The organism is Streptomyces sp. NPDC049541, from assembly GCF_044465725.1.
GTDB lineage: Bacteria > Actinomycetota > Actinomycetes > Streptomycetales > Streptomycetaceae > Streptomyces.
The window spans coordinates 57,672-115,342 of sequence record NZ_JBITLY010000009.1; the positions used below are offsets into that span (position 1 = coordinate 57,672).

The 57,671-nt window shown below is 71.5% G+C and carries 41 protein-coding genes (2 of these 41 cut by a window edge); 10 read left to right on the top strand and 31 right to left on the bottom strand.

Going from position 1 to position 57,671, the window contains the following annotated elements; all coding sequences use genetic code 11:
• Positions 1-304, top strand: the final stretch of a protein-coding gene (locus ACIBW9_RS30260) for a hypothetical protein (protein ID WP_398960220.1). Its footprint begins 542 nt before the window's first position; only the last 304 of its 846 coding nucleotides appear in the window; the start codon falls outside the window, past its left edge; it ends in the stop codon at positions 302-304.
• A 221-nt stretch (positions 305-525) separates the two neighbouring features.
• The gene (locus ACIBW9_RS30265) at positions 526-3,249 is read left to right on the top strand and encodes an SCO5717 family growth-regulating ATPase (RefSeq protein ID WP_398960221.1); all 2,724 of its coding nucleotides are present in this window, start codon (positions 526-528) and stop codon (positions 3,247-3,249) included.
• Positions 3,250-3,330: 81 nt separating this feature from the next.
• Here ACIBW9_RS30265 and ACIBW9_RS30270 read toward each other — a convergent pair whose 3' ends face one another.
• From ACIBW9_RS30270 to rimP, 9 genes are all read right to left on the bottom strand, one after another.
• Positions 3,331-4,278: a bifunctional riboflavin kinase/FAD synthetase gene (locus ACIBW9_RS30270; protein ID WP_398960222.1), complete on the bottom strand. Its 948-nt coding sequence runs from the start codon at positions 4,276-4,278 to the stop codon at positions 3,331-3,333.
• A gap of 223 nt (positions 4,279-4,501) precedes the next feature.
• Entirely contained in the window at positions 4,502-8,080 is a 3,579-nt protein-coding gene (locus ACIBW9_RS30275; protein WP_398960223.1) for a trypsin-like peptidase domain-containing protein, read from the bottom strand.
• Positions 8,081-8,452: 372 nt separating this feature from the next.
• Positions 8,453-9,358: a tRNA pseudouridine(55) synthase TruB gene (gene truB, locus ACIBW9_RS30280; RefSeq protein ID WP_398960224.1), complete on the bottom strand. Its 906-nt coding sequence runs from the start codon at positions 9,356-9,358 to the stop codon at positions 8,453-8,455.
• Positions 9,355-9,801, bottom strand: a complete 447-nt coding sequence (gene rbfA / locus ACIBW9_RS30285; RefSeq protein ID WP_351480218.1) for a 30S ribosome-binding factor RbfA — start codon at positions 9,799-9,801, stop codon at positions 9,355-9,357. The genes truB and rbfA overlap by 4 nt, the downstream gene beginning before the upstream one ends.
• Before the next feature lie 32 nt (positions 9,802-9,833).
• Positions 9,834-10,127, bottom strand: coding sequence for a DUF503 domain-containing protein (locus tag ACIBW9_RS30290; RefSeq protein WP_030944944.1), 294 nt, complete (start codon positions 10,125-10,127; stop codon positions 9,834-9,836).
• 144 nt (positions 10,128-10,271) lie between these two features.
• Positions 10,272-13,388: a translation initiation factor IF-2 gene (gene infB, locus ACIBW9_RS30295; RefSeq protein ID WP_398960225.1), complete on the bottom strand. Its 3,117-nt coding sequence runs from the start codon at positions 13,386-13,388 to the stop codon at positions 10,272-10,274.
• 148 nt (positions 13,389-13,536) lie between these two features.
• On the bottom strand, positions 13,537-13,815 hold the full coding sequence (locus ACIBW9_RS30300) for a YlxR family protein (protein WP_398960226.1): 279 nt from the start codon (positions 13,813-13,815) through the stop codon (positions 13,537-13,539).
• Between the two features lie 116 nt (positions 13,816-13,931).
• On the bottom strand, positions 13,932-14,927 hold the full coding sequence (gene nusA / locus ACIBW9_RS30305; protein ID WP_398960227.1) for a transcription termination factor NusA: 996 nt from the start codon (positions 14,925-14,927) through the stop codon (positions 13,932-13,934).
• A gap of 2 nt (positions 14,928-14,929) precedes the next feature.
• Positions 14,930-15,427 (bottom strand): ribosome maturation factor RimP, encoded by a 498-nt coding sequence (rimP, locus tag ACIBW9_RS30310; RefSeq protein WP_398960228.1) that lies wholly within the window; start codon positions 15,425-15,427, stop codon positions 14,930-14,932.
• A gap of 352 nt (positions 15,428-15,779) precedes the next feature.
• Between rimP and ACIBW9_RS30315 the strand changes: the two genes are divergently transcribed.
• From ACIBW9_RS30315 to ACIBW9_RS30325, 3 genes are read left to right on the top strand one after another with little or no spacing between them, the layout of a single operon-like run.
• Positions 15,780-16,292 carry a hypothetical protein gene (locus ACIBW9_RS30315; RefSeq protein WP_398960229.1) on the top strand — a complete coding sequence of 171 codons (513 nt, stop codon included), beginning with the start codon at positions 15,780-15,782 and terminating at the stop codon, positions 16,290-16,292.
• Positions 16,289-16,747, top strand: a complete 459-nt coding sequence (locus ACIBW9_RS30320; RefSeq protein WP_398960230.1) for a ferritin-like domain-containing protein — start codon at positions 16,289-16,291, stop codon at positions 16,745-16,747. The genes ACIBW9_RS30315 and ACIBW9_RS30320 overlap by 4 nt, the downstream gene beginning before the upstream one ends.
• A gap of 26 nt (positions 16,748-16,773) precedes the next feature.
• Positions 16,774-17,682, top strand: a complete 909-nt coding sequence (locus ACIBW9_RS30325; protein ID WP_398960231.1) for an aminoglycoside phosphotransferase family protein — start codon at positions 16,774-16,776, stop codon at positions 17,680-17,682.
• Positions 17,683-17,706: 24 nt separating this feature from the next.
• Here the strand turns inward: ACIBW9_RS30325 and ACIBW9_RS30330 are convergent, their stop codons facing one another.
• The 8 genes from ACIBW9_RS30330 to ACIBW9_RS30365 all read right to left on the bottom strand — a co-directional run bounded on the left by ACIBW9_RS30330 (position 17,707) and on the right by ACIBW9_RS30365 (position 28,838).
• Positions 17,707-18,933 carry a M20 family metallopeptidase gene (locus ACIBW9_RS30330; RefSeq protein ID WP_398960232.1) on the bottom strand — a complete coding sequence of 409 codons (1,227 nt, stop codon included), beginning with the start codon at positions 18,931-18,933 and terminating at the stop codon, positions 17,707-17,709.
• Positions 18,934-19,107: 174 nt separating this feature from the next.
• The gene (locus tag ACIBW9_RS30335; protein ID WP_398960233.1) at positions 19,108-20,811 is read right to left on the bottom strand and encodes a proline--tRNA ligase; all 1,704 of its coding nucleotides are present in this window, start codon (positions 20,809-20,811) and stop codon (positions 19,108-19,110) included.
• A gap of 73 nt (positions 20,812-20,884) precedes the next feature.
• Entirely contained in the window at positions 20,885-21,451 is a 567-nt protein-coding gene (locus tag ACIBW9_RS30340; RefSeq protein ID WP_398960234.1) for a GNAT family N-acetyltransferase, read from the bottom strand.
• Positions 21,452-21,541: 90 nt separating this feature from the next.
• Positions 21,542-22,390, bottom strand: coding sequence for a GNAT family N-acetyltransferase (locus tag ACIBW9_RS30345; protein WP_398960235.1), 849 nt, complete (start codon positions 22,388-22,390; stop codon positions 21,542-21,544).
• A 225-nt stretch (positions 22,391-22,615) separates the two neighbouring features.
• Positions 22,616-23,773: a flavodoxin-dependent (E)-4-hydroxy-3-methylbut-2-enyl-diphosphate synthase gene (gene ispG, locus ACIBW9_RS30350; protein ID WP_115905551.1), complete on the bottom strand. Its 1,158-nt coding sequence runs from the start codon at positions 23,771-23,773 to the stop codon at positions 22,616-22,618.
• A gap of 219 nt (positions 23,774-23,992) precedes the next feature.
• On the bottom strand, positions 23,993-25,285 hold the full coding sequence (locus ACIBW9_RS30355) for a M50 family metallopeptidase (RefSeq protein ID WP_398960465.1): 1,293 nt from the start codon (positions 25,283-25,285) through the stop codon (positions 23,993-23,995).
• An 8-nt stretch (positions 25,286-25,293) separates the two neighbouring features.
• Positions 25,294-26,559, bottom strand: coding sequence for a 1-deoxy-D-xylulose-5-phosphate reductoisomerase (gene dxr / locus ACIBW9_RS30360; protein WP_398960236.1), 1,266 nt, complete (start codon positions 26,557-26,559; stop codon positions 25,294-25,296).
• A gap of 335 nt (positions 26,560-26,894) precedes the next feature.
• Positions 26,895-28,838: an acyl-CoA dehydrogenase family protein gene (locus ACIBW9_RS30365; RefSeq protein WP_398960237.1), complete on the bottom strand. Its 1,944-nt coding sequence runs from the start codon at positions 28,836-28,838 to the stop codon at positions 26,895-26,897.
• A gap of 302 nt (positions 28,839-29,140) precedes the next feature.
• Here ACIBW9_RS30365 and ACIBW9_RS30370 point away from each other — a divergent pair, with 302 nt between their 5' ends.
• Together ACIBW9_RS30370 and ACIBW9_RS30375 are read left to right on the top strand one after the other, a co-directional pair.
• Positions 29,141-30,157 carry a LacI family DNA-binding transcriptional regulator gene (locus tag ACIBW9_RS30370; protein ID WP_398960238.1) on the top strand — a complete coding sequence of 339 codons (1,017 nt, stop codon included), beginning with the start codon at positions 29,141-29,143 and terminating at the stop codon, positions 30,155-30,157.
• 55 nt (positions 30,158-30,212) lie between these two features.
• Positions 30,213-32,291 (top strand): TIM-barrel domain-containing protein, encoded by a 2,079-nt coding sequence (locus ACIBW9_RS30375; RefSeq protein WP_398960239.1) that lies wholly within the window; start codon positions 30,213-30,215, stop codon positions 32,289-32,291.
• Between the two features lie 122 nt (positions 32,292-32,413).
• Here the strand turns inward: ACIBW9_RS30375 and ACIBW9_RS30380 are convergent, their stop codons facing one another.
• From ACIBW9_RS30380 to ACIBW9_RS30415, 8 genes are all read right to left on the bottom strand, one after another.
• A complete protein-coding gene (locus ACIBW9_RS30380; RefSeq protein WP_398960466.1) occupies positions 32,414-32,992 on the bottom strand; it encodes a chorismate mutase in 579 nt (192 codons plus the stop codon).
• A 35-nt stretch (positions 32,993-33,027) separates the two neighbouring features.
• Complete coding sequence (locus ACIBW9_RS30385) at positions 33,028-33,741, bottom strand: hypothetical protein (protein ID WP_398960240.1); 714 nt, start codon at positions 33,739-33,741, stop codon at positions 33,028-33,030.
• 37 nt (positions 33,742-33,778) lie between these two features.
• The gene (locus tag ACIBW9_RS30390) at positions 33,779-35,998 is read right to left on the bottom strand and encodes a glycosyl hydrolase family 95 catalytic domain-containing protein (protein WP_398960241.1); all 2,220 of its coding nucleotides are present in this window, start codon (positions 35,996-35,998) and stop codon (positions 33,779-33,781) included.
• Positions 35,995-37,965 (bottom strand): beta-galactosidase, encoded by a 1,971-nt coding sequence (locus ACIBW9_RS30395; protein WP_398960242.1) that lies wholly within the window; start codon positions 37,963-37,965, stop codon positions 35,995-35,997. The genes ACIBW9_RS30390 and ACIBW9_RS30395 overlap by 4 nt, the downstream gene beginning before the upstream one ends.
• Positions 37,965-40,184, bottom strand: coding sequence for a WD40/YVTN/BNR-like repeat-containing protein (locus ACIBW9_RS30400; RefSeq protein WP_398960243.1), 2,220 nt, complete (start codon positions 40,182-40,184; stop codon positions 37,965-37,967). Before ACIBW9_RS30400 ends, ACIBW9_RS30395 begins: the two co-directional genes overlap by 1 nt.
• Before the next feature lie 104 nt (positions 40,185-40,288).
• Positions 40,289-41,224 carry a carbohydrate ABC transporter permease gene (locus ACIBW9_RS30405; protein ID WP_398960244.1) on the bottom strand — a complete coding sequence of 312 codons (936 nt, stop codon included), beginning with the start codon at positions 41,222-41,224 and terminating at the stop codon, positions 40,289-40,291.
• Complete coding sequence (locus ACIBW9_RS30410) at positions 41,221-42,255, bottom strand: ABC transporter permease (RefSeq protein WP_398960245.1); 1,035 nt, start codon at positions 42,253-42,255, stop codon at positions 41,221-41,223. Before ACIBW9_RS30410 ends, ACIBW9_RS30405 begins: the two co-directional genes overlap by 4 nt.
• A gap of 27 nt (positions 42,256-42,282) precedes the next feature.
• Positions 42,283-43,977: an extracellular solute-binding protein gene (locus ACIBW9_RS30415; RefSeq protein WP_398960246.1), complete on the bottom strand. Its 1,695-nt coding sequence runs from the start codon at positions 43,975-43,977 to the stop codon at positions 42,283-42,285.
• A 327-nt stretch (positions 43,978-44,304) separates the two neighbouring features.
• On the opposite strand from ACIBW9_RS30415, the gene ACIBW9_RS30420 reads away from it, so the two are divergent.
• Positions 44,305-47,145 carry a glycoside hydrolase family 3 C-terminal domain-containing protein gene (locus tag ACIBW9_RS30420; RefSeq protein WP_398960247.1) on the top strand — a complete coding sequence of 947 codons (2,841 nt, stop codon included), beginning with the start codon at positions 44,305-44,307 and terminating at the stop codon, positions 47,143-47,145.
• A gap of 123 nt (positions 47,146-47,268) precedes the next feature.
• Here the strand turns inward: ACIBW9_RS30420 and ACIBW9_RS30425 are convergent, their stop codons facing one another.
• The 3 genes from ACIBW9_RS30425 to ACIBW9_RS30435 form a co-directional block, all read right to left on the bottom strand.
• Positions 47,269-48,714 (bottom strand): aldehyde dehydrogenase family protein, encoded by a 1,446-nt coding sequence (locus ACIBW9_RS30425; protein WP_398960248.1) that lies wholly within the window; start codon positions 48,712-48,714, stop codon positions 47,269-47,271.
• A 337-nt stretch (positions 48,715-49,051) separates the two neighbouring features.
• Positions 49,052-50,653 carry a PucR family transcriptional regulator gene (locus tag ACIBW9_RS30430; RefSeq protein ID WP_398960249.1) on the bottom strand — a complete coding sequence of 534 codons (1,602 nt, stop codon included), beginning with the start codon at positions 50,651-50,653 and terminating at the stop codon, positions 49,052-49,054.
• A gap of 96 nt (positions 50,654-50,749) precedes the next feature.
• The gene (locus tag ACIBW9_RS30435) at positions 50,750-52,900 is read right to left on the bottom strand and encodes an ATP-binding protein (RefSeq protein ID WP_398960250.1); all 2,151 of its coding nucleotides are present in this window, start codon (positions 52,898-52,900) and stop codon (positions 50,750-50,752) included.
• 247 nt (positions 52,901-53,147) lie between these two features.
• Here ACIBW9_RS30435 and gabT point away from each other — a divergent pair, with 247 nt between their 5' ends.
• Together gabT and ACIBW9_RS30445 are read left to right on the top strand one after the other, a co-directional pair.
• The gene (gabT, locus tag ACIBW9_RS30440) at positions 53,148-54,482 is read left to right on the top strand and encodes a 4-aminobutyrate--2-oxoglutarate transaminase (protein WP_398960251.1); all 1,335 of its coding nucleotides are present in this window, start codon (positions 53,148-53,150) and stop codon (positions 54,480-54,482) included.
• A 221-nt stretch (positions 54,483-54,703) separates the two neighbouring features.
• Positions 54,704-55,540 carry a phosphatase PAP2 family protein gene (locus tag ACIBW9_RS30445; RefSeq protein ID WP_398960252.1) on the top strand — a complete coding sequence of 279 codons (837 nt, stop codon included), beginning with the start codon at positions 54,704-54,706 and terminating at the stop codon, positions 55,538-55,540.
• A 48-nt stretch (positions 55,541-55,588) separates the two neighbouring features.
• Here ACIBW9_RS30445 and ACIBW9_RS30450 read toward each other — a convergent pair whose 3' ends face one another.
• The 3 genes from ACIBW9_RS30450 to ACIBW9_RS30460 all read right to left on the bottom strand — a co-directional run.
• The gene (locus tag ACIBW9_RS30450; protein ID WP_398960253.1) at positions 55,589-56,041 is read right to left on the bottom strand and encodes a hypothetical protein; all 453 of its coding nucleotides are present in this window, start codon (positions 56,039-56,041) and stop codon (positions 55,589-55,591) included.
• A gap of 132 nt (positions 56,042-56,173) precedes the next feature.
• Positions 56,174-57,592: an NAD(P)/FAD-dependent oxidoreductase gene (locus tag ACIBW9_RS30455; protein WP_398960254.1), complete on the bottom strand. Its 1,419-nt coding sequence runs from the start codon at positions 57,590-57,592 to the stop codon at positions 56,174-56,176.
• Between the two features lie 29 nt (positions 57,593-57,621).
• Positions 57,622-57,671 carry the 3' end of an ABC transporter permease gene (locus ACIBW9_RS30460; RefSeq protein ID WP_398960255.1) on the bottom strand. It continues 751 nt past the right edge of the window, so 50 of the gene's 801 nt are visible here — the last part of the coding sequence; its start codon lies off the right edge, out of view; the stop codon is at positions 57,622-57,624.

A 57,671-nucleotide genomic window follows, 5' to 3' on the forward strand; every position in this document is an offset into this window, starting at 1 on the left:
CCCGCCGCGGGGGCGGGTGACCTCGGTGCCGTGGCAGGCCGTGGTGACGGTCCTGCCGTACGTCAGCGAGCACGCGCCGCGTTGGCTGGCCCAGGCGCAGCTGGTCGGCATCCAGCAGATCTCGCCGCAGGAGATCGAGGTCGTACGCGACACCCTGGGCGTGCCGAACGAGCATCTGCAGCACCTGCCGGCGCTGCACGAGGCTGCCGCCCTGTGGTGCACCCGCAAGCACCACAAGTTCGTGATGACCGAACCCACCGATGCGGAGACGGGCCTGCTCGGCGTGGCCCGACGGATGGACTGACGCGTCGCCGTCACCGGGGGGGGGAGGGTGCGAACGGTGCGAACCGGCCGCACCCGTGAGGCTGTTGAGTTCGCACCCATGGGGGCTTTTCCGTCCCGCCATGTGAGTGATTAGGCTTCTGGTGGTGCGGTGACGATCGCAGTCGCGTGGGACTCGCCACTCGGTCCGCCCGGCCGCGACGACGACCAGCTCAGCAGCAGTGGCTGACCAGGAGGCAAGCAGTGAACAGGGATCGGTCCGAGTACAACGGCGGCAGCCCTTCCTCGGACGGGGACGATCACGAGGTGGACCTCACGGGTGAGTTCGAGATCGTCTACGAGCCGCCCGCCTGGTACGCCCAGAGCACGCAGGGTGGCTCCTCGTCCGGCGGTCAGCAGGACGGCGGGCGGCAATCGCCGCCGCCGCCGAGCGGGCCGCCCATCGGAGCACCCACGGGACCCCCGGGCGTCACACCGCAGCGTCCCGCGCCACCCGCCCCCGCACCTGCGCAGCAGCCCGCCCAGACCGCACCGCAGCAGCCCGCACCGCCGTCGCAGCCCACGCAGCCCGCTCCGGCCCAGGGCACGGGCGGCTACGGATTCCCGCCGCAGCAGCCCGCGCCGGCCACCGCCCCGCCGGCGACGCCCGGTGGGTACGGCTACCCCCAGCAGACGGGCGCGGTCGCCCCGCCACAGCCCGGCCAGGACACGTCCGGTGGTTTCGCGGCACCGCAGCAACAACCGCCGGCCGCGCCCCCCGCCGCGCCCCAGCAGCCGACGCCCACCCCGCCGCCCGCGGCGCCCCAGCAGCAGGCGCCTGCCGCGCCGCCGGTCGCCGCGCCCGGCTTCCCCGTGCTGCAGCCGGTCGACGAGGACGCGCAGCCCGCCACCCCGGCGGCGGCCGCCCCCGAGCAGCCGGAGGCCGAGCTCAACCATGCGGCCGCCGACGCCGAGGCGGCGCGCCTGTTCGGCGGTGACGACGAAGACGTCGAGTCGGGGGAGCCGCACGGCGACGAGCCGGAGCAGGGTGACACCGCCACGTCCGCGGACGGTGCCGACGAGCCGGCGCCCGAGGCGGACTCCCCCGCGCCGGTCACGGCGGAAGCAGAACCGGAGGCCGAGGCGGCGCCCGCCGCTCCCCCGCCCCCGCCCGTCGCCCAGCCGCAGCCGCAGCCCACCGCGCAGGCCCCGACCCCGCCCCAGGCCGCCCCGGGACTTCCCCCGCTGCCGCAGGGCTTCGCACCCGCACACCCCGGCCAGGCGGTCCCGCAGCCCGACCCGCAGGCCGCGGGCGGTTACGGCTACCCGCAGCAGCCCGGCCAGGTCCCTGCCCAGCCGCAGCCGGGGCAGCCGGCCCACCAGACGCCGCCGCAGGGCACGTTCGGGCCGGCCCAGCCGCAGCCCGGATACCCGGCGCAGGGCGGACAGCCCGCACCGGCCGACCCGCGCCAGGCCGCCCAGCCGGGACAGCCCCAGCCGCAGGCCGCCGGATACGGCTACCCGCAGCAGCAGCCGCCCCAGGCCGCCCAGCCGCAGCCCGCACCGCCGCAGGCCCAGCCGCAGCCCCCGGGTTACGGCTATCCGCAGCAGCCCGAGCAGGCCGGTTACGGCTACCCGCCCCAGCAGCCGGGTTACGGCTATCCGCAGCAGCAGCCTCCGGCGCAGCCCCAGCCCCCGCAGCAGGTGCCGCAGCCGCAGCCGCCCCTGCAGCAGCAACCCGGTGCGTACGGCAACCAGGGCTGGTCCGCCCCGCCCGGCCCGCAGGCCGGACCGGGTGCGCCCCCGCCGCAGCAAGCCGCGCCGGGCACCCCGCTCGGCTACAACGCCGCCGTGGAGCTCTCCTCCGACCGGCTGCTGCGCAACCAGCCGAAGGCCCGCAAGAACAACCAGGCCCCCTCGCGCTTCAAGCTCGGCGCCAAGAAGGAGGCGGCGGAGCGGGAGCGGAAGCTGGGTCTGATCCGTACGCCGGTGATGTCCTGCTACCGGATCGCGGTGATCAGCCTCAAGGGCGGCGTCGGCAAGACCACGACGACCATGTCGCTCGGCGCCACCCTCGCCACCGAGCGCCAGGACAAGATCCTGGCGATCGACGCCAACCCGGACGCCGGCACGCTCGGCCGACGGGTCCGGCGCGAGACGGGCGCGACCATCCGTGACCTCGTCCAGGCGATCCCGCAGCTGCACAGCTACATGGACATCCGCCGCTTCACCTCGCAGGCGCCCTCGGGCCTCGAGATCATCGCCAACGACGTGGACCCGGCGGTCTCCACCACCTTCAACGACCAGGACTACCGCAGTGCGCTCGACGTGCTGGGCCGGCAGTACCCGATCATCCTCACCGACTCGGGCACCGGTCTGCTCTACAGCGCGATGCGCGGGGTTCTGGACCTCGCCGACCAGTTGATCATCATCTCCACCCCCTCGGTGGACGGTGCGAGCAGTGCCTCGACCACGCTCGACTGGCTGTCGGCGAACGGCTTCGCCGATCTCGTGCAGCGGTCGGTCACCGTGATCTCCGGTGTCCGCGAGACGGGCAAGATGATCAAGGTGGAGGACATCGTCGCGCACTTCGAGACCCGCTGCCGCGGCGTCGTCGTGATCCCCTTCGACGAGCATCTCGCGGCGGGCGCCGAGGTGGACCTCGAGATGATGCGGCCCAAGACCCGCGAGGCCTACTTCGATCTCGCGGCCCTCATCGCCGAGGACTTCGCCCGTACCCAGCAGGGCTTCGGCAACCCGAACATGCAGTACCCGCAGCAGCCCCAGCAGGGGTACGCGCCCCCGCCGCAGGATCCCCAGCAGCAGCTCTACGGCCAGGGCGGCGCCCCGCAGCCGGGGCAGGGCTGGGGGCAGCCCCCGCAGCAGCCGGCTCCGGGCCAGGGCTGGCAGCAGCAGCCGCCCCAGGACCCGCAGCAGGCGCAGCCGCCGCAGCCGGGCGCCATGCCGCCCGGCTGGACCCAGCAGTAGCAGTACGGCGACGACGAAGGGCGGCCGGTGCCCGAGAGCACCGGCCGCCCTTCGTCGTCGTAGAAGCGCTTTCCGGTTCGGCTAGTCGGCGGCCGTCACCAGTGCGCGGCACCGCTTGACGTCCTCGGCCATCTGCTCCAGCAGGGCCTCCAGGGAGTCGAACTTCGCCTGGCCGCGGACGTAGGCCAGGAAGTCCACGGCCACGTGCAGGCCGTACAGGTCGAGGCCCACGCGGTCGATGGCGTACGCCTCCACCGTGCGCTCGGTGCCGTCGAACTGCGGGTTCGTGCCGACGGAGATCGCGGCCGGCATCGCCTCGCCCGCCACGTGCAGCCAGCCGGCGTAGACGCCGTCGGCGGGGATCGCGGTGTGCGGCAGCGTCTCGACGTTGGCGGTCGGGAAGCCCAGCTCACGGCCGCGCTGCGCACCCCGTACGACGACGCCCTCGACGCGGTGCGGGCGGCCCAGGATCTCGGCGGCGCCCTCGACGTCCCCCTCGGCGACCAGGCGCCGGGTGAGGGTGGAAGAGAACGGCTCGCCGCCGCCCGCCTCACCGCGCACATACAGGTCGACGACCTCGACCTCGAAGTCGTAGACCTTGCCCTGCTCGGTGAGGAACTCGACGTTCCCGGCGGCCTTGTGGCCGAAGCGGAAGTTCGGGCCCTCGACGACCGCCTTGGCGTGCAGCTTGTCGACCAGGACCTTGACGACGAAGTCGGCCGGCGACAGCTTCGAGAACTCGGTGGTGAAGGGGAGGATCAGCACCGCGTCCACGCCGAGGTCCGCCATGAGTTCGGCGCGGCGGTGGTGCGGGGCCAGCAGCGGCGGGTGGCTGCCGGGGCGGACGACCTCGCTGGGGTGCGGGTCGAAGGTGACGACCACGGAGGGGAGACCGAGCTCGCGGGCGCGGTCCACGGCATGCCGGATGATCAGCTGGTGGCCGCGGTGGACTCCGTCGTAGGAGCCGATGGTGACGACGCTGCGTCCCCAGTCCTCGGGGATGTCCTCCAAGCCACGCCAGCGCTGCACTGTGACCGCTCCTCGAACCCGTGTCCGTGTCTACCGACCTCTTACGCAGGTCTAAGGGTGCCATGCCCGGGCCTTCCGGCCCGCATCGGCCTAGCGCTCCGCGAGTGTGCCAAGACGGGCCGTCGTTCGGCTGTAGCGCCGTCGTGGCTGGTCGCGCCCCGCGGCGGAGCCGCATATCAATACAGCCCCGCGCCCCTTTGGGGCGCGGCCGAACCGCAGCGGACTACGCGCCGACCCGGACACCTGCCAGGTTTTCGATCATTCTGCGAGTGCTCGGGCCCACCATCGCCGACCAGATCTGCGGGGTCTCGGTCAGCCAGCCGGTCATGCGGGCGGCGAAGCCGGGGAGCTGGCGGGCGAGGTCGACCAGGCCGCGGTCCAGACGGGCCGCGCCGTCCGGGGTGCGGACCAGGAGCAGCCCGGTGCGGTGCACCAGCTCACGCGCGTCGTCGCCGGGGTGCCGGGCCGCGGCGTGCAGCAGGCTGTCCAGGACAGCGGGGGCCTGTTCGTGGGTCAGGAGGAAGTCGAGGAGTTCGCGGCGCAGCACGCGGGAGGCGGGGGTGCCGGGAGCGGCGAGTACGGCGGCGAGCGCGGCCCGCACCTCCTCCGGGCCGCCGTCGAGCAGACCGGTGACGAGGGGGAAGAGCACGGCGCGGGCCTCCGGGCCCTGGTCGAGCCGCCGGTCGACGTACGCGGCCACGTCGACGGCGGTCTCCGGGCGTCGCTCCACCGCCTCCCGCACCAGCGTGGCGACCCTGCGGGCCAGCGGGGGCGTGGTGACGTCGGCGAGCGTGCGCAGCGCGTGCCCGGCGTCCGGGCCGCGCAGCCGCTCACGGAAGGCGTCGAGGACCGGTTCCGGGTGTGTGGTCAGGGCGGCGACCAGGGCGCTCGCCGGGAAGTGCGGGTCACCGTCGGCGAACTGTCGCAGCGCCTGCGGGAGATGGCGGGCACGGGTGCGTGGATCGCGTACCAGAAGGGCGAGCGCGCCGCCGTGCAGGGTGCAGTCGGCGGGGCGGGCGAGGAGGGCGAGGGCGGCGTAGCGCAGGAGTTCGCGGTCGGCGTCGGTACGGACGTGGGGCGCGGCGCGCAGGCCGTACGCGACCGCCGCCACTCGCCGTGCGGGCCGCTCGTCGTGCGCCCACCGGTCGACGGCCCGGCAGACGGTCGACGGCTCGTCCTCCGCGAGTACGGCGAGCAGTTCGTCCGCCCTCGGGTGCGCGCTCTCGACCAGCACCTCGGTCAGGTCGTCCAGAGCGAGGTGCCGGTGGGTGTGCAGCAGCGCCTGCGCGGCCTCGGCGACGGTGGCGTGCGGGGTCGCCGGGAGCGGGCGGTCGTCGTCGAACCAGCGGGTGAGGAGGGGTTGCAGGGCGGTGGGGTCGTCGGCGAGGAGTTGGGAGACGGCGTCCAGGTAACGGGGGCCGGTGTCCTGCGGCGGGCCGTCGGCGAGGAGCAGATGGCGCAGCAGGTCGAGGCGTTCGGTCAGCGGGAGCGGCAGGGCGGTCCAGAATCCGGGGGCGAAGGGGCCCGTGGCGGCGGGTGCCGGACGGGAATCGTCCTCGGTTTCGCGGGAGTCGGCGTACTCGTGACGGCGTGCCGCGACGAGACGGTCGGCGAGCCTTCGCAGGACCGCCAGGTACGGGCTGGCGTCCGGTACGCGCAACAGGGTTTCGGTGAGGAGGCGGGCGGGCCACCAGGAGCGCGGGTCCGCATCCAGGACGTTGGCCAACTCCTCCAGCCGTACGGCGAGTTGGGCGGTCCCCTCCTGGCGGGCGAGGAGCAGCAGGGCCTCTACGACGGGGCCGATGCGGTGGTGCGGCACGGGGACGGCGCGGATGCCGCCGTCAGGGGTGTGGCCGTGGTGGACCAGGGTGCGCAGGGCCTCGTCGAGGTCGAGGTGCATGCCCTGGAGCCAGTCGGCGAGTTCCTCGTGGGCGAAGCGGTAGCCGGTGCCGGCGGGGACGAGCAGGCCCTCGGTGAGGACCGCGGACGCCCAGCCGGTGCCGCCGCCCAGCCGCGCGGGGGCCGCTCCCCAGGGGAACACCGCCTCGAAGGTCTTCCGGTCCAGTTCGCCCTGTCCCGGGCCGAGGCTGCGGCGGGCGGCCTCGTGGACCTGGCCGGAGACCTTCGCGGCGAGGCGGCGTACGGCGGTGCCGCGCAGGCCGTTCTCGGCGGCCAGTCTGACGGCGATGCGCAGGCACATCAGGTCCAGGTGGGCCGCGAGGACGTCGTTGCGGTCCACGCGGGCGGTGGGGGCGTCCTGGAGGGCCGCGTGGATCTCCGAGAGGAGGCGCAGGGTGAGGGGGTGGCGGGCGTCGGGGGCTTCGAGGGTGCCCTCGGGGATGCGGTAGCGCGCGCGGGCTCTGCGGGCCTCGTCCTCGGTGAGGTCGCCGAGGCGTACGCAGGGGAGGTCGCCCCCGCCGCCCCTACCCGTCCCGTCCCGGGGGCTGCGCTCCCGGAGCCCCTCTTCGGCCTGAACGGCCTCGTCCTCAAACGCCGGACGGGCTGAAAGATGCCGCCCGGCCGAGAAGGTCTCCCAGTACTCCGCCCTGCACGCCACGATCAGGCGCGTCCCCGTCTCCCGCAGCCACTCGGCCGTTCCCTCGGTCCACTCCCCCAGGCGGTGGGTCAGGGCGGGCGGCATCTCCTCGGGGCCGTCCAGGAGGAGGAGCAGGGGGCGGTCCGCCGTGCGGGCGGCCTGGGCGAGGCGGTTCGGGCCGGTGTCGCCGAGGGCGGCGGCGCAGGTGGACTTCGCGGCCGCGACGATGCGGGCGGCGCGGGCCAGTGCCCGGGTGGCCGCGTCCGCGACCGAGGTGTCGTCCTCCTTCAGATCGGCGCCGCGCAGCCACAGCGTGGGGGCCGGTTCGGGGCCGCGGTTGCGGCGGGCGGCGAGGGTCGCGAGTTCCGTCGTACGACCGCTGCCGGGTGGCCCGACGAGGCCGAGGACGGTGGCCGGGCCCTGCACGAATGCGGCCAACTCCCTTGCCGTGTCGGTTCGTTCGACCGGCTCGACGCCCGTCCGGCCGACACAGCCCTCCAGCGTCCCCGGGGGGCCGTCCTGGCCCACCGACGTGGCCGTCAGCTCCAGCACCCCGGCCAGGTTGAGGTCGGCTCCGTACGCGGGCACCGTCGCCGCGTTCCGGGCCAGCAGGTCGCCGAGCGGGCCGCCCGGTGCCGGACGGAGCGGGACCGCGAAGCCGACCTCGCGGTGACCGGAGTGCAGTGCGGTGCCGAGGACGGCGACGACCGCGCCGGTCTCGGCGTCCAGGACCGGTCCGCCGGCCGCTCCGCCGCCCAGCCGCAGGGCGTCCCGGCCGGTCGTGCCGATCGCCAACTCCAGTGCCTCGTCGAGGAGATGGAAGCGGTCCGTCGCCGCATACGTCACGGAGGTCGTGCCGAGCACACGCGCCTCGCGCCAGCAGCCGGCGGCGAGGTGGACGTATCGGCCGGTCTCGACCCGGTCCCGGACCGTGACCGGCAGCGGTTCGACGCCGAGGCCCTCGGTGCGTACGAGGGCCAGGTCCAGATCGGGCAGCGGGGTCACCGCGTCCGCGGTCACCAGGCAGGTGCGGTCCTCGGCGGTGTGCAGGACCAGCCTGGGCAGGCCGTCGACGGCCTCGTGGCTGGTGACGACGGTGCCGTGGTGGTCGGCGACGAAGCCGGTGCCTCGGGGGCGGCCGGCGAGGTCGTGGATGCGGACCAGGGCGGCGTCCCGGGCGGCCTGTTCCCCGTCAGGGGTGTGTCCCGTTCGCGTGTCCTCCGCCGGCCGGTGTCCGCCCCCGGTCCACGGGCCCCGTCCCGCCATGTTCGAGCCTCCCCGCCGTACATCTGTGCCCTCAGCGCGACGTTAGGGCCACGATGATCAGCGGGACAGATCACTTGGCGAACGCGCCCCCTTCCGCTCCCTCGGTTCACTCCGAGCGCCTGCCCGGACGGGTGAACAGGCGTGGATCGGTGGATACACCCTAGGGGTGGGGGAACCGAGGGGGGACCGTGGAGCGGCGGCACAACCCCGTGACCGCCGCTCCACGGGCAAAGTACGCAACGGTTCGGCAGCGCCCCTTTAGGGGCGCGGGGCTGTAGCGATTTGCGGCTCCGCCGCGGGGCGCGACCAGCCACAACGGCGCCGCAGCCAACAAACGACCTATCGCGGCACAACCAGCGGAGCGCTCAGCGCCTAGCCGAAGACGGCCAGGCTCTTCGCCTTGCCCTTCTGTTCCTCGACGAGCGCGAGGAAGTGCCCCTCGGGGTCGAAGACGGCCACCGGTCCGCCGCCCGCGTACACCTCGGGCATCTCCAGCCGTACGCCGTTGGTGAGCAGCCGGGCCCGCTTGGCGTCCACGTCCCAGCGCGGGAACGCGGCCGTGGCCGCCTCTGCGATCGGCATCACCGTCAGCTCCTGCTGGAGCTCGTCGAGCGTCTTCGCCGCGTCCAGCTTGTACGGGCCGACGCGGGTGCGGCGCAGCGCGGTGAGGTGGCCGCCGACGCCCAAGCCGGCGCCCAGGTCGCGGGCCAGGGCCCGGATGTAGGTGCCCGAGGAGCAGACCACGGAGACCACCAGGTCCAGCACCGGGGTGCCGTCCTCCGCGACGGCGTCCCGGACGTCGTACACCGCGAAGGACGAGACGGTGACCGGGCGGGCCGGGATCTCGAACTCCTCGCCCTCGCGCGCCCGCTTGTAGGAGCGCACACCGTCGATCTTGATGGCGCTGACCTTGGACGGGACCTGCATGATGTCGCCGGTGAGCTTGGCGATCCCGGCGTCGACGGCCTCGCGGGTGACCTTCGAGGCGTCTGCCGACCCCGTGATCTCGCCCTCTGCGTCGTCGGTCAGGGTCGTCTGCCCGAGGCGGATCGTGCCCAGGTACTCCTTCTCGGTCAGCGCGAGGTGACCGAGCAGCTTGGTGGCGCGCTCGACGCCGAGGACGAGCACGCCCGTCGCCATGGGGTCGAGGGTGCCTGCGTGCCCGACGCGGCGGGTGCGGGCGATGCCGCGCATCTTGGCGACCACGTCGTGCGAGGTGAAGCCCGACGGCTTGTCCACGATGACAAGCCCGTCGGGCGTCCGGTTCTTCTGGGTCATTCGGCGGTGTCGTCCTCGTCTTCACCCGGCTTCTTGTACGGGTCCGCCTCGCCGGCGTAGGTGGCGCCGGCCGAGACCTCGCGCACCTTCTGGTCGGACTGGCGGGCCTTGTCGAGGAGGTCCTCGATGGTCCGGGCGGTGTCCGGCAGGGCGTCCGCGACGAAGGTCAGCGTGGGCGTGAACTTCACGCCCGCCGCCGCGCCGACGGCGGAGCGGAGGACCCCCTTGGCGCTCTCCAGACCGGCGGCCGCGGCCGCCCGCTCCTCGTCGTCCCCGTACACCGTGTAGAAGACGGTCGCCTCCCTCAGGTCCCCGGTGACCCGGGTGTCCGTGATGGTGACGTGCGAGCCGAGCCGCGGGTCCTTGATCCCGCGCTGCAGCTTCTGGGCCACCACCTCTCGGATGAGGTCCGCCAGCCTTTTGGCACGCGCGTTGTCGGCCACTGGTCCGTCTCCTTAAGTGCTTACTTCTTGCTTCAGTCTTCGTCGCTGTGGAGCCTGCGTCGAACCGAGAGCAGTTCCACCTCGGGCCGTCCGGCGACCAGCCGCTCGCAGCGGTCCAGTACGTCGGAGAGGTGTCCCGTGTCCCCGGAAACCATCGCGAGGCCGATCTCGGCCCGGCGATGGAGGTTCTGGTTGCCCGTCTCCGCCACGCTCACCGCGTACTTGCGCTGGAGCTCGGCCACTATCGGACGGACGAGAGAGCGTTTCTCCTTGAGCGAGTGGACGTCGCCGAGGAGCAGGTCGAAGGACAGAGTCCCCACATACATGTGTGTCCGGATGTCCCGCCGGTTCGGGGTACGGGCGCCACGCTTCGACGCCGATACGGGAACCGTACACGCAACGGCCGGGGCCGATCGACGGAAATTCCGTGGAGGAACTTCCCCGCCGATCGGCCCCGATCGCGTGCTGGATCAGACGCGCGGCTTCTCGCGCATCTCGTACGTCGCGATGACGTCGTCGACCTTGATGTCGTTGAAGTTGCCGAGGTTGATACCGCCCTCGAACCCTTCGCGGATCTCGGTGACGTCGTCCTTGAAGCGACGCAGACCCTCGATGTTGAGGTTCTCCGCGACCACCTTGCCGTCGCGGATGAGGCGCGCCTTGGTGTTGCGCTTGACCTCGCCGGAGCGGATGAGAACACCCGCGATGTTGCCCAGCTTGGACGACTTGAAGACCTCGCGGATCTCCGCCGTACCGAGCTCGACCTCCTCGAACTCCGGCTTGAGCATGCCCTTGAGGGCCGCCTCGATCTCCTCGATCGCCTGGTAGATGACCGAGTAGTAGCGGACGTCCACGCCCTCGCGCTCGGCCATCTGCGCCGCGCGGCCTGCCGCACGGACGTTGAAGCCGATCACGATGGCGTCCGAGCCCATCGCCAGGTCGATGTCCGACTCCGTGACCGCACCGACGCCGCGGTGCAGGACGCGGATGTCGACCTCTTCGCCGACGTCCAGCTGGAGCAGGGAGGACTCGAGAGCCTCGACGGAACCAGAAGCGTCACCCTTGATGATGAGGTTGAGCTGCTGGACCTCGCCGGCCTTGAGCACCTTGTCCAGGTCCTCGAGGGAGACACGGCGCGTGCGCTTGGCGAACGCGGCGTTGCGCTCACGGGCGGCGCGCTTCTCGGCGATCTGACGGGCCGTACGGTCCTCGTCCACCACCAGGAAGTTGTCGCCCGCACCCGGGACGTTGGTCAGGCCGAGGACCTGGACCGGCGTCGACGGGCCGGCCTCGGCGACGTTGTTGCCGTTGTCGTCGAGCATGGCGCGGACCCGGCCGTAGGCGTCGCCCACGACCATCGTGTCGCCGACCCGCAGGGTGCCTCGCTGGACGAGGACCGTCGACACGGCACCACGGCCGCGGTCGAGACGGGACTCGATCGAGATGCCCTGCGCGTCCTGGTTCGGGTTGGCCCGCAGGTCGAGCGAGGCGTCCGCGGTGAGGACCACGGCCTCCAGCAGGGAGTCGATGTGCAGACCCTGCTTGGCGGAGATGTCGACGAACATCGTGTCGCCGCCGTACTCCTCGGCCACCAGCCCGTACTCGGTGAGCTGACCGCGCACCTTGGTCGGGTCGGCACCCTCGACGTCGATCTTGTTGACCGCGACGACGATCGGGACGTCGGCCGCCTTGGCGTGGTTGAGCGCCTCGACCGTCTGCGGCATGACGCCGTCGTTGGCCGCGACGACCAGGATCGCGATGTCGGTCGACTTCGCACCACGGGCACGCATGGCGGTGAACGCCTCGTGACCCGGGGTGTCGATGAAGGTGATCTTGCGCTCTTCGTCGTTGACCTCGGTCGCGACCTGGTAGGCACCGATGTGCTGGGTGATGCCGCCGGCCTCGCCCGCGATGACGTTGGTCTTGCGGATGGCGTCGAGCAGTCGGGTCTTACCGTGGTCGACGTGACCCATGACGGTCACGACCGGCGGACGGACGACCAGGTCCTCTTCGCCGCCCTCGTCCTCGCCGAACTCGATGTCGAAGGACTCGAGCAGCTCGCGGTCCTCCTCCTCGGGGCTGACGATCTGAACCTCGTAGTTCATCTCGCCCGCGAGGAGCTGCAGCGTCTCGTCGGAGACGGACTGCGTGGCCGTGACCATCTCGCCCAGGTTCATCATGACCGCGACGAGCGACGCCGGGTTGGCGTTGATCTTCTCCGCGAAGTCGGTGAGGGAGGCACCGCGCGACAGGCGAATGGTCTCGCCGTTGCCGCGAGGCAGCATCACGCCGCCGACCGACGGGGCCTGCATGGCCTCGTACTCCTGGCGCCTCTGCCGCTTCGACTTGCGACCGCGGCGCGCGGGACCGCCGGGACGACCGAAGGCGCCCTGCGTGCCACCACGACCGCCCGGACCACCGGGACGGCCGCCGAAGCCGGGACGGCCACCGCCGCCACCGCCGGGGCCACCCGGACGACCGGCGAAGCCGCCACCGCCGCCACCACCGGGACCGGCGGGACGACCGGCGAAGCCGCCGCCACCGCCACCGGGACGACCGGCGAAGCCGCCACCGCCGCCGGGACGACCGCCGCCGCCACCGGGACGACCGCCGCCGCCGGGACCGCGGCCGCCGGGGCCACCGCCGCCGGGACGCGGGCCGGCAGCCGGACGCTGCGGCATCATGCCGGGGTTGGGACGCGGGCCGCCGGGGCCGCCGCCGGGACGGGGACCGCCCTGCGGACGGGGCATGCCGCCCGGGGTCGGACGCGGGCCGCCCGGAGCCTGCGGACGGGGACCGCCCGCAGCGCCCTGGGGACGCGGACCGCCCTGGCCGGCACCCTGCGGACGCGGAGCCCCACCCGGGGCACCCGGGCCGCCGGGACGCGGAGCGCCACCCGGACGGGGCGCCTGCGGGCGCGCCATGCCGGTGGAGCCACCGGAGGTGAAGGGGTTGTTGCCCGGACGGGGACCGGCCGGACGGGCACCGGGACGCGGAGCGCCGCCACCCTGGCGCGGGGCGCCACCGGGACGGTCGCCACGGTCACCACGGCCCTGGCCGCCCTGACCGGGGGCGCCGGGACGGGCGCCCGGACGCGGGGCCTGGCCTGCCGGACGCGGAGCGCCCGGACGCGGGCCGGAGCCCTGGCCCTGGGAGGCAGCCGGGGCGGCGGGAGCCGCCGGCGGCGCCGTGAACTCGGGCGTGGTCGGAGCCGGGGACGCCGGGGCGGGCCGCGGCGCGGGCTTCGGGCCCGGGGTGGGACGGGGGCCGGGAGCGGCCGGCGCGGCGGGAGCCGCGGGCTTCTCGGCGGCGGCCGGCTTGGGGGCCGGCGGGCGCGGGGCGGCCGGACGGGCGGCCTGCGCGGGAGAGGGGGCTGCCGGACGAGCCGGGGCAGCCTTGCGTGCGGGGGCGGACTTGCCGCCTCCGTTGCCCTGCTGGAGGGCGTCCGTCAGCTTACGGACGACGGGCGCTTCGATGGTCGAAGACGCCGAACGGACGAATTCACCGAGTTCTTGGAGCTTGGCCATGACGACCTTGCTCTCAACCCCGAACTCCTTGGCGAGTTCGTATACCCGGACCTTAGCCACTTCGCTCCTTTTAGGTCCGGGTTGCGGCCGGACCGTCGCTACTTCATGGGCGTACTCATCGCGTGCTCATCGAGTGCTCATCGCAATCTCGACCTACTTCCAACTCGCGGGGTACCAGGGCCGCACGGAGGTTCCGCACGACCACGTCTTACTGTGTCGCCTGCTCGACATAGAGGCGCAACGCCTTTGTGTCGAGCGCTCCCGGGGCGCGCAGCGCCCGCGTGAACGCCCGGCGGCGTACCGCCAGGTCGATACAGACCAGGGCGGGGTGCACATAAGCACCCCGGCCGGGCAGCGTACCGCGATGATCGGGGACGCATTCGCCCTCGACCGCCACGATGCGCAGCAGATCCTTCTTGGCCGCTCGCTGCCTGCACCCCACACAGGTGCGCTCAGGGCATGCGCGGACGCGCGTCCGGCCAGACACCCTTAAGTCTACCTCCCCGTGGCGACCTCACCCCTTTGGGGCAAGAATCGAACAGTTCCGCGCATGCAACTGTCGTGATCTAAGCCATCCGCGGCTTGGATCTATTCCCCGCGCGGCTACCCGCGCTGCTCCTCGGCCTGCTCGGTGTCCGGACGGATGTCGATCCGCCAGCCGGTCAGCCGGGCCGCGAGGCGGGCGTTCTGCCCTTCCTTGCCGATCGCCAGCGACAACTGGTAGTCCGGCACCGTCACCCGCGCGGAGCGGGCGGCGAGGTCCACGACCTCCACCTTGGAGACCCGGGCGGGCGACAGCGCGTTGGCGACCATCTCCGCCGGGTCGTCCGACCAGTCGACGATGTCGATCTTCTCGCCGTTCAGCTCGCCCATGACGTTGCGCACCCGCCCGCCCATGGGGCCGATGCAGGCGCCCTTGGCGTTCAGGCCCGAACGGGTGGACCGTACGGCGATCTTGGTGCGGTGACCGGCCTCACGGGCGATCGCCGCGATCTCCACGGACCCGTCGGCGATCTCCGGCACCTCCAGCGCGAAGAGCTTCTTCACCAGGTTGGGGTGGGTGCGCGAGAGGGTCACGGACGGGCCGCGGACGCCCTTCGCCACTCGTACGACGTACGAGCGCAGCCGCATGCCGTGCGGGTACGTCTCGCCCGGCACCTGCTCCTGCACCGGCAGGATGGCCTCCAGCTTGCCGATGTCCACGAGCACGTTCTTCGGGTCGCGGCCCTGCTGCACCACTCCGGTGACGATGTCGCCCTCGCGGCCGGCGTACTCGCCGAGCGTCGCGTCGTCCTCGGCGTCGCGCAGCCGCTGCAGGATGACCTGCTTGGCGGTGGTGGCGGCGATACGGCCGAAGCCGGACGGGGTGTCGTCGAACTCGCGGGGCTCCTGGCCCTCCTCGAGGTCCTCGGGATCCTCCTTCGCCCACACCGTCACGTGGCCGGTCTCCCGGTTGAGCTCCACGCGCGCGTGGCGGCGGCTTCCCTCGGTTCGGTGGTAGGCGATGAGGAGGGCCGACTCGATCGCCTCGACCAGCAGGTCGAAGGAGATCTCCTTCTCCCGTACCAAGCCCCGCAGGGCACTCATGTCGATGTCCACGGCTACGCCTCCTCTTCCTTCTCGTTCTTGCGGTTGAACTCGACCTGCACGCGCGCCTTGCCGATGTCCGAGAAGGCGAGTCTGCGGCTGGTGGGCCTGCGGCCCTTCACCCCGGGCACTTCGAGGTCGAGGCCTTCGTCGTCGACCTTCAGAATCCTCGCGACCAGTTCGCCGCCCTCGGTCAGCTGGAACTTCACCAGCCGGTCGACCGCGCGCACGTAGTGCCGGTGCTCGGTGAGGGAGCGCTCCGCGCCCGGGGTTCCGACCTCGAGGGTGTACTCGCCCTCGCCCATCGCGTCCGTCTCGTCCAGCTTCGCCGAGAGCGCGCGGCTCACATCGGCGATCTGGTCCAGATCGGCACCGGTGTCGGAGTCGACGACCACGCGCAGCACCCGCTTGCGTCCGACGGAGTCCACTGCGATCTCTTCGAGATCCAGGCCCTGGGAGCTGACGAGCGGTTCCAGGAGCTCTCGCAGCCTCTCGCTCTGGGTGGTGCTCATCCGGGTGACTCCTCGGCCGCGTGTGCTGTTGTGGGATGGGTCGCGTGTCTGGTCAAAGGGTATCCGGTCGCAGGGTGTGTTGCCGTCCACGTACGGACGTGCGGTGCCGGGTGCCTCCGACGGTGGTGCCGGGTCGCCTATTGGCTCGGGGGCTGTGGCCCATTGGGCGAGTGCGGGTTGTGTGCGGCTTGTCGCGCCCACGCGGCGGAGCCGCATATCGACACAGACTCGCGCCCCTTCAGGTGGCTGTCGAGCCGGTGACATGACTGCGATGGATGCGCGGGTACCGTGATCACACGCGGGGCGCTCTTCCCGCGAGCGTGTTCGTACGAGGCCCCCGAGGACGTCAGCCGTGTCGTACCCCCCGCCCTTGCGCGCCCCCTCGGGGCCGCGCAGAAGATCCGTGCTTGCTTCGGCCGCCGGGGCCGCCCTGTTGGTGGGGTGCTCCGGCGGGGAGTCCGAGCAGAGTGCCGGTGGCAGTCCGTCGGTCACGGAGAAGGCACGCGCGCGTGCGGCGCGGGACAGTGTGGGGCTGCTCGGGCGGTACGACGCCGTGATCGCCGCGCACCCCGCCGTGGCGGAGCGGTTGGGGGCGCTGCGGGCGGAGGTCGGCCGGCATGTGGAGGCGTTCGGGGGGACGGTGGCCGAGTCCTCCCCCACGGCGCCGGCGTTGGCTGCGCCCCCGGCCGCCGTACCCGTGAACCAGAAGGACGCCCTCGCCGAGCTGGCCGCCGCCGAGCGGGCCCTGGCCGACCGGCGGATCACGGCGCTCCTCGACGTACCGGGCGAGTTCGCGCGGCTGCTGGCCTCGGTGGCGGCGGCCGGGGCGGCGCATGCGTATCTGCTGACGGAGGGTGCCGGGTGAGCCGAGAGACGGAGCTGAAGGCCCTGCAGGCGGCGCTGGCCGCCGAGCATGCGGCGGTGTACGGCTACGGGGTCGTCGGCGGGCGGATCCGCGCGGGACGGCGTACGGAGGCCCGGGCGGCGTACGACGCGCACCGGGCCCGGCGGGATGCCCTCACCCGGGAGGTGCGGGACCTGGGCGGCACGCCGGTGGCCGCGGCGGCGGGGTACGCGCTGCCGTTCCCGGTGCCGGACTCGGCCGCGGCCGTGCGGCTCGCCGCCGAGCTGGAGGACCGGGTGGCGGGGGTCTACTCCGACCTGGTGCGGGCAACCGGGGGCGAGCGGCGGCGCGCGGCCGCCGGGGCGCTGCGGGAGGCGGCGGTGCGGGCGGTGCGCTGGAGCGGCGAGAGCGTAGCCTTCCCTGGGCTCGCCGAGCGGGCGGCCACCGCCCCGGCCTCGCCGGCCCCCACGGCGTAACGCATACGGGAAGGAACGACTCGCGCATGGTTTTCGCACCGCCGCAGCGTCTGGTCAGGGCGCTCGGTGAGACGGCACCGGACGGCGACGACTGGCTGGAGAAGCTGCCCGAGGCGGCCCGGCAGGCGGTCGAGCTGCGCGAGTTGACCGTGGAACGGGTGCAGGTGCCCGGTGGCCGCAGCAGCCTGGTCGTGCTGGTGCGGCGCCCCGACGGGACGCCCGCCGTGCTGAAGCTGGCCCCGCCCCGGGCCCGTCCGGAGAGCGAGCGGGCCGCGCTGGCGCACTGGGGCGGTACGGGCGCCGTACAGCTGGTCGAACCGTTCACGACGGAGGGTGTGCTGCTGCTGGAGCGGCTGCATCCGGATGTGTCGGTGCGGTCGTTGCCGGAGGCGAAGGCGCTGCTGGAGGCGGCGGGGACGCTGCGGCGGCTGTGGGTGGAGCCTCCTGCCCACGAGGGCGCGCATGTCTTCGAGACCGTGGCCGAGCGGACCGGGCGGCAGGCCGAGGCCATGCGGGCGACCGCGGCGGGCTTCGCCGAGGTGGCCGGGTTGGTCGACGCCGCGGTCGCCGCCCGCGAGGGGCTGCTGGCGGATCCGCCTGAGCAGCGGCTGCTGCACGGGACGTTTCGGCAGAGCAAGGTTCTCGCCGGCGAGCGGATGCCGTGGCTGGCCGTGGGGCCCGATCCGGTGGTGGGTGAATGTGCGTTCGATCTGGCTCGGCTGGTGCGGGACCGGGTGGAGGATCTGATCGCCTCGCCGGCGGGGGCGGCGACGACACGGCGGCGGGTGAAGCGGCTTGCCGAGTCGCTGGACGTGGATCAGGAGCGGTTGCGGGGGTGGACGTTGTTCCGGGCCGCGGAGTCCGGGGTGCGGGCGCTTCGGGTGGGGCGGGAGAAGGACGCGGAGCTTCTGCTCGAGTTCGCCGGGTGGCTTTAGGGCGGTTCAGCTCTCGCGTTGGGATCAGGTGGTACGGGCGCCCTGTGCCTCCTCGACGAGACGGTCCAGCCTGCGGACGGCCAGTTCGGCGAGCAGGGCGGCGCCGTCGGACAGCACCGCGTCGTCGAAGGCGGCGAGCGGGGAGTGGTTGGTGGGGGCGGTCTCCGGGTCACCGGTGGCGTCGGCGCCCAGGAAGACGAAGGCGCCCGGCACCCGGTCCAGGATCCGGGAGAAGTCCTCCGAGCCGGTGATGGGGTCGGTGAGCTGCTCGTAGCGCTCCTCCCCGAAGGCCTCGCGGACGGTGTCGGCGAGGAAGTCGTGCTCGCCGGCGTGGTTGACGGTGACCGGGTATTCGGGGACGAAGTCGACCTCGGCGGTGAGGCCGTGGGCGGTGGCGATGTCCCGGCAGAGGCGTACGGAGACCTCCGCGACGCGTTCGGCGGCGGCCGGCGAGAAGGTGCGGACGGTCGCCTCGAAGGACGCGTCGTCGGGGATGATGTTGCGCCGGGTGCCGGCGTGGAAGGTGCCGACGGTGACCACGACCGGGTCGAACACGTCGAAGCGCCGAGTCACCATCGTCTGCAGCGCGGTGACCATCTCGCAGGCCGCCTGGATCGGGTCGAGGGAGTCGTGCGGGCGGGAGCCGTGGCCGCCGGCGCCGACCACGCGCACATGCAGGCCCGCCGAGGCCGCCATCAGCGGGCCGGGGCGGGAGGCGAAGACGCCGGTCGGATACGAGGACGAGCTGACGTGCAGTCCGTAGGCGGCGTCGACGGGGCGTCCCGCCGCGTCCAGCACCCCTTCCTGGACCATGTGACCGGCGCCGTCCCAGCCCTCCTCCCCCGGCTGGAACATGAACACCACGTCCCCGGCGAGGCTCTCGCGCCGGTCCGCGAGCAGCCGGGCGGCGCCGACCAGACCGGCCGTGTGCAGGTCGTGACCGCAGGCGTGCATGGCGCCCGCGATCCGTGAGGCGAACTCCGCGCCGGTGCGCTCGGTGACGGGCAGGGCGTCCATGTCGCCGCGCAGCAGGACGACGGGGCCGCCGGGCGCGGCGCCGCCGCGCAGCACGGCCGTGACGGAGGACAGCGAACTGCCGGTGCTGATCTCCAGCGGCAGTCCGTCCAGCGCGGCCAGCACCTTCTCCTGTGTGCGCGGCAGGTGCAGCCCTATCTCCGGCTCCCGGTGCAACGCCCGGCGCAGCACGGCCAGTTCACCCTGGAGCTCACGCGCATCGTCTCTCAGGTTCATCCCTCTCCCCTCACCCGTGCACCGTCTGTCACATGGTTGCCCAGGTGACCGGAAATGATGAGGGGCGGCGGAGCGTCGCGCGGACATTGGCGGAAAACGCCGTTCACGTTGGTTCGGAGGCGGAGCCGCTGATGGAAGCGGCCCCGCCCCTGGTTGTGGTGCGTCAGGTGTCTCTCAGGCGGTCAGGCGGGCGATCGCCTCGTCCACCGTCAGCTCCTCGCGCTCTCCGGTCTTCCGGTCCTTCAGCTCCAGGACGCCCTCGCCGGAGCGGCGGCCGGCGACCAGGATCTTCGGTACGCCGATGAGTTCGGCGTCCGTGAACTTGACGCCCGGGGAGACACCCGCCCGGTCGTCGACCAGAACGCGCAGTCCGGCCGCCCGCAGCTTCTCGGAGACGTCGAGGGCGAGTTCGATCTGCAGGGCCTTGCCCGCGGCGACGACGTGCACATCGGCCGGGGCGACCTCGGCGGGCCAGCACAGGCCCTGCTCGTCGGCGGTCTGCTCGGCGAGGGCCGCGACCGCGCGGGAGACGCCGATGCCGTAGGAGCCCATGGTGACGCGGACCGGCTTGCCGTTCTGGCCGAGGACGTCGAGCTTCAGGGCGTCCGCGTACTTGCGGCCGAGCTGGAAGATGTGGCCGATCTCGATGGCGCGGTCCAGCTTGAGGCCGGTGCCGCACTTGGGGCAGGGGTCGCGCTCTTGGACGACCACGACGTCGACGTACTGGTCGACCTCGAAGTCACGGCCCGCCACGACGTTCCTGGCGTGCGTGGCCGCCTTGTTGGCTCCGGTGATCCAGGCGGTGCCGGGGGCCACACGCGGGTCGGCGAGGTACTTGACCTTCTCGCCGCGGCCCTGCGGGCCGACGTAACCGCGGACCAGGTCGGGGCGGCCCGCGAAGTCCGCCTCGGTGACCATCTCGACGACCGCCGGGGCGAAGTGCGCCTCGACCTTGTCCATGTCGACCTCGCGGTCACCGGGGACACCGACGGCGACGATCTCGCCGTCGACCTTCACCAGGAGGTTCTTCAGGGTGGCGGAGGCCGGGACCTCCAGGAAGGCGGCGAGGGTCTCGATGGTCGGGGTGTCGGGGGTCGGGATCTCCTCCAGCGCGGGCACGTCTGCGGCGTCCACCGGCTTGAGCTCGTAGGTGATCGCCTCGGTGTTGGCCGCGAAGTCGCAGTTCGGGCAGTCCGCGAAGGTGTCCTCGCCGGCCTCGGCGGGGGCGAGGAACTCCTCCGACTTGGAGCCGCCCATCGCGCCCGCGGTCGCGGCGCAGATGCGGTAGTCGAGGCCGAGGCGCTCGAAGACGCGCTGGTAGGCCTGGCGGTGCAGCGCGTAGGACTGGGCGAGACCCTCGTCCTCGGTGTCGAAGGAGTACGAGTCCTTCATCAGGAACTCACGGCCGCGCAGGATGCCGGCCCGCGGACGGGCCTCGTCACGGTACTTGTGCTGGATCTGGTAGAGGATCACCGGCAGGTCCTTGTAGGAGGACGCCTGGTCCTTCACCAGCAGGGTGAAGATCTCCTCGTGGGTGGGGCCGAGGAGGTAGTCGCCGCCCTTGCGGTCCTTGAGGCGGAACAGCTCCTGGCCGTACTCGTCCCAGCGGCCCGTGGCGTCGTACGGCTCCCGCGGCAGCAGGGCGGGGAGCAGCACCTCCTGGGCGCCGATCGCGTCCATCTCCTCACGGACGATCCGCTCGACGTTGGCGAGGACCTTCTTGCCGAGGGGCAGCCACGACCAGATACCGGCCGCCGTGCGGCGCACATAGCCGGCGCGGACGAGCAGCTTGTGGCTGAGGACCTCGGCGTCCGCCGGGTCGTCACGCAGCGTCTTCGCCATCAACTGGGACATGCGTTGGACCGGTGCGTTCGCCATGGTTCTCGTACTCCTGCTGCGTAAGGGTGATGGCAAGGAGGTTAGCCGGGGGGCCGGTTCCGGTGGAAATCGGTTAACGGCGCCGCAGGGGCAGGGGGGCGCCCATCACGGCGTACGGCTTCGGGGCGCTCGGGAAGAGGACCTGGCGGGCCAGGTCCTGGTAGCCGAGGGAGTGGTAGAGGCCGCGGGCCGGGCTGTCGACGTCGATCGCCGACAGGATCGAGCGGGGCTCGGTGGCACCGTCCGTGATGGTCGTGATGAGGGAGCGGCCGATGCCGCGGTTCTGGTGGCGCGGGTGCACATGCAGCTCGGTGATCACGAAGGAGTTGTCGAGCCAGCCGTCGTGCCCCTGCGCACGGAGGTACGGCTCGACGACGGTGGACCACCAGTGCGTGCGGTCGTTCGGCATGCCGTAGACGAAGCCGACGAGGCGGCCCTCGACGGTGGCCCCCAGTGCGCGGGCTCCCGGGTACGTCATGTGCCGCAGCACGATCTGCCGGCGTACGGCGACCTCGTCGGCGCCGAGTCCGAAGGCCACGGCCTGCACGGCGAGCGCCTCGTCGACCCGGGCGGACAGGTCGAGGGGGCCGATCACGACGTCTTCGGGATGGCGGTGTCCGTGACCGGGAAAGCGCAGCATGCCGGGGAGACTACAGGTCTCGTACGGGGCTCAGAACAGTGCTGTGAACTGCGGCGGGAAGTCCGGCTTGAAGTGCGGCCGGAAGCGCGGCTAGAAGAGAACGCTCATGAAAGCGCCGACCTCCTGGAACCCCACCCGCCGGTACGCCCTTCGCGCGGGGGTGTTGAAGTCGTTGACGTAGAGGCTGACGATCGGGGCGACGTCCGCCAGCGCGTAGCGCAGGACCGCGGCCATGCCCGGTGCGGCGATCCCCATTCCCCGGTACTCGGGGGCGACCCAGACCCCCTGGATCTGGCAGGCCTGGGGGGTGGCGGCGCCGATCTCCGCCTTGAAGACGACCTTGCCGTGCTCGTCGAGGCGGGCGAACGAACGGCCCGAGCCGACGAGTTCGGCGACCCGGGCCTGGTAGAGCAACCCGCCGTCCCCGGCGAGCGGCGAGACACCGACCTCCTCGGTGAACATCGCCACGCAGGCCGGCATGATCGTCTCCATCTCGTCCTTGCGGATACGGCGGACGTACGGATCCGGGGCGATGTCGGCGGGCATGCGGTCGGTGACCATGAGCGGCTGGTGGGCGCGGACCTCGCGGGCCGGGCCCCAGCTGGGTTCGAGCAGGCGCCAGAGCTGGGTGGTGGCCTCGACGGGGCCGACTATGGACGAGCAGCGGCGACCGGCCCTGCGGGCGCGGTCGGCGAAGGCGCGTACGGCGCGCGGGCCGGCGCAGATCGGGACGAGGTTGGCGCCCGCGTAGCAGAGGGAGGTCAGCATGCCCTCCTCGTAGAAGCCCCACATCTCGCCGCCGAGCCGCCACGGGTCGAGGCCCGCGACCTGGACGCGGGAGGTCACGAAGGCGTTCGCGACCGGCTCGCGGTCGAGGACGGCGAGCGCGGCGTCCAGGTCGCTCGGTTCGAGCACCCGTGAGGTGGTCTGCGTCAACACGTGCGGGCCTCATCGTGCGGTTCTGCTGATCTCCGCACTGTACCTGCGGAAGCCGGGCGGTGCTGCCCCCGGTTGGCGTACTGGCCGTTGCCCGGTGGGCGCCTGGCTGCCGTGCCGTCTGGGGGCTGCCGCCCCCAGGCCCCCGCTTTCGGCCTGAACGCCCTCGTCCGCAAACGCCGGACGGGCTGAAAGGATCAACCCCCGCCCGGCGCTCGACAAGTGCCCTCAGCCCGCCACCGAGACCGACGGCTCGCCCGACGGGGTGCCGTCCGCCTCCATCTGTTCGGCCAGCTTCATGGCCTCCTCGATGAGGGTTTCCACGATCTTGGACTCGGGGACCGTCTTGATGACCTCGCCCTTGACGAAGATCTGCCCCTTGCCGTTGCCGGAGGCGACGCCGAGGTCGGCCTCGCGGGCCTCGCCGGGGCCGTTGACGACGCAGCCCATGACGGCGACGCGGAGGGGGACCTCCATGCCGGTCAGGCCCGCGGTGACCTCCTCGGCCAGCTTGTAGACGTCGACCTGGGCGCGGCCGCAGGACGGGCAGGAGACGATCTCCAGGCCGCGCTGCTTGAGGTTCAGGGACTCCAGGATCTGGTTGCCGACCTTGACCTCCTCCACGGGGGGCGCGGAGAGGGAGACCCGGATGGTGTCGCCGATGCCCTGCGAGAGCAGTGCGCCGAAGGCGACCGCCGACTTGATCGTGCCCTGGAAGGCGGGCCCGGCCTCCGTCACACCGAGGTGCAGGGGGTAGTCGCACTGGGCGGCGAGCTGCTTGTACGCCTCGATCATCACGACCGGGTCGTTGTGCTTGACCGAGATCTTGATGTCCCGGAAGTCGTGCTCCTCGAAGAGGGACGCCTCCCAGAGGGCCGATTCGACCAGGGCCTCGGGGGTCGCCTTGCCGTACTTCTGGAGCAGCCGCCGGTCGAGGGAGCCGGCGTTGACGCCGATGCGGATCGGGGTGCCGTGGTCCTTGGCGGCCCGCGCGATCTCCTTGACCTTGTCGTCGAACTGCTTGATGTTGCCCGGGTTGACGCGGACGGCCGCGCAGCCCGCCTCGATGGCCGCGAACACGTACTTCGGCTGGAAGTGGATGTCGGCGATGACCGGGATCTGCGACTTCTTCGCGATGGTGGCGAGCGCGTCCGCGTCGTCCTGCGTGGGGCAGGCGACGCGCACGATCTGGCAGCCGGAGGCGGTGAGCTCGGCGATCTGCTGGAGGGTCGCGCCGATGTCGGATGTACGGGTGGTGGTCATCGACTGCACGGACACGGGCGCGTCGCCGCCGACCGCCACGGATCCGACCTGGATCTGCCTGCTCTGCCGACGCTCGGCAACCCTGGTCGGAACGGACGGCATGCCGAGAGAAATCGCAGTCATCTGCTGTGCAACCCCAAGTCGTGGATCAAGGTCCGGTCCCGGATCATCGGGCTCCAGGCTTCGCTTCGAGATTACGGCACCGGCGCGGGCCCCAGCACGCCCCCACCTCGAACACACCCGGCGGGGGGACACCCTCGCCGGTAAACCCGCTCATGGGAAGGCGGCCCGGCACAGAGCGTGCCGGGCCGCCACGAACTCCGCGTGACCAGTTGCTTTTCCCTAGGTGATTTTCACGGGGTTGACCACGTCCGCGATCAGCACCAGCAGGGTGAAGCAGACGAAGACGCCAGCCACCACGTACGCCACCGGCATCAGCTTCGCCACGTCGAACGGGCCCGGGTCGGGGCGCCGCAGCACCCTGGCCAGGTGGCGGCGCAGCGACTCCCACAGGGCGCCCGCGATGTGTCCGCCGTCGAGCGGGAGCAGCGGGAGCATGTTGAAGAGGAACAGGGAGAGGTTGAAGCCGGCGATCAGCATCAGGGCCGTGGCCAGCTGCTGGGTCGGCGGGATGTCCATGGTGAAGATCTCGCCGCCGACGCGGGCCGCGCCGACCACGCCCATCGGGGAGTCGGGCTGGCGGGGGGCGCCGTCGAAGGCCGCGTTCCACAGGGCGGGGATCTTGCCGGGCAGGTCCGCGATGGAGCTGACGGCCTCGCCGAGCCGGTCGCCCATCCAGGACACCGACTCGCCGAAGTCCTGGCGGACGACGCCGTTGGCGGCGCTGAAGCCGAGGAAGCCGGCGGTGACGTACTTGCCCGGGACGACGTGTCCGGTGGAGTCCTTCTTGGCGACCTGGTTGGTGGCGATCTTCGCGTGCAGGGTCGTCTCCTGGCCCTTGCGGTCGACGACGATCGCCACGTCCTTGCCGGGGGTGGCGCGGATGAGGTCGGAGAGCTTGTTCCAGTCGTCGGTGCGCACCCCGTTGAAGGACACGATCTTGTCGCCGGCCTTGAGGCCCGCCGCGGCGGCCGGGGAGGCGGCGTCGGACTTCGTGCACTTGTCGCGGTTCTCGCTCTGGGCGATGACGCACTGCGAGACGGAGCTGACGGTGGTGGTCTGCTGGGTGATGCCGAAGCCCATCAGGACCGTGAGGAACAGCGCCACGGCCAGCACCAGGTTCATGAAGGGGCCCGCGAACATCACGATGACCCGCTTCCAGGGGGCGCGGGTGTAGAAGAGGCGGCTCTCGTCCCCGGGCCGCAGCTCCTCGAAGGCCGCCGAGCGGGCGTCCTCGATCATGCCGCGCCAGGGCGAGGTGGAGCGCGCGGTGATCCGGCCGTCGTCGCCGGGCGGGAACATGCCGATCATGCGGATGTAGCCGCCGAGCGGGATCGCCTTGAAGCCGTACTCCGTCTCGCCCTTCTTCCGCGACCAGAGGGTCGGGCCGAAGCCCACCATGTACTGCGGCACACGGATGCCGAAGAGCTTGGCGGTGGACAGATGCCCCAGCTCGTGCCACGCGATCGAGATCAGCAGACCGACCACGAAGATCACTATGCCGAGGATCATCATCAGGGATGTCATGCACGCGCCTCCGCGGCAGAAGTCGTCTGCGCCGTCAGTTCCCGGGCCCGGGCCCGTGCCCAGGTCTCCGCTTCGAGGACGTCCGGCACGGTGAGTGAAGTTCCCGTGGGCGGGGTGCCGTGCTCCTCGACGACCCTGGTCACGGTCTCCATGATCCCGTTGAACGGCAGCGCGCCACTACGGAACGCCTCCACGCATTCCTCGTTGGCCGCATTGAACACCGCCGGGGCGGTGCCCGCGAGTTCGCCCACGTGCCGGGCGAGGTTCACCGACGGGAACGCGTCATTGTCGAGGGGGAAGAACTCCCACGTCGAGGCCGTGCTCCAGTCGAAGGCCGGTGCCGCGTCGGGGACGCGCTCGGGCCAGCCCAGGCCGATGGCGATGGGCCCGCGCATGTCGGGGGGCGTCGCCTGGGCGATCGTCGATCCGTCGGTGAACTCAATCATCGAGTGGACATACGACTGGGGATGCACGACGACCTCAATGCGGTCGAAGGGAATGTCGTACAGCAAGTGTGCCTCGATCACCTCGAGGCCCTTGTTGACGAGGGTCGCCGAGTTGATCGTGATCACCGGGCCCATGGCCCAGGTGGGGTGGGCGAGGGCGTCCTGGACGGTGACGTTCGCCAGTTCGGCCTTGGTACGGCCGCGGAAGGGGCCGCCGGAGGCGGTGACGACGAGTTTGCGTACGTCGGCGCGCGTACCGGCCGCCAGCGCCTGGAACAGGGCCGCGTGCTCGGAGTCGACCGGAATGATCTGCCCGGGTTTGGCGAGCGCCTTGACCAGCGGGCCGCCGACGATGAGCGACTCCTTGTTGGCGAGCGCGAGGGTGCGGCCCGCCTCCAGGGCGGCGAGGGTCGGGGCGAGGCCGATGGAGCCGGTGATGCCGTTGAGCACGGTGTGGCAGTCGGTGGCCGCGACCTGGGTGGCCGCCTCGGGCCCGGCGAGGATCTCCGGGAGCGGCTCCCCCGGGCCGTACTGCGCGGTGAGCGCCTCACGCAGTGCCGGTACGGCGTCCTCAAGGGCGACCGCCACGGTCCGCACCCGCAGCCGGTGCGCCTGCTCGGCGAGGAGGGCGATGCGGCCGCCGTTGGCGGAGAGTCCGGTGACCCGGAAGCGGTCGGGGTTGCGCAGCACGAGATCGATGGCCTGGGTGCCGATCGACCCGGTGGAGCCGAGGATCACCACGTCCTTCGGGCCGGTTCCCGCCACGGGGTCGAAGACGAGATGCGGGTCGGCGAGGGGGGCTGGACTGTCGCTCATCGCTCCATTGTTGCCGAGCCGGAGCGCGGGGAGGACAGTGCGTCGCTCGGGTGGGCGGCTTGTCGGGCTCTGCGGGGGTTGAAGGGGGGTTCCCCTGGGGCTGCCCGGCGGTTGAGCTCGGCGTCGCGGGCCCGGCAGGCGCTGCCCCACTGCCTTGGAGGCGTGGGGCCACAGCCGCGTCGTTGTCGGTCACCGCGGCTGCACGCGCCAGGACCCGCACGGGTCGGCCGGCAGGAGACGTTCCTGCCGGCCGACCCCATGCGCCGGACAGCCCCACGGCGAAACGCCGTGAAGATCACGTGCCGGAGGGGATCCCTCCGGAAGGTTCCGGGAGCTCAGCGGATGGGGCGGTGCACGTTCTCCTTCTCCGAGGCCCCGGGGTCCGCCGCGGCGATCCACGGTCCCTCGCCCGAGGGGTCGACGATGCCGTCCTCCAGCCACTCATAGGTGCCCGACATGATGCCCTTGACCAGCTTGCGGTCGAGGTCGTCGGTGTTGGTCCACAGTCGGTTGAAGAGTTCCTCGACGCGGATGCGGGACTGGCGGCAGAAGACGTCGGCGAGCTGGTAGGCCTCGCGGCCGTGGTCGCCCTGGCTGCGCAGGAGTTCGGCCCGTACGCAGGCCGCGCTCATCGCGAACAGTTCGGCGCCGATGTCGACGATACGGCCGAGGAAGCCCTGCTTGGTCTCCATCTTCCCCTGCCAGCGGGACATGGCGTAGAAGGTGGAGCGGGCCAGCTTGCGGGAGTGCCGTTCGACGTACCGCAGATGCGGGGAGAGGTCCACGCCGTGCTTGAACTGGCCGTAGGAGACGGGCAGTTGACCCGGTCCCGCGACCAGTTTCGGGAGCCACTTGGCGTAGAAGACACCCGCGTTCGCGCCCGCCTTGGCCTTGTCCTGCAAGGACTTCTCGGGGTCGATCAGGTCACCGGCCACCGACAGGTGGGCGTCCACGGCCTCGCGCGCGATCAGCAGGTGCATGATCTCGGTCGAGCCCTCGAAGATGCGGTTGATGCGCAGGTCGCGCAGGACCTGTTCGGCCGGGACCGCCCTCTCGCCGCGGGCTGCGAGGGACGCGGCCGTCTCGAAGCCGCGGCCGCCGCGGATCTGGACGAGCTCGTCGGCGATGAGCCAGGCCATCTCCGAGGAGAAGAGCTTGGCCAGGGCGCCCTCGATGCGGATGTCGTTGCGGTCCTCGTCCGCCATCTGCGAGGACAGGTCGAGTACGGCCTCCAGGGCGAAGGTGGTCGCCGCGATGAAGGAGATCTTCGATCCGACCGCCTCGTGCTGGGCGATCGGCTTGCCCCACTGCTCACGGGCCGCCGACCACTCACGGGCGATCTTCAGGCACCACTTGCCGGCCGCCACGCAGGACGCGGGCAGCGAGAGCCGGCCGGTGTTGAGGGTGGTGAGGGCGATCTTCAGGCCCGCGCCCTCCGGGCCGATCCGGTTGGCCGCCGGGACGCGGACCTGGTGGAAGCGGGTGACGCCGTTCTCGATGCCGCGCAGGCCCATGAAGGCGTTGCGGTTCTCCACGGTGATGCCCGGCGAGTTGGTCTCCACGACGAAGGCGGTGATGCCGCCCTTGTGGCCCTCGCTCTTCGGCACCCGCGCCATCACGACGAGCAGGTCGGCGACCACGCCGTTGGTGGTCCACAGTTTCACCCCGTCGAGGACGTAGTCGTCCCCGTCCGGCACCGCGCTGGTGGCGAGCCGGGCCGGGTCCGAGCCGACATCCGGCTCGGTGAGCAGGAAGGCGCTGATGTCGGTGCGGGCACACCTCGGCAGGAACTGCTCCTTCTGCTCCTGTGTGCCGAACAGCTTCAGCGGCTGCGGTACGCCGATCGACTGATGCGCCGACAGCAGTACGCCGATCGCAGGACTGGCCGAGCCCGCCAGCGCGAGTGCCTTGTTGTAGTACACCTGGGTGAGGCCGAGGCCGCCGTACTTGGTGTCGATCTTCATGCCGAGCGCGCCGAGTTCCTTGAGGCCGCTGATCACCTCGTCGGGGATCCGGGCCTCGCGCTCGATCAGCGCGCCGTCGACCTTCGTCTCGCAGAAGTCGCGGAGCTTGGTGAGGAACTGCTCGCCGCGCTGCACGTCCTCGGTGGACGGGGTGGGGTGCGGGTGGATGAGGTCGAGGCGGAAGCGGCCGAGGAAGAGTTCCTTGGCGAAGCTCGGCTTGCGCCAGTCCTGTTCACGGGCCGCCTCCGCCACCTGGCGGGCCTCGCGTTCGGTGACGGTGGGGCGTCGGGAAGAGGGTGCGGGTGCTGCGGACATGAGGGCCACCTCGCCGCGAATCGGGATCTTGGTCGACTTTGGTTACCGACGGGTGCTACCCGATCGTATGTACCCGATTCGGGGCGAGGCCACCACCCTTTGTGCAGCCGTTCGGCGGATGTTTCTGGTACCACCTCTTCCAGGGGGCGGCACCTCGAAAGGAAAGCCGAGAAGAAAGCGCTGTCGAAGCGCTTCGACTCCCTATGGACACCCACCCTCACGAGAGCTAGTGTCGGACCACCCCCACTCGCCCCTGTTCGTCATGCGCACTGTCGAAGCGCTTCACACGCTTGGAGAGCTGGATGGTCACCCTCGCCGAGGTCGCCCAGCACGCCGGAGTCTCGGCGAGCACGGTGAGCTATGTCCTCAGCGGCAAGCGGTCCATCTCCACGACCACCCGGCAGCGGGTCGAGCAGTCCATCCGCGAACTCGGCTACCACCCGAACGCGGGCGCGCGGGCCCTGGCCAGCAGCAGGTCGAACATCATCGCGCTGATGGTCCCCCTGCGCACCGACATGTACGTACCGGTGATGATGGAGATCGCCATCGCGGTCGCCACCACGGCCCGCACGCACGGCTACGACGTCCTGCTGCTGACCGGCGAGGAGGGCCCCGACGCGGTGCGCCGGGTGACCGGCAGCGGGCTCGCCGACGCGATGATCCTGATGGACGTCGAACTCGACGACGAGCGGCTGCCGTTGCTGCGCGGCACCGACCAGCCCTCGGTCCTCATCGGCCTGCCCGCCGACACCTCCGGACTGACCTGCGTCGACCTCGACTTCAGGGCGACCGGCGCGCTGTGCGTGGAGCACCTGGCGATGCTCGGCCACCGCGACATCGCTGTCATAGGAGAGGCCCCCGCCGTCTACGAGCGGCACACGGGCTTCGCCGAGCGCACCCTCGACGGACTGCGCTCACGCGCCCAGGAGCTGGGCGTACGGCTGCTGCACCGGCCGTGCGAGGGCGGGTACGACGCCATGGCCGTCACCCTCGCCCGCATTCTCGACGAGCGGCCGGGCACCACCGGCTTCGTCGTGCAGAACGAGTCGGCGGTCGAGCCACTGCTCGCCCTGCTCCGCCAGCAGGGCCGTGCCGTGCCCGAGGACGTGTCGGTGGTCGCGGTCTGCCCGGACCAGGTCGCCGTGCAGGCCTCGGTGCGGCTGACGTCCGTCGCCATCCCCGCGCAGGAGATGGGGCGGCACGCCGTGGAGCGGCTGGTCGCCAAGCTGGACGGCCGGGGCACGGACGAAGTCGTGCTGCTCGCCCCGGAGTTGACGGTCCGGGCGAGCACGGGCCCGGCACCCTCCGGTACTTCCTGATCCCGCTCTTCCGTGCCCTGTGCGGGCACCCTCATGCCTTTCGGGAGCACCCCTCGTGAACCAGCCTGCCGAAAACCAGCCACAGGCCGGGGCCGCCCAGCCCCAGGTCAGCCTCGCCCAGTCGTCACCCACCGTCGGCACCTTCCGGGAGCGGGACGGCGCACTGGAGTGGAGCGGCCGTCAGGAGACCCTCCGCATCGAACCCTGGGGTCCGGACGCGGTCCGGGTGCGGGCGAGGCTCGGCGGCCCGATCCTGGAGGGCCTGCCGGGCGCCCTGCTCGACGAGGCGCCGGCCACCGAGAGCAGCGTCAAGATCGGTGACGGTGAAGGGCAGTTGACGGTCGGCGCCCTCACCGTGGAGGTGAGCGCCGAGGGCCTGGTCCGCTTCCTGCGCACCGACGACGGCCACGAGGTGCTGGCCGAGGAACGCGCCCACTTCTGGTGGCCGGGGTCACGGTTGTACACAGCCGTCGGCAACGGCCACCACCGCCTGGAGCAGCGGTTCGCCGCCTACGACGACGAGAAGCTGTACGGCCTGGGGCAGCACCAGCACGGCCGCCTCGACCAGAAGGGCCTGGTCCTCGACCTGGTCCAGCGCAACGCCGAGGTCGGCATCCCGGTGCTCTCCTCCAGCCGCGGCTACACCCTGCTGTGGAACAACCCGGCGATCGGCCGCGTGGAACTGGCGCACAACGGCACCCGCTGGGTGGCCGACTCGGCGCGTCAGATCGACTACTGGATCACCGCGGGCACCCCGGCCGACGGCCAGCGCCGCTACAGCGCGGTCACCGGCCGTACGCCGATGCTGCCGGAGTGGGCGGCCGGCTTCTGGCAGTGCAAGCTGCGCTACCGCACCCAGGACGAACTCCTCGCGGTGGCAAGGGAGTACAAGCGCCGGGGCCTGCCCATCTCGGCCATCGTGTGCGACTTCTTCCACTGGACGCACCTGGGCGAGTGGAAGTTCGACCCGGCCGAGTGGCCCGACCCGGCGGCGATGGTCCGTGAACTGGACGAGCTGGGCATCAAGCTGGTGGTGAGCGTGTGGCCGTCCGTGTCGCCGCTGAGCGAGAACCACCCGGTGATGGAGCAGCGCGGCTACTTCATCGGCACCCAGTACGGCCCGATGGCGCACGCCGACTGGCCCGACAAGCAGGTCGCCTCCACCGTCCAGGTCGCCTTCTACGACGCCACGAACCCCGAGGCCCGGGAGTTCGTGTGGTCGCGTGTGAAGGAGAACTACCTGGAGCCGTACGGCATCACGGCCTTCTGGCTGGACGCCTGCGAGCCCGAACTCAAACCGGGCTTCCAGGAGAACCTTCGCTACTGGGCGGGTCCCGGCCTGGAGGTCGGCAACAGCTATCCCGCCGAGAACGCCCGCACCTTCTACGAGGGCCTGCGCGCGTCCGGCGAGGACGAGGTGATCACCCTCAACCGCTCGGCCTGGGCGGGCAGTCAGCGCTACGGCGCCGCCCTGTGGTCCGGCGACATCGGCACGGACTTCCCGACCCTGCGCCGCCAGATCGCGGCCGGCCTCAACACCGCGTTGTCCGGCATCCCCTGGTGGAACACCGACATCGGCGGCTTCCACGGCGGCGACCCGGACGACCCGGCGTACCGCGAGGTCATGGTGCGGTGGTTCCAGTTCGGGGCCCTGTCTCCCCTGATGCGGCTGCACGGGTTCCGTGACCCGGGGATGCCGCTGGGGCCGGAGATGACCGGGGGGCCCAACGAGGTGTGGTCCTACGGCGAGGAGGCCGGGGCGATCCTGGAGAAGTACCTGCGGCTACGGGAGCGGTTGAAGCCGTATGTCCTGGACGTGATGCGGGAGGCGCACGAGGAGGGGCTGCCGGTGATGCGGCCGCTGTTCCTGGAGTTCCCGGAGGACGAGGCCGCCTGGGGCGTGGATGATGCGTATCTGTTCGGGCGGGATCTGTTGGTGGCGCCGGTGCTTACGGCTGGCGCGAGCGCCCGGACCCTCTATCTTCCGGTGGGGGCCACGTGGACCGATGCGTGGACCGGTCGGACGTACGAGGGTGGTGCGACCGTGACGGTCGCGGCGCCGTTGGATCGGATTCCGTTGTTCTTGCGGGACGGGGTTCGGTTGCCTGTTGCTTCGCAGGATGTGCCGCGGTAGGTCCGTGATCGGCTGTCGCGCCGTCGTGGCTTGTCGCGCCCACGCGGCGGAGCCGCAAATCGATGCAGCCCCGCGCCCCTTTCAGGGGCGCGGCAGAACCGCAGCGGACGATGTTCCGCCTGCTAGTTCCTGCAGACGGACTCCAGGGAGCGGGCCAGGGCCTTTGTGTGGACCAGGTCCGGGTGTTTTTCGTGGTGGACCTCGATCACCGCCAGGAAGAGTTCGGGGTGGCACGTCAGGGCTGTGCGCTCCGGGGTGGTGTCCGCTACTGCCTGGACCAGGGCCGTGGTGATGCGGTTGATGGTCTGGCGGACCACGTTCAGGTCGGGCCTGGTGGTGGGGGCCTGGTCGGGGTGGGCGGTCCAGCGGGCGTAGAGGGCGCGCTGGACGTCCTTGTTGGCCTCGATCTGGTCGCGGAAGATGCGGCGGACCTCGTCGGGGTCGGCGCCGAGCTGCTTCGCCTGTGCGGCGACGTTGTCGAGGACCACCTGCTCGCGGGCGGGGTCGTCGATGGGGCTGTCGGTGCCCCACTTGGCCGCGGCCACCAGGTCGGCGGTGGCGAGGCGTTCGGCGGCGAGGGAGGCCACCGGGTGCAGGGGTGAGGACCAGGGGGACGTGGGTGCCGCTGCCGCGGTGCCCGGTATGGCGAGCACTGCGGCAGCGGCCGCCAGCGTGGTGCGGAGGGGGGTGAGGATCTGCATGGGGTCCATGAAACCTCACCCGGCCCGCATCAACATCAACTGCTGCTGACGCTTTCGCTGTTGACGATGAAGTTCAGGCCACCGGACGATGACGTGATCTCGAAGCCGAACTGCACGTCCCCGATGGTCACGTTGCCGAACCAGCCCTTGGTGTCCTTGATCCACTTCAGGATCGGCAGGATGTCGACCGTGCCGGAGGCCGAGTTGGAGCTGCGGACGAACGAGAACACGTCGTTGGAGCCGTTGGTGCCCTTGTAGACGGTCCAGGAGTGACCGCCCAGCGTGACGTTGCCCTGCGAGGTGCCGAGCGGGCCGACGGCGCCGGTCTTGTTCATCCAGAGCATGATCTCGTACTTGTGGTTGGTGTCCCAGATGTCGTACGCCGTCTCGTACGCGCCGGACGACGGGACGCTGACGTTGTAGCTGCTGGAGAGCGAACCCAGCGAGGTGATCGACTTGTTGATCGCCTTGGTGGCGTTCGGGTAGGACTTGATGCCGCCGGTGTTGGGGTGGTCGGCCCAGACACCCCAGTTGGTGCCGGAGTTGGCCCAGATGCACTGGCTGCCGGCACCGGAACCCCAGATGTTGTTGTAGAGCGTGTAGCCGTTCAGGCTCGTGCTGCCGTACTGGGCGCAGGAGCTCCAGACCGCCGCGGAGGCGGGGGCGGACGCGAGGCCGACGGTGGCGCCGATGGCCATCGCCGGGGCCAGTACGGCCATGGTGACCTTGCGCAGAGTGCTCTTTGCCATGGTGTCCCTTCCATGGGTGGGGGGAACTTCGGGGTGGCTACCACGTCCCCAGGGCGAGGACGTGGTCTTCTCCGGCGACGAGGTCGAGCGGCCGGGTGCCGGAAGAAGTCCTGAGTTCGACGCGGTGCGTGCGGGTGGGGCGCAGCACCGCCGTCGCTTCCTGCGGGTTCCAGGTGAGGTCGAGTTCGGCCCCGAACCGGGTGCGGATACCGCGGAGTTGACCCTTGGGGTACGCCTTCGGGAGCGCGGGCAGCAGGACCAGGCGGTCCGGGGTCGACTGCACGAGCATCTCGATCAGCACGGCGGGCAGGGTGTGGGCGGCGTCGGCGTTGTAGACGTTGCGGTCCGGGTAGTGCGCGCTCATCAGGGAGGCGTGGAAGAAGTCGCCGTTGAGCACCTGGCCGAGGGCGTGCGCGACCCGTTCGCCGTCGCGCAGCCGGGCGGCGACCAGGGCGTGGTGCAGATGGCCGTGCGCGGAGTCGTTCTCGGCGCCGCGCAGTTCGAGGGCACGGTGGGCGGCCGCCGCGAGGTCCGGGGTGTCGTACGGGTTGATCTCGTCGAGCGGCCAGACACCGTAGAGGTGGCTGAGGTGACGGTGGTCGTAGGTGTCGTCCAGGCCGGGCCAGGCCCATTCGGCGAGGGCGCCGTCGGCGTTGATCCGATGGGGCGGCAGCCGGTCGGCGAGGGAACGCCAGCGGTCGGCCTCCGGGCTGTCGGGGTGGTACTCGGCCGCCGTCAGCAGCGCGTGCCGGGCGGCCGAGAGGTCCATGGCCGCGTTGATCGCACCCCAGCTCGCGTTCGCCGGGCGGTTCTCGGGCGAGTAGGACGGGACGACGACCAGGTGGCCGTCCTTGTCGGTGCGGGTGAGGAAGTCCTCGTGGAACAGGGCGACCTGGGCGAGCACCTGGGCGGTACGGGGGTCCCGGGCGCCGTTCGTCTCGTCGTGGTCGACGAGCGGTTTGAGCAGCCAGTCGGCGCCCGCGGTCCACAGGTGCAGGGGGTATTCGCGGCTGAAGTGGTACGACAGCCCGGACTCGCCGTCGGTGTGGGCGGGGGCGACGACGCCACGGGCGCCGAAGACCGCGCGGGCGTTCTCGGCCCAGTCGGAGAGCTGCCCGTGGATCAGGGACGCGTGGGCTTCGGTGACTTCGGGGAGGGCGGCGGCCGCTGCGGACGCGGTCTGGAGGTTGAGGTTGGCGTCATTGGTGAACGCCCCCGACCACGCGGTGTCCCAGTCGCCGGTCCACAGGCCGACCAGGCGGGGCGGGAGCAGACCGCTCGCGGAGAGCAGGTGATAGCGGCCGGCGGCGAAGAGGCGCTCGAGGAAGGCGGGGCTGTCGGGGTGTGCCAGCAGCTCCGAGCCGGGCAGGGCGCGGTCCGCGGGGCCCGCGTCCAGGTCGAGGGTGACGCGCTGGTAGGCGGTGCGGTGCAGGGCGGTGTGGCGGTCCAGGAGGAGGGTGTACGGGTCCTCCCCGGCCGGCAGCAGTTCGCGCAGGGCGCGGGCGTGGGGGGTCGTGTCCAGCTCGCCGGTGTGCCGCAGCACCCTGGTCAGCAGCAGGACCGAGTCCGCGTCCGCGACGCGTACGCCGGGGGGCATGAGGGTCGTACGGCCGCCCGTGACCACGACGAGCGTCACCCCGGTGTACGCCGTGTCGCTGCCCGGGTAGCGGACGCGCAGGGTCAGCAGGGCGCCTTCGGAGGTCAGGACCGCGCCGTCGCCGACGGCGAGGCCCGGTGGTGCGCCCGGCAGGCGGTGGTCCAGGGCGATGTCGAGGTCGGCGGCCGTGACGTGCTGGACGATCACGTCGTCGGCGCGGGACACGAAGACCCGGCTGCTCCAGTCCTCGCAGACCGCCTTCACCACGCCGGTCGTGAAGTCGACGGAGCGGCGGTAGCGGCGCGGCTCCTCCCCGGACGGTCTGCGCAGCCGTACCTGGAAGGCGGGGTGGAAGGGCTGGACCCACTGGAGGTCGCGTCCGTCGGTGAAGGTCTCGGCGGCGTGCAGTTCGCCCGCGAGCAACTGGTCCTGGAGGTGCGGTAGCCGGTCGGCGAGGCGGGGTGGACGGGCCTTCTCGGCGCCGTTGGGGCGGACGAGGGTGTGGTGGGTGACGACGACCTGCTCGTTGTTCGGATCACCGAACACAAGGGCGCCGTGGTGGCCGTTGCCGCTCAGGAAGCCGTCCTCCCAGCGGGTGGCGGGGGCGGGCTCCCAGGTTCCGTGGACGATGTTCGCCGGCGTGCTCATGTGTGTGTTCATGGGCGCAACACCATCACGCCGTACCGGCCGAGGGTGACCTCGCCCTCGACTGTCGCGCCGGTCAGCAGGTCGCGCTGGGTGCCCGGCACCTGCACGCTCACCGACTCCCGCCCGTGGTTCAGCAGGAAGAGAAGGTCACCGCGGCGCACCGCCTCCACCCGGTCGGGCAGCCCGTCGAGGACGGGGCGGACGCCGGCGTCGGCCGCGATCCCGGCCAGCAGGACCCGCAGCGCGTGCGGCTCGGGGAGCGTGGAGACGTACCAGGCGCGGCCCCTGCGCAGCACGGCGGGCAGGCCGTCGAGCTCGCCGCCCTTGTACCTGGCCTCGACCGAGGCGTCCTGCGCGGCCTCGATCTCCTCCGACCAGAGGGTGCCGTGGAAACCGTCGGTCCCGGCCGTCTCGTCCGCGTCCAGCGGCCACCACTCGTGCAGCGTGCGGATGCCGAACAGCTCGCGCAGACGGGGGTCCATGCCTCCGGGGCGCACCCGGTCGTCCTGGTCGGCGACGCCGGTCAGGAACCCGCAGACGAGGGTGCCGCCGCCGCGCACGTAGGCGAGGAGGTTGTCGACCGCCGCGTCCGTGAGGGCGTACAGCTGGGGGACCACGACGAGCTTGTAGGCGGTGAGGTCGTGTTCGGGGTGGGCGAAGTCGGTGGTGAGGTGGGCCTGCCACAGGGCGCGGTGCCAGGCGGTGAGGACCTGGGTGTGGTCGACCCGGGTCGAGAGCCGGCCCTCGTGGGCACCGGCCCACCACGAGTGCCAGTCGTGCAGGATCGCGATGTCATTGCGGCGGTGACTGCCCGTCACCTCAGGGCTGATTCTGGCGAGTTCGGCACCGAGCTGCCGGACCTCCTGATACGTACGCCCCTGCGGCCCCGCATGGCTGACCATCCCGGAGTGGAACTTCTCCGCGCCCTGGCGGGACTGGCGCCACTGGAAGTAGCAGACGGCGTCGGCGCCGCGGGCCACCGCCTGGAGGGACCAGAGGCGGCCCAGGCCGCGTGGCTTGGGGTGGTTGACGCCACGCCAGTTGACCGGGCCCGCCGCCTGCTCCATCAGCATCCAGGGGCCGCCGGCCTGCGAGCGGGTCAGGTCCTGGACGAGGGCGCCGTGCTGCGCGCCGAAGGGATCGCGCGGATCGGGATAGAGGTCGACGGAGACGACGTCCTCCTCCTCGGCCCACCGCCAGGCGTCCAGCCCCGCCCACAGCGCCATGAAGTTGGTGGTGACCGGGATGTGGGAGGGCGTGTGCCGGCGGACGATGTCACGCTCGGCGATGTAACACTCCAGGAGCATGTCGGAGGTGAACCGCTTGAAGTCCAGCACCTGGCCCGGGTTCTTCAGGTAGTGGGCGTGGCGGGGCGGCAGGACCTCGCCCCAGTCGCCGTAGCCCTGGCTCCAGAAGGCCGTGCCCCAGGCGGAGTTGAGGGCGTCGAGCGTGCCGTACCGCTGCTGCAGCCAGCGGCGGAAGCGGGCGGCGGCCTCGTCGCCCCAGTCGTAGGTGCAGTACTCGTTGTTGATGTGCCACATGGTGAGGGCGGGGTGGCCGCCGTAGCGGGCGGCGAGGTCCTCGGTGATGGCTGCCGCATAGCGGCGGTAGGCGGCGCTGGAGTGCGAGAAGTGCTGGCGGCCGCCCCACCATTCGGTACGGCCGTCCTCGTCGCGGGGCAGGGCCTCGGGGTGCAGCCGGCCCAGCCAGGGCGGCGGCGAGGAGGTGGGGGTGGCGAGCACGACACCGATGCCGTGGTCGTGCATGAGGTCCATCAGCCGGTCCAGCCAGCCGAACTCCCGTTCCCCGGGCCGGGGTTCGAGCTTCGCCCAGGAGAAGACACCGAGGGTGACGGAGTTGACGCCGGCCTCCCGCATGAGCCGTACGTCCTCGGTCCAGGTCTCCTCGGGCCACTGCTCGGGGTTGTAGTCGCCGCCGAAGAGGATGCGGCCGCGGGTGGCGTCGCTCAGCGCGGGCATCAGACGGGGTCTCCGTACTGGATCCCGCGCCCGTTGGTGGCGAGGTAGACGCGGCCGTGGATGCGCGGGTCGCCGATGACGGCCGTGCCGATCCAGCCCCACTGGTGCCGGTCGTCGTTGATCCGCACCCAGGTCCTCGCCTCGTCGTCGGAGCGGTGGACGCCGGTGACGGTCCCGATCGTGCCGACCTGGTAGAGGGCGGGGTAGTGGGCACCCTTCGCGGCCCTGCCGAAACCGAGGCACTCCGAGGCGCCGACGCCGGCGGTCTTCGAGAAGCTCGCGCCGCCGTCGGTGGACCGGTGCAGGCCCTGCCCCTTGGCGCTCAGCCACAGATCGCCGGACCTGCCCGGCGCGGCGACCAGCTGGAACTGGCTGTCCCCGGAGGGGAGTCCGGTCGCCCGGGCCGTGAAGGTCCGGCCGCTGTCGGTGCTGGCGTACACCGTTCCCGTGTCGGTGTCGTACGCGTAGAAGAGCGTCGGGTCGGCCGGGTCGGCGACCGGCGTGGCGCCCTTCGGGAAGGAGGGGACCTCGGACCAGGTGGCGCCGTGGTCCGTGGAGCGGTGGGCGGGGTACTTGGTGCCGTCCGAGTGCACGAAGACCCACAGCAGCACGCTGCCGTCGGCGCTCACGGCGATCGGCCCCGGCCCGTCCTTGGCAATGGCGGGCTGAGTCTCGAAGGGTGCCCAGGTCTGCCCGCCGTCGATCGAGCGGGCACCGTTGCCGTGGTCGCCCCAGCCGGTACGGACGACGTACGACGGCTTGCGCGCGGCCTGGGCGAGTCCCGTCGCCGACCCGAACACGGGGTTGGTCGCCATGCCGCGGGAGGGAGACGCCGTGAGCCGCTCGTGGTACAGCACGCCGATGTCACCGCAGCCGCTGATCAGGTGCGCCTCCCCGGCCGGCGGCGAGATCAGCAGGCGCACGGCCGTCTCCTCCAGACCGCGGATCTGCGGGGCCCAGTTCCTCAGGTCCCGGGTGCCGTAGAGGGTGGCGCCGGTGCCGTACACGATGTGCCGGGAGTCGTACGGGTCGACGGCGAGCGCCTGGATCCACCAGCCGAACTTGGGCTTGTCGGCGCCCCACTTGAGATACGGGGTCTCGGACACGTCGAGGACGGCGGAGTCCTTGAGGGACGTCCAGGTGCGGCCGCCGTCGGTGGTCCGGTACAGGGTGTCGATCTCGGCCCATCGGTTGTTGGTGGAGACGACGACGGTGCCGGGGCGGCGGGCGTCGACGGCGAGGCCGCCGTACCCGAAGGTGTCGGGGGAACCGTCGGACGTGGTGCCGCCCGGTCTCGCGGGGGTCACGTCGGTCCACTCCCCGCTGGTGGTGCACAGCTTGTGCACGCTGCCGTCGGACTGGCCGCCCGGGCCCGGCGCGTCGGCGTACGTCACGTAGAGCTCGCGGGTGTGCCGGTCGTGCGCGGCGTGGATCGGCACCTTGGCGGCCGGGCCGGTGGGCCCGCCGGGGACGGCTTCCCAGGTGATGCCGTCGGTGGTGCGGAAGAGGTGGGCGGTGCTGCCGTCGGAGTCGCCCCAGCCGGCGTAGAGGGCGCGCCCGGCGGCGACGAGGAAGGTGACACCCTGCCCGGAGGCGCTCGGGGTGCCCGGGAAGCCGCCGGCAGCGGTCCAGGTGGCCCCCCGGTCGGTCGACTTGAGCAGCCCGTCGTGCCGGGTGCCCAGCCACAGGGTGTCGCTGTCCCGCGGATCGACCAGCAGCCGCTCACCCGTACCCCGCCCGTCCTCGTTGGCGCCGAGCTTGACGCCCAGGTCGGTGCGGGTCCAGGTGGCACCGCGGTCCTCGGAGCGCAGGACGGCCCCGTTGCCGGCCCAGGACTGGGTGTAGGTGCCGAGGGCGAGGTAGACGCGGTCGGGGTGGGCGGGGTCGACCGCGATGGCCTCGACACCGAGGAGGTTCCAGTCGTCCGCGCCGAGGTGGTCGGTCAGCGGGGTCCAGCGGGCGGCCTTGTCGTCCCAGCGGTAGGCGCCGCCGATGTCGGTACGTGCGTAGGCGAGGCCGCGGACCGAGGGGTGGAAGAGGACGCCGGTGACGAAACCGGTGCCGCCTATGACGGCGTTGCGCCAGCGGTAGGCCGGCGTGGCGGTGGCGGCCGGTGCCGCGGCCAGCGCCCGCCCGGGGAGCAGCGGAACGGCGGTGAGCGCGGCGGTCGCCGCGGTACCGGCGAGGACGGCACGTCGGCTCGGAGTGGACGCGGGCATGACATACCTCGTTCTGTGCGGTGGGGAGCAACGGGAGGTTTGGGACCGCCGCGGCCGACCGCTGATGGCGGCAGGTCGGCCGCGGCGGAGTCGAAAGGTGTGGCTCAGCCCTTGATGGCGCCGGTGAGCATGCCCTTCCTGAAATGCTTCTGGACGAAGGGCGACAGCACGGCCACGGGCAGCAGGGCCATCACCATGACCGCCATCTGGATGGCGAGCCCGGACAGCTGACCGGTCCTGATGGCCTGGCTCAGACCGACCGGCGCCTCCTGCTTCTGCACGAGCTGGATCATGACGTTCTGCAGCGGCATCATGTCCTGGTCGTTCAGATAGAGCGAGGCGTTGAACCAGGCACTCCAGTAGCCGACGGCGTAGAAGAGCGTGATCACCGCGAGGACGGCCCGCGACAGCGGCATGACGATCCGCCAGAGGATCCGCAGGTCCCCGGCGCCGTCGATGCGCGCGCTGTCGATGAGCTCCGGCGAGATCTCCATGAAGAAGCCGCGCAGCACCAGGATGTTGAAGACGCTGATGGCGCTCGGCAGGATCAGTGCGAGATAGCTGTCGGTCAGGCCGAGGGACTGCACCAGCAGATAGGTGGGGATGAGGCCGGCGCTGAAGAACATGGTCGCCAGCAGCAGCATCAGGATCCAGCGGTGGCCGAGGGACCCGCTCCGGGACAGGCCGTAGGCACACAGGACGGACACCGTCATCGAGAACAGCGTGCCGACCAGGGTGACGAGGAGGCTGATGACCGCGGCGCGGGTGACCTGGCCGCCGCTGAGCAGTTCCCGGTAGGCGACGAAGGTGATGCCCTTGGGCACCATCACCAGGCCGCCCGCCTCGTTGATCGTCTGGCGCGAGGACAGGCTGGTGACGACGACGATCCACAGCGGGAAGAGGATCGCCAGGCAGGCGAACGTCAGGGCGACGCCCTTGCCCGCGAGACCGGCCCGGGAGGGCTTCTCCTCCCACGCGGGGCGCTCGGGTGCGGTCCACCAGCGCGGCCGGCTCGCCGGTTCGTCGATGACGGCGGTCACTTCTTGTACACCCCCTTCTCGCCCATGAGATGGGCCACCTTGTTCGCGGCGAGGACCAGGCCGATGCTGACCACGCCCTTGACGAGACCGGCGGCGGCCGCGTAGCCGAAGTTCTGGTTGCGCACGCCGTTCCACCACACGAAGGTGTCGAGGACCTCGCCAGCGCCCGGTCCGACGCCGTCACGTTGCAGCAGGATCTGTTCGAACCCGACGGTCAGGGCATCGCCGACGCGCAGCACGAGGAGGAGGGCGATCACCGGGCGCAGGGCGGGCAGCGTGACGTGCCAGATGCGGCGCCAGCGTCCGGCGCCGTCCATCGCGGCGGCCTCGTACAGGTCCGGGCTGACCGAGGCCAGGGCGGCGAGGAAGACGATGATCCCCCACCCGGCGTCCTTCCACACGCTCTGCGCGGTGAGCAGGAAGGGGAAGGTGTTCGGGTCGGTCATGATGTCGAGGCCGTCGTACCCGTGCTGTCGCAGCAGCTGGGAGAGCATGCCCGCGCCGCCGAACATCTGCTGGAAGACGGCGATGACCAGCACCCAGGAGAAGAAGTGCGGCAGATAGAGAACGGCCTGCGCGAACGCCCGCACCCGGGGCCGGACCACGCTGTTGATGAGCAGCGCGAGCAGGATCGGGATCGGGAAGAACAGCAGGAGCTGGACGAAGAACAGCACGAGCGTGTTCTCGACGGCGTTCCAGAAGGCTGAGTCCTGGAAGATCTGCTGGAAGTTCTCCAGGCCCACGAAGGGGCTGTTCAGCATGGAGACGATGCCGTTGTCGCTGATGTAGGGGTCGTAGTCCTGGAAGGCGACGACGTTGCCGAGGATCGGCAGGTAGTTGAAGACCAGAAGGAGCACGACGGCCGGCAGCGTCATGAGGATCAGCAGGCGGTCGCGTCTGAACCTGAGCCCAAGACTCAGCTTGCCCGAGCCTCGTTTCTCCCGGGGGCCGGTGGCGTCCTCGGACGCCACCTTCGTCTTCACCGGTGTGCCGGCCTCGGCCTTGGTCCGAGGCACCGTGCTGTGGGACACAGCCGTTCTCCTTGCCTCGAAGTCTCGTCAGCTCGCCGCCGGACCGTTCTCGTCGAGGAGCTTCTTGTACCAGTCGCGCAGCTTGTCCCCGCCCTTGCTCTTCCAGTCGGAGATGGCCTGCTGCATGTCACTGATCTTCTTGTGGCCGCGGATGATGTCGTCCTCGAGCTGCTCGAAGTCGTTGACGAGGTTGGTGTAGCGGGAGGGCTCGGTGATCTGCAGGCCCCAGAACGACGACTTCCTCGTGAAGGCACCCATCCGCTGCTGCCACTCGACCATGCCCCGGGTGTACTTCGGGAGGTCGGGGTGGGCGATGGTCGCGGCGGGGCTCGCGATCATGACATAGGCGTTGATGACCTCGTTGTTGCCCCGGTCGTTCTTGACGGGGACGCCGTCCTTGAGCGTGTAGTGGGTGCCCTCGACCCCGTAGTTGGTCATCATCCACTCCTTGGTGCCGTAGGGCGCCGCGGTGACGTTGGCGACCGCCAGCACGTCGCGGATGACGGACTCGGAGGCCTTCTTGTTGACGAAGGCGAAGATGTTGGCCGGGTTCGTGGCGTACAGCGTCGGTGCACCGCCGTCGTGGCCCCAGATGTCCATGCCCCAGACCTTGACGCCGGCGTTCTGGGTGGCCAGGGAGGCCTGCTGCCCGTACCAGTTGGAGATGTCGTTGTTCCAGATCAGGAACTCGCCGGCGGCGAACTTGGGGGCCGGGTCGGTGATCTGGCTCTTGCCCAGCTTGAAGTTGGGGTGGACGACTCCGGCGGCGAACAGCTTGCGCGTCCACTCGATGGCTTCCAGGTACTGCGGGGTCTCGATGCGGTTGATCAGCTTGCCGTCGACCAGGTTCCACCACAGCGGCTTCTCCCCGCCGCTGAGCACCCCGAAGTTGCTGAACGCGGTCCACTTCATGTCACCGCAGGCCCACCGCCTGGCCCTGGCGTTGGTGATCTCCTTGCACAGGGCCATGAACTCGTCGGCGGACCGCGGGATTTCGTAGCCCTCCTTGTCGAAGATGTCCTGGCGGTAGAGCGGCACGATGTTGTTGACGTACCCGGCGGGCATCGGCAGGCCCATCAGCTTGCCGCCGAAGATGGAGCGCTGCCAGGCGTCGCTGGGGATCGCCGCGAGGTTGGAGTACTCCTTGGCCTTCTCCCCGGACAGGTACGGGCTCAGGTCGGCGAACTTGCTGATGATGGCGCTGGGTATCTTGCCCATCATGTTCCAGCTCGGGACGACGACCACGTCCGGGACGTCGCTGGAGGCGAGGACCGCGCCGAGCTTCTGGTCGTAGGTGTTGCCGTCCTGGTTGCGCCACTGGACGTCGACACCGATCAGGTCGTTCATCGACGTGTAGTAGGGGTTGTTCTGCTTGGGCGGCGAGCCCCAGAACGGCGACATGATGGTGACCTTGCCGCCCTTGCCGAGCTTCTTCGGCACCGAGGTCTTGAGGGTGGCGATGTCGAGCTTGCTGGTGAAGCCCATCGCGGAGCCGTTCTTCGACGGGATGTCCGGCGTCACCACATTGCTGGCCACATAGGCCGGCAGGAGCTTCTCGGCGTTCTTGCCCGTCGTGGTCCCGTCGCGCGATCCGCCGTCCGCACCACCGCAGGCGGACAGCAGTGGCATCCCTCCCGCCATCGCCGCGGTGGCGACCGCTGTTGAGGCGAGGAAGCTTCTGCGGCTAGGTCCGGAGGAGGCGGAGGCGGCGTTCGGCGTCATTGCGTCAACCCTTCGTGGCGCACCTGGACACCCGGCGGAGGCCGTCGGCTGCGGTGTCGTAAGTGGGAACTGGCTGAGCTGAAGCGTTTCTTCGACGTATGAACGGAATGCGCAGTCGAAGCGCTTCGATGTTGCTGTGAGGTTAAGTGAACACACAGGGGCGCACAAGGGTCGCTTCCAAGATTCCTACGAGGCCCGGGAGCGCCCTCTCTTCGTATGCACCGCTTGAAGTCGGGGTGCCGGTCTCTTGACACTCGACACCGAGTCGAATGAGCATCGAAGCGCTTCGAATGCAATCCCGTCGATTCATCGCAGGGGGATCCCCACGTGACCGCACACACGCCGCACACGCCGCCTTTTCGCGATCCACACCTGCCCTTCGCGAAGCGCATCGACGACCTTCTGTCGCGGCTCACCCTCGATGAGAAGATCGGATTCCTGCACCAGTTCGTCCCCGCCGTCGAGCGGCTGGACATCCCCGCGTTCCGCACCGGCCAGGAGGCGCTGCACGGCGTGGCCTGGATGGGCCCGGCCACGGTCTTCCCGCAGGCGGTCGGTCTCGGCGCGACCTGGAACCAGGACCTGGTACGACGGGTCGGCGAGGCCGTCTCCAAGGAGATTCGCGCGATGCGCGCCCGTGACGACCGCGTGGGGCTCAACGTCTGGTCCCCGACCGTCAACCTCCTGCGCCACCCGCTGTGGGGCCGCAACGAGGAGGGCTACTCGGAGGATCCGCGGCTCACCTCGGCCATCGCCACCGCCTACACGCACGGCCTGCGCGGCGAGCACCCGACGTACTGGCGCACGGCACCCGTCCTCAAGCACTGGCTCGCGCACAACAACGAGACGAACCGCGACACCACGTCCTCCTCCGTCCGCCCCCGCGTCCTGCACGAGTACGACCTGCGCGCCTTCCGCGACACGGTCGAGGCGGGCACGGTGGCCGGTGTCATGCCCGCGTACAACCTGGTCAACGGCCGCCCGAACCATGTCTCGCCGTATCTGCGCGAGCACCTGCGGACCTGGACCGAGGAGGACCTCCTCGTCTGCTCCGACGCGGGCGCGCCGTCCAACCTGGTCGACTCCGAGCACTACTTCGACACGCACGAGGAGGCGACGGCCGCGGTGCTGCTGGCCGGCGTCGACAGCTTCACCGACCACGGCACCGACAGCTCGAAGATCACCGCGCGGGTGCGCGGGGCCCTGGAGCAGGGCCTGCTCACCGAGTCGGACATCGACACGGCCGTACGCCGCCAGCTCTCGGTGCGCTTCCGCCTCGGCGAGTTCGACCCGCACCACGACCCGCACGTCGGCACCGGCGAGTTCGACACCCCGGCCCATCGTGCGCTCGCGCAGGAGGCCGCCGAGCAGGCGGTCGTGCTGCTGAAGAACGACGGCGGTCTGCTGCCGCTCACCGAGGACACCCGGATCGCGGTGGTCGGCCTGCTCGCGGACGAGTGCAAGCTCGACTGGTACAGCGGCACGCTCATCCACCGGTCCACACCGCTGGAGGGCCTGTACGAGCGGTTCGGCGCGGAGCGCGTGGAGTTCGCGGAGGGCGTGGACCGCGTCCGCTTCAAGACCGCTGCCGGTACGTTTCTCCATGCCCCGGCGGCGGACGGTGCCGAGGAGCGGGTGCGCGGCGCCGAGGGCGCTCTCGACCCGGCCACGCTCACCGGGCGCACCGATCTCCCGCCGCTGACCACCGATGCGACCGGTACCGAGTTCGCGCTCATGGAGTGGGGCGAGGGCGTGCTGACGCTGCGCGCGCCCGACGGCCGCTATCTCTCGGTCGCCGAGGACGGCCGTCTGCGCGCCTCCGCCGACCAGCCGGGAGGCTGGATCGTCCAGGAGACGTTCCGCCTGGAACCCCATGAGAACGGGCACCTCCTGAAGCACCTCGGTACGGGTCGCCACGTCTGTGTCGCCGCCGACGGCGTCAAGGTTGCCGAAGCGAACCCGGAAATCTTCCAGGTGATCATCACCGAGCGCGGTGAGGACGCGGTGCGCAGGGCCGCCGCCGGGGCCGACGTGGTCCTGGTGGTCGCGGGCAACGATCCGCACATCAACGGCCGCGAGACCGAGGACCGTACGACCCTGCGCCTCCCCCAGCACCAGGAGCGCCTGCTGCACGCCGCGCGCGCCGCCAACCCGCACACGGTGCTGGCGCTGGTGTCGGCGTACCCCTACGCGTTCGACGCCGCCCGCCTGCCGGCCGCCCTGTGGACGGCGCACGGCGGCCAGGCGGCCGGCACCGCCCTGGCCAGGGTCCTCGCCGGGGACGTCTCCCCCGCCGGCCGCCTCCCGCAGACCTGGTACGCCGACGACGCCGACCTGCCCGACCTCCTCGACTACGACGTGATCGGCAGCCGCCAGACCTACCTGTACTTCGAGGGCACGCCCCTGTTCCCGTTCGGCCACGGCCTGTCGTACGCGTCGTTCGCGTACGCGGACCTGACGGCAAAGGCGGAGGGCACCGCGGTGTCCGCCTCCTTCACGGTCACGAACACCGGAGCCATGGCGGCGGACGAGGTCGTCCAGCTCTATCTCCGCGCCGTGGACCCGGCCCTCCCGCGTCCGCGGCGCGAGCTGGCGGCACTCGCCCGGGTGCGTCTGGAGCCGGGCGAGCGCAGGGAGCTCTCCTTCGAGGTCCCCTTGTCCGCCTTCGGCTTCTGGGATGTGCACCAGGGCCACTGGCGCCGTGAACCGGGCCCCTACGAACTGCTGGCCGGTGCCTCCAGCGAGGATGTGCGGCTGCGTACGACGGTGACCCTCGACGGCGAGGCGTCCGCGCCGCGCCCGGTCCTGCGCCGGGGTCTCGACGCGGCCGACTTCGACGAGCAGAGCGGCATCGAGATCGTCGACCGCACGAAGTCCGCGGGCGACGCGGTGACCCCGGTGGAGGGCAGGGCGGGCGAACTGCTCTACCGGGACTGCGACTTCGGGAAGGGCGCCGGCGAGGTGTCCGTGACGGTGGCGGGCGAGGGTGTGGTCGAGGTGTCACTGGACGGGGGTCCGGTGCTCGCGTCCCTGACGCCCAGGACGCCGACGCCGGGGCCGTACGACTACACGACGGTCACCGCCGGGCTCCTCGCCGAGGGTGTCCGCGACGTCCACCTCAGGCTGCGCGGCCCGCTGCGGCTCGCGCACGTCGTCTTCTCCGGTTGAGGGTCCGGAGCGGACGACCAGGGGCCCGGCACCGGAAGGCATCGGTGCCGGGCCCCTTCGGGGAGTCTATATGAAAATGGTTCCCATTTACAGAGGGTGCCTTGAGGGGCGCCTGGAGAGGCTCTAGAGGGCGAGCCCGGTGAGGACCAGCACCCGCTCGTAGGTGTAGTCGTCCATCGCGAACTTCACGCCCTCACGGCCCACACCGGACTGCTTGGCGCCGCCGTACGGCATCTGGTCGGCCCGGTAGGAGGGGACGTCACCGATGACCACGCCGCCCACCTCCAGCGCACGATGCGCCCGGAAGGCGACCTGGAGGTCATGCGTGAACACGCCCGCCTGGAGGCCGTACTTGGAGGAGTTGACGGCGGCGAACGCCTCGGCCTCGCCGTCCACCTTCTGCACCGTCAGGACGGGCCCGAAGACCTCCTCGCAGGAGATCGTCGTGTCGGCCGGTACGTCGGTGAGGACGGTCGGCGCGTAGGAGGCGCCGTCGCGGTCGCCGCCGGTGAGCAGGGTGGCACCGGCCTCGACGGCCTCCTTCACCCACGACTCGACGCGCTTGGCCGCGTCCTCGCTGACCAGCGGGCCGACATCGGTCTTGTCGTCGCTCGGGTCGCCGGTGACCTGGGCCTCGACGGCGGCGACGATCCGCGGCAGCAGCCGGTCGTACACCGACGCGTCCGCGATGACGCGCTGCACGGAGATGCAGGACTGGCCGCCCTGGTAGTTGGAGAAGGTGGCGATGCGGGTGGCGGCCCAGTCGAGGTCTGCGTCGGAGGCGTAGTCGCCGAGGACGACGGCCGCGCCGTTGCCGCCCAGCTCCAGGGTGCAGTGCTTGCGCGGCACCGAGTCCATGATCGCGTAGCCGACCTTCTCGGAACCGGTGAACGAGATGACCGGCAGGCGCTCGTCCTGGACCAGGGCGGGCATCTTGTCGTTGGCGACCGGCAGGATGCTCCAGGAGCCGGCCGGCAGGTCCGTCTCGGCGAGCAGGTCGCCGATGATCAGGCCGGAGAGTGGGGTGGCGGGCGCCGGCTTCAGGATGATCGGCGCTCCGGCCGCTATCGCCGGGGCGACCTTGTGGGCGCACAGGTTGAGCGGGAAGTTGAAGGGCGCGATGCCGAGGACGACGCCCTTGGGGAAGCGGCGGGTGAGGGCGAGACGGCCCTGGCCGCCGGCGTCGGTGTCGAGGCGCTGGGCCTCGCCGCCGTTGAAGCGGCGGGCCTCCTCGGCGGCGAACCGGAAGACGGAGACCGCGCGGCCGACCTCGCCGCGGGCCCACTTGATCGGCTTGCCGTTCTCGGCGGAGATCAGCTGGGCGATCTCCTCGGTGCGCTCGGCGAGCCTGCGGCTCACGTGGTCGAGGGCGCCGGCGCGGACGTGGGCGGGGGTGGCGGCGAAGTCCTCGCGGACGGCGTGGGCGGCGGCGACGGCCTCCTCGACCTGGGCGTCGGTCGGCACGCTGACCTTGCCGACGAGGCGGCCGTCCCACGGGGAGGTGACGTCGAAGGTGTCCTCGCCCGTGGCCTGGCGGCCGGCGAGCCAGAAGGCGGTGGTGGAAGTCATGGGGGTTCCGGCCCTTCCCTGTTGGGGGTGCTCTTGTTCGTGGCTTCGGGGTCCACGGTAGGACGGTGGGGGTGGGGGTGTGTTTGGCCGGGGTGTAGTGGTGGGGGCGGGCCGTACGACGGTTTGGCGGGGTGGTGGGTGCGGCCGGCGTTCCTCGCCCCGCCGCCCCTTCCCGTCCCGACCCGGGGGCCAGCCCCGGACCCCCGCTCCTGAAACGCCGGAGGGGCTGAATTCGGCTCAGCCAACTCAGCCCGTCCGGCGTTTGAGGACGAGGCCGTTCAGGCCGAACGGAGGTCTGGGGGCGGAGCCCCCAGTGGCTCCGCCGCGGGCCCGGTGGCTACTCCGCAGACGTCGCCTTCAGCGCCAGCCACAGCTCCATCCGTACATCCGGATCGTCCAGCGACCGCCCGAGAATCTCCTCCACCCGCCGCATCCGGTACCGCAAGGTATGCCGGTGCACCCCCAGATCCGCGGCCGCCGCATCCCACTGCCCATGCCGCGACAACCACGCCCGCAGCGAGGCCACCAGATCCCCCCGCCCGGTCGCGTCATGCTCGTACAGCGCCCGCAGCAACCCGTCCGCGAACGCCTTCACCGCATCGTCGGCCAGCAACGGCAGCACGGACCCGGCCGCCAGCTGCTCGTGCCCCACGCACACCCGCCCCCGCCGCCGGGCCACCGACAACGCCTGCTCGGCCTGCTTGTACGCCGCCGCGGCCGCGATCGGCCCCACCGGCGCCGACACCCCGACCACCAGCTCGTCCTCCTCACCGCCGGCGGCGTCCCGCGCCCCCTCCGCCCCGCTCCGCTGAGCCTCGACCGCCGCCGCGTACTCCCCGCACGCCGTGACCGCCGCACCCCCGTCCGCGGCCAACACGAGCAACCGCTCCCCCTCGGGTACGACCAGCACGGACTCCCCCGCCCGCGCGGCCGCCGACTCCACGATCTCGGCGAGCCCGGCCAGCGGATCGCCGCCCGCGTCGGTGGCGGCCCGCGCGGCCGACTCGGCGATGACCAACCGGAAGGGGGCGTCCAGCAGCCCCCCGTACAGATGACCCGCGACGGCCCTCGCATGGTCCGGCTCCCCCGCCAACAGCATGCGCAGCACCGCCGCACCGATGCGCTGTTCCGCGGCGTGCAACGACCTCGACCGTTCCGTCGTCAGCGTCAGCAGCGCGATCGCCGAGTGGACGGCGTACCGCTCCGCGGTACCGAGCGCAGCCGCCGTCCCCACCGCGAGCGCGGCCCGCGGCCGCCGCCCCGTGCCCAGCGAGTGCAGTTCGACGCGGTCCTCGTTGTCCGGCGGGCCGACCACCGAGGACGCCGGCGCGGGCCGCTCCCGCAGCCGCTCCACGTCCGCCGTGAGCCGCGCGGCCCGCCGCCCCGCCCACTCCGGTGCGGTCGCGACGACGGCGCCCGAGGCGTCGTACAGCGCCGCCCATCCGTCGACCTGCGAGGCGAGCGCGGACAGCACCCCCTCGGGGCCGCCCGTCAGCGCCTGCTTGGTCAGTTCCCGCTGGGCGGCGAAGCCCGCCGTCACCGCCCGGTACTGGTCGGCGGCGATCGCCGCGGAGACGGCCTTGCTGATGGCGAGGAAGGGCGTCCGCCGTGGCACTTCCAGAAGGGGGAGGCCCTCGCCCTGCGCCGCGTCGACCAGCGCCTTCGGGATCTCCTCGTAGTTGACCCCGACGGCGAAGCCGAGTCCTACGACGCCCGCTTCCACCAGCCGCTTCACATAGCGCCGCATCGCCTCCGGATCCTCCGCGTCCAGCTTGAGCGCGGTGATCAGCAGCAGTTCCCCGCCCTCCATGTACGGCACGGGGTCGGCGAGCTCGCTGACGTGCGCCCAGCGGACCGGCACGTCGAGACGGTCCTCACCCGCGCGCACGGTGAGTTTGAGCGCGGAGTGGTGGACGAGCGAGGCGAGTGTCGGGGGCATGAGGCCTTCAGGTCAGGTGTGCGGGGATCGGCGAACCTTCCGATCTTTTGGCCGCCTGGTATGAACGGCCTGTCCCGATTCTGCCTCACCGTAAGGTCACCCGGTCCTGTGACAACCAGACTCAGGGCCTGTCCAACCCCTCAGATCCACCAGCAGGGGCGGCGCGTGCTCGCCCTTGACGGTCGTCAGCGACAGCACCGCGTGTCCGGGCGGCACCCCGTGTGCCAGCTCGGACGCCGACCACCGCTCGCGTTCGACCTGCCGGACGGTCACGGCCCGTGCGGTGGGCGCCTTGCCGGTGATGACGCGCCGGAGCATGTGGACGGCCTTGCCGGCCGGGGTCTCGGCGATGATCTGCCGGTCGGTGACGTCCCGTGCCTCGGTCCACTCCTTGCCCCAGACCTCGGCGAAGTCCTGCCCGTCCCACGGGGTGAGCCCGGACAGCGCCATACGGCATCCGGTGGAGCCGAGCAGCGGCCCGCGCAGCGGCCTCGGCACATCGTCCAGGGTCCGCAGCGTCAGTACGACGCCGGCGTTCCCGGACCGCAGCCGCTGGATCCCGCGCACCGCCTCCGGGGTCACCACCCCGGTCGCGTCGTCCAGCACCAGGCAGGCGAACAGCGACCGGTCCTCACGTACCGCCACGCTCGCGGTGAACTGCGCGAGGACCAGCCGCGCCAGCATCCGCGAGGCGTCGGCGTGTCCGCGCTCGGGCAGGTCGATACGGACCCGCACCGGGTGGTCGAGGGCCTTGAGGGAGAAGGGCTTGGACTGTCCCGAGGTGTCGAAGAAGCCGGCGAAGGCGGGCCGGTCCAGCAGCGCCACCCGGTCCGCCAGCACCGCCGCCACATCCCCGGGGTGCCCCAACTGGCGCCGGCGAGCGTCCAGTTCCCGCAGCAGCGACTCCTGCCCGGAACCCTGCAGCGCCCTGCGCAGCTCCTCCAGCGGCCCGGGCGATCCGTCCAGCAGCTGCCGCAGCTCCGGCACGGAGGGGAAGCGGCCGTGGACCGCCCGGAAGGGGCCGAGGAGCTGGGCGAGCACGGTCGTGGACCGGCGGCTGTCACTGCCCGGGTGCGGTTCGGCGAGGTCCCCGACCAGCGCCTCGGCCAGCACGGCCGCGGCCTCGTCCGGGTCACTCGTCCCGCCGTACAGGTCCAGGTCGTACACCGATTCCGGATTCCCGATCCTTACGACGACGTCGTAGGCGTCGGCCGGTCCGAGCCCGGCGCCCGCCGCGCCGACCACGACGACGGCGGCCCGGCCGGCGAGGGCGTGCAGACAGAGGGACTCGGCGAGCGGGCGCACCACGGTGCCGGTCTTGCCGGAACCGGCCGGGCCGACGGCGAGCAGGGAGGTGCCGAGCAGCTCGGGGCCGAGGCCGAGACCGGCGCCGCGGTAGGCGTACGGGTTGCGGGGGTCGTCGGCGGCCGTGCCGAGCCGTACCTGACCGGTCAGCAGGTCGTGCCGGGCGAGCCGGGCCGGCAGGTCGCGCTCCCCGGAGGGGTGCAGACAGGCGGCGGCGCCGTCCTTGAGCACGGCGCCGGTGAACGCGGCGAGGCTGTGCCGGCCGGTGCGCACGCCCTGCCAGGCGCGCACGATCCGGGCGTGGTCGACGTCCCGCATCAGCCCGGCCCGGGCCTCGGCGGCCAGCCGCTCGGCGGCGTCGGCGGCTCCGGCGGCGCGGAGCTGGGGCCACTCGGCGGGGTCCTCTTCCGGGGCGGGCGGGCGTTCGGCGCGGGGCGCCGTCCGGTTCCAGGCGGGCGGACCGTAGCGGCGCCAGATCTCGCCCCAGCGGCCGAGCCTCCCGACGCCGATCATGATGACCAGGGCGATCAGCACGTAGTAGGCGTAGACGACCACGACCGAGGCGATGCTGTGCGGCTGGGCCCAGGAGTCGGGGATCATCGCGTAGAGCGGGAGCAGCCACCAGCCGCCGAGGTAGCCGTTCCACAGCAGCGACCAGATCAGCCAGCCGACGAGGAACGCGATCACCGCGCCGCTGACCAGCTGGCGGGCGGGGATCAGTTCGGGCTCCTCCTGAGCCCGCGGCCGATGCCCGAACCGCCACACGCCGGGCGGTGTCTCCGGGCGCGGCGCCCGGAGCCAGGTCAGGAACGCCGAGCCGTCCGGCCGCGGCGGCACGCCGGGTGCGGCCGTGGGCCTCGGCGGTACCTCCGGCGGACCTGCCGGACGCGGCACAGGATTCGCATGCGTACCCCGTGTGTCCTGCGTCCCGTCGCTGTCCATCGCCCTCGCTCCCTGACCAGCCGTTCCGTCCACCGTCAGCGGTCAATCTAACGCCCCGGCACGGGGAGTTCACCGCTTACGCGGCCGGGCCCCGCACCGGGCGCCATGTCCACCGCGGACAAACCCGAACCCCCGACAGCGCCCACATGGAGCATGCCCACCCCCCTCTTCCGGTCCTAACCTGCGAGAAAAGAAGGCAAGAGTCCGTAAGAGCCTGTGTAAGGCCGCACACCCCCAGGAGCCCCTCATGAGTGCACTTCCGCAGGAGCGCCGGATCGTCACCGCCATCCCCGGCCCGAAGTCGCAGGAACTGCAGGCCCGCCGTACCGCCGCGGTCGCGCAGGGCGTGGGCTCCGTGCTGCCCGTGTTCACCGCGCGCGCGGGCGGCGGGATCATCGAGGACGTCGACGGCAACCGGCTCATCGACTTCGGCTCCGGCATCGCGGTGACGTCCGTCGGCGCCTCCGCCGAGGCCGTCGTACGCCGGGCGTCCGCGCAGCTCGCGGACTTCACCCACACCTGTTTCATGGTCACCCCGTACGAGGGCTACGTGGAGGTCGCCGAGGCCCTCGCGGATCTCACCCCGGGCGACCACGCCAAGAAGTCCGCGCTGTTCAACTCCGGCGCCGAGGCCGTCGAGAACGCCGTCAAGATCGCCCGCGCGTACACCAAGCGCCAGGCCGTCGTCGTCTTCGACCACGGCTACCACGGCCGTACCAACCTGACGATGGCGCTGACGGCGAAGAACATGCCGTACAAGCACGGCTTCGGACCCTTCGCGCCCGAGGTCTACCGCGTCCCGGTCGCCTACGGCTACCGCTGGCCGACCGGCCCGGAGAACGCCGGTCCCGAGGCCGCCGCGCAGGCCATCGACCAGATCAGCAAGCAGGTCGGCCCGGACAACGTCGCCGCGATCATCATCGAGCCGGTGCTCGGCGAGGGCGGCTTCATCGAGCCCGCGAAGGGCTTCCTGCCGGCGATCCGGAAGTTCGCCGCCGACAACGGCATCGTCTTCGTCGCCGACGAGATCCAGTCCGGCTTCTGCCGCACCGGTCAGTGGTTCGCGTGCGAGGACGAGGGCATCGTCCCGGACCTGATCACCACCGCCAAGGGCATCGCGGGCGGTCTGCCGCTGGCCGCGGTCACCGGCCGCGCCGAGATCATGGACGCCGCGCACGCGGGCGGCCTGGGCGGCACCTACGGCGGCAACCCGGTCGCCTGCGCCGGTGCGCTCGGCTCGATCGAGACGATGAAGGAACTCGACCTCAACGCCAAGGCGAAGAACATCGAGGCGGTCATGAAGGCCCGCCTCGGCGCCATGGCCGAAAAGTTCGACATCATCGGTGACGTGCGCGGCCGCGGCGCGATGATCGCCATCGAGCTGGTCAAGGACCGTACGACCAAGGAGCCGAACCCGGAGGCGACCGCCGCGCTGGCCAAGGCCTGCCACCAGGAGGGCCTGCTGGTCCTGACCTGTGGCACCTACGGCAACGTCCTCCGCTTCCTGCCCCCGCTGGTCATCGGCGAGGACCTCCTGAACGAGGGTCTCGACATCATCGAGCAGGCCTTCGCGCGGATCTGAGCCACGCGGAATCCCCAGCTCACGCACGGGATGCGCGTCCCATGCGCACCATCTGCCCCAGCGCCGGCATCCCTCGTGATTCCGGTGCCTGGACAGTGGGCGTCAGGCCGTGTGAAGAACGTGTGCGAGGTGGATGGCGGGACGCGATTCCGTCTGTCTTCCGCCCACCGGCTGCCGTAGGTTCTACCCAGATGAGAGATACACCCCGCTCACAGGGGACTGTGGGCGATTTCAGGCCGTGGCCTCCCCAGCTACGACCTGGTCGTGCCCTCGCGCACACACACGGAGCTTCCGGCTCCGGATCTCCTCACCGATCGGACAGTCGCCCGCCCCAAACCCCCCGGGGTGGGCGTCGATCCGATCTGATCGGCCGCCTCGGAACCACCCCCCCTGTTCCGGGGCGGCCGACCTCCTTTCTTCTCCTTCTCGGGCTTCCCGCCCTCCTCTTCGCGCTGATCACCTGGCAGGTCGTCTCGAACGGCCCGCTGCTGCGCCTGGACCGGCGGGTCAGCGGCGCCCTCGCCCACCCCGACCGCTTCTCGGAACTCCTCGCCGACCTGGGCAACATCGGGGTGGCGGTGCCTGTGCTCGGCGTCGCCCTGGTGTACGTTGCCTGGCGGGCCCGCGCGGCAGGGACATACCGCTGGTGGCTGCCGCCGCTCGCGGCCGCGCTGCTGATGGCGCTGGTCCCGGCCCTGGTCGTACCCCTCAAGGAACTGATCGACCGCCCGGGCACCCCCGTCGAGCCCCCTGGGACCGGCTACTACCCGTCCGGCCACACCGCGACGGCCGCCGTCGCCTACGGCGCGGCGACCCTGCTCCTGCTCCCCTGGCTCCGCGCGGTGTACGCCCGCCGTGCACTGCTCGCCGTCTGCGCCGTCGTCAATCTGGCCGTGGGGTTCGGGCTGGTGCGGCGCGGCTATCACTGGCCTCTGGACGTCGTGGCCAGCTGGTGTCTGTGCACGGTGCTGATCGCGTCCCTGTGGATGTTCCTGGTCCGCGTCGGCCGTGCGGAGGCCGACGCGAGTGCGGCGGGTCCGAGTGGTCCGTCTTCGTAGGGCGTCTCCACCAACCACCTGTCCGGACCTCTGGCCATCAGTGGCCCGTCAGCCGTCCTCCTCGCGCGCCAGGCCCGCCGCCGCCTCGTGCATCGCCAGTTCGAGGAGTGAGGGGTCCGTGAGGGTGCCCGAACCGTCGGGCGGAACCAGCCAGCGGACGCCGCCGGTCGAGCGTCCCGGGTACGGCACCACGATCCAGGTGCCGGCGCCCGCCGTACGGATGCCGGTGCCGAGCCAGCGGGACGCGGTGCCCGGCGGCACGAAGAAGCCCATGCGGGCGTCCCCGAAGTCGACGAGCACCGGGCCCGGCCGGTCGAGGAAACGGGTGAGGACGTCGAGCGTGGCATAGCCGAGCCCGGCCGGAAGGATGAGCACGTCCCAGGCCCTGCCCGCGGGCAGCAGCGCGATCCCCTGGGGATTGCGCTCCCACTCCCAGCGGCAGGCCTCGGGATCCGGAGCAACGGACGCCAGCCACTCGACCGCCGTGTTCGCCCCAGCCATGAGGAGACCTCCTGTCTCTCCTGGACGCTGGTCGCGTCACGGGAGAGAGGGAGGTCTCCTGGCGGGCATTACGCGGGTTTTCCCGGCCTGTTTGAGTGAGCTGGATCACAGGCGCTGTGGATCGGGTGCCACTCAGCTGTCGAAGCCGAGCCCGAGCCGGTCCATCGCGCGCAGCCAGAGGTTGCGACGGCCGCCGTGTGCGTCCGCGCGGGCCAGGGACCACTTGGTGAGCGCGATGCCGGTCCAGGCGAAGGGCTCGGGCGGGAACGGCAGCGGCTTCTTGCGGACCATCTCCAGCGAGGTCCGCTCCGTGCTCTCCCCCGCCAGCAGGTCCAGCATCACCTCGGCGCCGAAGCGGGTGGCGCCCACGCCGAGGCCCGTGTAGCCGGCCGCGTAGGCGACGTTGCCGTGGTGCGCGGTGCCGAAGAACGCCGAGAACCGCGAGCAGGTGTCGATCGCGCCGCCCCACGCATGGGTGAAGCGGACGCCCTCCAGCTGCGGGAAGCAGGTGAAGAAGTGCCCGGCGAGCTTGGCGTAGGTCTCCGGGCGGTCGTCGTACTCGCGGCGCACCCGGCCGCCGTAGTGGTGGATCGCGTCGTAACCGCCCCACAGGATGCGGTTGTCGGCGGACAGCCGGAAGTAGTGGAACTGGTTGGCGCTGTCCCCGAGGCCCTGGCGGTTCTTCCAGCCGACCGACGCCAGCTGCTCCTCGCTGAGCGGCTCGGTCATCAGCGCGTAGTCGTAGACCGGGACGGTGTACGCCCGTACGCGCTTGATCAGGTTGGGGAAGATGTTGGTGCCGAGCGCGACCTTGCGGGCGCGGACGGAGCCGTAGGGGGTGCGTACGGCCACGCCGGCGCCGTACGGCTTCAGGGTGAGGGCGGGGGTGTGCTCGTAGACGCGGACGCCGAGGGCGAGGCAGGCGCGCTTGAGGCCCCAGGCGAGCTTCGCCGGGTGCAGCATGGCGACGCCGCGACGGTCCCAGAGGCCGGCCTGGAACGTCGGTGAGTCGACCTGTTCCCGTACCGCTTCCGCGTCCAGGAACTCGACGCCCTCGGCGAGGCCCTCGCGCTCCATCTCCTCGTACCAGTCGCGCAGTTCCCACGCCTGGTAGGTCTCGGTGGCAACATCGATCTCGCCGGTGCGCTCGAAGTCGCAGTCGAGGGAGTGCCGGGCGACCGCCTTCTCGATCTCGTCGAGGTTGCGGGCGCCCAGTTCCTGCAGCTTGTGGATCTCGTCCGGCCAGCGGGTCAGGCCGTTGGGCAGGCCGTGGGTGAGGGAGGCGGCGCAGAAGCCGCCGTTGCGGCCCGAGGCGGCCCAGCCCGCCTCGCGGCCTTCCAGCAGGACGACATCCCGTGCGGGGTCGCGCTCCTTGGCGATGAGCGCGGTCCACAGTCCGCTGTAGCCACCGCCGACGACCAGCAGATCGCAGGTCTCGGCGCCGGTCAGTGCGGGCTCGGGGTGGGGCTTGCCGGGATCTTCGAGCCAGTACGGGACCGGCTGTGCGTCGGAGAGGGACCTTGTCCAGCGGTTCATGGCGCTTGGGGCCATGATTTCAACTCCCTACACGGTCTCTGCGATTACGCCTTTTGCTTGTTGCGGCGATTGCTGATCAGCATGGAGGCCAGCA

What these genes read in the sequence shown, in the direction of transcription:
- gabT (WP_398960251.1), top strand. Translation starts at nt 53,148, where the DNA reads ATGAGTGCACTTCCGCAGGAGCGCCGGATCGTCACCGCCATCCCCGGC.
- ACIBW9_RS30455 (WP_398960254.1), bottom strand. Translation starts at nt 57,592, where the DNA reads ATGGCCCCAAGCGCCATGAACCGCTGGACAAGGTCCCTCTCCGACGCA.
- ACIBW9_RS30330 (WP_398960232.1), bottom strand. Translation starts at nt 18,933, where the DNA reads ATGAACCTGAGAGACGATGCGCGTGAGCTCCAGGGTGAACTGGCCGTG.
- ACIBW9_RS30430 (WP_398960249.1), bottom strand. Translation starts at nt 50,653, where the DNA reads ATGCCCCCGACACTCGCCTCGCTCGTCCACCACTCCGCGCTCAAACTC.
- ACIBW9_RS30400 (WP_398960243.1), bottom strand. Translation starts at nt 40,184, where the DNA reads ATGCCCGCGTCCACTCCGAGCCGACGTGCCGTCCTCGCCGGTACCGCG.
- truB (WP_398960224.1), bottom strand. Translation starts at nt 9,358, where the DNA reads ATGACCCAGAAGAACCGGACGCCCGACGGGCTTGTCATCGTGGACAAG.
- ACIBW9_RS30290 (WP_030944944.1), bottom strand. Translation starts at nt 10,127, where the DNA reads ATGTATGTGGGGACTCTGTCCTTCGACCTGCTCCTCGGCGACGTCCAC.
- ACIBW9_RS30275 (WP_398960223.1), bottom strand. Translation starts at nt 8,080, where the DNA reads ATGGCGGGACGGGGCCCGTGGACCGGGGGCGGACACCGGCCGGCGGAG.
- ACIBW9_RS30450 (WP_398960253.1), bottom strand. Translation starts at nt 56,041, where the DNA reads ATGGCTGGGGCGAACACGGCGGTCGAGTGGCTGGCGTCCGTTGCTCCG.
- ispG (WP_115905551.1), bottom strand. Translation starts at nt 23,773, where the DNA reads ATGACTGCGATTTCTCTCGGCATGCCGTCCGTTCCGACCAGGGTTGCC.
- ACIBW9_RS30325 (WP_398960231.1), top strand. Translation starts at nt 16,774, where the DNA reads ATGGTTTTCGCACCGCCGCAGCGTCTGGTCAGGGCGCTCGGTGAGACG.
- ACIBW9_RS30365 (WP_398960237.1), bottom strand. Translation starts at nt 28,838, where the DNA reads ATGTCCGCAGCACCCGCACCCTCTTCCCGACGCCCCACCGTCACCGAA.
- ACIBW9_RS30385 (WP_398960240.1), bottom strand. Translation starts at nt 33,741, where the DNA reads ATGGCAAAGAGCACTCTGCGCAAGGTCACCATGGCCGTACTGGCCCCG.
- ACIBW9_RS30395 (WP_398960242.1), bottom strand. Translation starts at nt 37,965, where the DNA reads ATGCCCGCGCTGAGCGACGCCACCCGCGGCCGCATCCTCTTCGGCGGC.
- dxr (WP_398960236.1), bottom strand. Translation starts at nt 26,559, where the DNA reads ATGAGCGACAGTCCAGCCCCCCTCGCCGACCCGCATCTCGTCTTCGAC.
- ACIBW9_RS30355 (WP_398960465.1), bottom strand. Translation starts at nt 25,285, where the DNA reads ATGATGATCCTCGGCATAGTGATCTTCGTGGTCGGTCTGCTGATCTCG.
- ACIBW9_RS30415 (WP_398960246.1), bottom strand. Translation starts at nt 43,977, where the DNA reads ATGACGCCGAACGCCGCCTCCGCCTCCTCCGGACCTAGCCGCAGAAGC.
- ACIBW9_RS30335 (WP_398960233.1), bottom strand. Translation starts at nt 20,811, where the DNA reads ATGGCGAACGCACCGGTCCAACGCATGTCCCAGTTGATGGCGAAGACG.
- ACIBW9_RS30425 (WP_398960248.1), bottom strand. Translation starts at nt 48,714, where the DNA reads ATGACTTCCACCACCGCCTTCTGGCTCGCCGGCCGCCAGGCCACGGGC.
- ACIBW9_RS30390 (WP_398960241.1), bottom strand. Translation starts at nt 35,998, where the DNA reads ATGAACACACACATGAGCACGCCGGCGAACATCGTCCACGGAACCTGG.
- ACIBW9_RS30435 (WP_398960250.1), bottom strand. Translation starts at nt 52,900, where the DNA reads ATGGACAGCGACGGGACGCAGGACACACGGGGTACGCATGCGAATCCT.
- ACIBW9_RS30340 (WP_398960234.1), bottom strand. Translation starts at nt 21,451, where the DNA reads ATGCTGCGCTTTCCCGGTCACGGACACCGCCATCCCGAAGACGTCGTG.
- ACIBW9_RS30380 (WP_398960466.1), bottom strand. Translation starts at nt 32,992, where the DNA reads ATGCAGATCCTCACCCCCCTCCGCACCACGCTGGCGGCCGCTGCCGCA.
- rimP (WP_398960228.1), bottom strand. Translation starts at nt 15,427, where the DNA reads ATGAGCACCACCCAGAGCGAGAGGCTGCGAGAGCTCCTGGAACCGCTC.
- ACIBW9_RS30370 (WP_398960238.1), top strand. Translation starts at nt 29,141, where the DNA reads ATGGTCACCCTCGCCGAGGTCGCCCAGCACGCCGGAGTCTCGGCGAGC.